This window comes from Gabonibacter chumensis, from assembly GCF_024741215.1.
Taxonomy (GTDB): Bacteria; Bacteroidota; Bacteroidia; order Bacteroidales; family Marinifilaceae; genus Gabonibacter; species Gabonibacter massiliensis.
Map to the genome: position 1 here is coordinate 922742 of NZ_JANSKB010000001.1, position 57671 is coordinate 980412.

43 protein-coding genes and 4 riboswitches (1 of these 47 cut by a window edge) are annotated in these 57671 nt (G+C 43.1%); of the genes, 14 read left to right on the forward strand and 29 right to left on the reverse strand.

Annotated features, from left to right (window positions below; all coding sequences use genetic code 11):
• Positions 1 to 352: 352 nt before the first annotated feature.
• A complete protein-coding gene (locus NVS78_RS04005; RefSeq protein WP_286358031.1) occupies positions 353 to 1006 on the forward strand; it encodes a 4'-phosphopantetheinyl transferase family protein in 654 nt (217 codons plus the stop codon).
• Between the two features lie 49 nt (positions 1007 to 1055).
• On the opposite strand, the gene NVS78_RS04010 is transcribed toward NVS78_RS04005, so the two are convergent.
• From NVS78_RS04010 to cobI, 4 genes are all read right to left on the reverse strand, one after another.
• Positions 1056 to 2045 carry an aspartate-semialdehyde dehydrogenase gene (locus tag NVS78_RS04010; RefSeq protein ID WP_286358032.1) on the reverse strand — a complete coding sequence of 330 codons (990 nt, stop codon included), beginning with the start codon at positions 2043 to 2045 and terminating at the stop codon, positions 1056 to 1058.
• 145 nt (positions 2046 to 2190) lie between these two features.
• The gene (locus tag NVS78_RS04015; RefSeq protein WP_286358033.1) at positions 2191 to 3909 is read right to left on the reverse strand and encodes a phosphoethanolamine transferase family protein; all 1719 of its coding nucleotides are present in this window, start codon (positions 3907 to 3909) and stop codon (positions 2191 to 2193) included.
• Entirely contained in the window at positions 3896 to 4957 is a 1062-nt protein-coding gene (locus tag NVS78_RS04020; RefSeq protein ID WP_286358034.1) for a BamA/TamA family outer membrane protein, read from the reverse strand. The genes NVS78_RS04015 and NVS78_RS04020 overlap by 14 nt, the downstream gene beginning before the upstream one ends.
• A gap of 204 nt (positions 4958 to 5161) precedes the next feature.
• Complete coding sequence (gene cobI / locus NVS78_RS04025; RefSeq protein ID WP_286358035.1) at positions 5162 to 5869, reverse strand: precorrin-2 C(20)-methyltransferase; 708 nt, start codon at positions 5867 to 5869, stop codon at positions 5162 to 5164.
• Between the two features lie 110 nt (positions 5870 to 5979).
• A riboswitch (cobalamin riboswitch) is annotated at positions 5980 to 6175 on the forward strand.
• 27 nt (positions 6176 to 6202) lie between these two features.
• On the opposite strand from cobI, the gene NVS78_RS04030 reads away from it, so the two are divergent.
• The 3 genes from NVS78_RS04030 to NVS78_RS04040 are packed head-to-tail and all read left to right on the forward strand — an operon-like array spanning position 6203 to position 9434.
• On the forward strand, positions 6203 to 7363 hold the full coding sequence (locus NVS78_RS04030; RefSeq protein ID WP_286358459.1) for an ABC transporter substrate-binding protein: 1161 nt from the start codon (positions 6203 to 6205) through the stop codon (positions 7361 to 7363).
• A gap of 4 nt (positions 7364 to 7367) precedes the next feature.
• Positions 7368 to 8408, forward strand: a complete 1041-nt coding sequence (locus NVS78_RS04035; RefSeq protein ID WP_289623344.1) for an iron ABC transporter permease — start codon at positions 7368 to 7370, stop codon at positions 8406 to 8408.
• A 9-nt stretch (positions 8409 to 8417) separates the two neighbouring features.
• Complete coding sequence (locus tag NVS78_RS04040; protein ID WP_286358036.1) at positions 8418 to 9434, forward strand: ABC transporter ATP-binding protein; 1017 nt, start codon at positions 8418 to 8420, stop codon at positions 9432 to 9434.
• Between the two features lie 59 nt (positions 9435 to 9493).
• Here NVS78_RS04040 and NVS78_RS04045 read toward each other — a convergent pair whose 3' ends face one another.
• From NVS78_RS04045 to NVS78_RS04075, 7 genes are all read right to left on the reverse strand, one after another.
• Complete coding sequence (locus NVS78_RS04045) at positions 9494 to 10378, reverse strand: DMT family transporter (RefSeq protein WP_286358037.1); 885 nt, start codon at positions 10376 to 10378, stop codon at positions 9494 to 9496.
• A gap of 54 nt (positions 10379 to 10432) precedes the next feature.
• A complete protein-coding gene (cbiD, locus tag NVS78_RS04050) occupies positions 10433 to 12217 on the reverse strand; it encodes a cobalt-precorrin-5B (C(1))-methyltransferase CbiD (protein WP_286358038.1) in 1785 nt (594 codons plus the stop codon).
• A 211-nt stretch (positions 12218 to 12428) separates the two neighbouring features.
• Entirely contained in the window at positions 12429 to 14240 is a 1812-nt protein-coding gene (cobM, locus tag NVS78_RS04055; RefSeq protein WP_286358039.1) for a precorrin-4 C(11)-methyltransferase, read from the reverse strand.
• A gap of 4 nt (positions 14241 to 14244) precedes the next feature.
• Positions 14245 to 15429: a precorrin-6y C5,15-methyltransferase (decarboxylating) subunit CbiE gene (gene cbiE, locus NVS78_RS04060; protein ID WP_286358040.1), complete on the reverse strand. Its 1185-nt coding sequence runs from the start codon at positions 15427 to 15429 to the stop codon at positions 14245 to 14247.
• A 53-nt stretch (positions 15430 to 15482) separates the two neighbouring features.
• Positions 15483 to 16892, reverse strand: a complete 1410-nt coding sequence (gene cobJ / locus NVS78_RS04065; protein WP_286358041.1) for a precorrin-3B C(17)-methyltransferase — start codon at positions 16890 to 16892, stop codon at positions 15483 to 15485.
• A 199-nt stretch (positions 16893 to 17091) separates the two neighbouring features.
• Complete coding sequence (locus tag NVS78_RS04070) at positions 17092 to 18018, reverse strand: sirohydrochlorin cobaltochelatase (protein WP_286358042.1); 927 nt, start codon at positions 18016 to 18018, stop codon at positions 17092 to 17094.
• A gap of 83 nt (positions 18019 to 18101) precedes the next feature.
• Positions 18102 to 20342, reverse strand: a complete 2241-nt coding sequence (locus tag NVS78_RS04075) for a TonB-dependent receptor (protein ID WP_286358043.1) — start codon at positions 20340 to 20342, stop codon at positions 18102 to 18104.
• A gap of 54 nt (positions 20343 to 20396) precedes the next feature.
• A riboswitch (cobalamin riboswitch) is annotated at positions 20397 to 20606 on the reverse strand.
• 204 nt (positions 20607 to 20810) lie between these two features.
• Here NVS78_RS04075 and NVS78_RS04080 point away from each other — a divergent pair.
• Positions 20811 to 22115 carry a cobyrinic acid a,c-diamide synthase CobB gene (locus NVS78_RS04080; RefSeq protein ID WP_286358044.1) on the forward strand — a complete coding sequence of 435 codons (1305 nt, stop codon included), beginning with the start codon at positions 20811 to 20813 and terminating at the stop codon, positions 22113 to 22115.
• Between the two features lie 79 nt (positions 22116 to 22194).
• On the opposite strand, the gene NVS78_RS04085 is transcribed toward NVS78_RS04080, so the two are convergent.
• From NVS78_RS04085 to NVS78_RS04120, 8 genes are all read right to left on the reverse strand, one after another.
• Entirely contained in the window at positions 22195 to 22650 is a 456-nt protein-coding gene (locus NVS78_RS04085; protein WP_286358045.1) for a hypothetical protein, read from the reverse strand.
• 332 nt (positions 22651 to 22982) lie between these two features.
• A complete protein-coding gene (locus NVS78_RS04090; protein WP_286358046.1) occupies positions 22983 to 26258 on the reverse strand; it encodes a hypothetical protein in 3276 nt (1091 codons plus the stop codon).
• Positions 26259 to 26437: 179 nt separating this feature from the next.
• Positions 26438 to 27382 (reverse strand): adenosylcobinamide-phosphate synthase CbiB, encoded by a 945-nt coding sequence (cbiB, locus tag NVS78_RS04095; RefSeq protein ID WP_286358047.1) that lies wholly within the window; start codon positions 27380 to 27382, stop codon positions 26438 to 26440.
• Positions 27383 to 27393: 11 nt separating this feature from the next.
• A complete protein-coding gene (locus NVS78_RS04100; RefSeq protein ID WP_286358048.1) occupies positions 27394 to 28461 on the reverse strand; it encodes a pyridoxal phosphate-dependent aminotransferase in 1068 nt (355 codons plus the stop codon).
• Positions 28458 to 29939, reverse strand: a complete 1482-nt coding sequence (locus NVS78_RS04105) for a cobyric acid synthase (protein ID WP_286358049.1) — start codon at positions 29937 to 29939, stop codon at positions 28458 to 28460. The genes NVS78_RS04100 and NVS78_RS04105 overlap by 4 nt, the downstream gene beginning before the upstream one ends.
• 106 nt (positions 29940 to 30045) lie before the next feature.
• The gene (locus tag NVS78_RS04110) at positions 30046 to 30615 is read right to left on the reverse strand and encodes a cob(I)yrinic acid a,c-diamide adenosyltransferase (protein ID WP_286358050.1); all 570 of its coding nucleotides are present in this window, start codon (positions 30613 to 30615) and stop codon (positions 30046 to 30048) included.
• Positions 30616 to 30642: 27 nt separating this feature from the next.
• Positions 30643 to 31209 (reverse strand): histidine phosphatase family protein, encoded by a 567-nt coding sequence (locus NVS78_RS04115; protein ID WP_353620711.1) that lies wholly within the window; start codon positions 31207 to 31209, stop codon positions 30643 to 30645.
• A 10-nt stretch (positions 31210 to 31219) separates the two neighbouring features.
• Complete coding sequence (locus NVS78_RS04120) at positions 31220 to 32692, reverse strand: PepSY domain-containing protein (protein ID WP_286358051.1); 1473 nt, start codon at positions 32690 to 32692, stop codon at positions 31220 to 31222.
• Between the two features lie 168 nt (positions 32693 to 32860).
• A riboswitch (cobalamin riboswitch) is annotated at positions 32861 to 33082 on the reverse strand.
• 83 nt (positions 33083 to 33165) lie between these two features.
• Positions 33166 to 33362: riboswitch (cobalamin riboswitch) on the forward strand.
• Between the two features lie 105 nt (positions 33363 to 33467).
• Here NVS78_RS04120 and NVS78_RS04125 point away from each other — a divergent pair.
• The gene (locus NVS78_RS04125) at positions 33468 to 35846 is read left to right on the forward strand and encodes a TonB-dependent receptor (RefSeq protein ID WP_286358052.1); all 2379 of its coding nucleotides are present in this window, start codon (positions 33468 to 33470) and stop codon (positions 35844 to 35846) included.
• A 311-nt stretch (positions 35847 to 36157) separates the two neighbouring features.
• On the opposite strand, the gene NVS78_RS04130 is transcribed toward NVS78_RS04125, so the two are convergent.
• Positions 36158 to 39403, reverse strand: a complete 3246-nt coding sequence (locus tag NVS78_RS04130) for a hypothetical protein (RefSeq protein WP_286358053.1) — start codon at positions 39401 to 39403, stop codon at positions 36158 to 36160.
• 589 nt (positions 39404 to 39992) lie between these two features.
• On the opposite strand from NVS78_RS04130, the gene NVS78_RS04135 reads away from it, so the two are divergent.
• From NVS78_RS04135 to cobC, 5 genes are all read left to right on the forward strand, one after another.
• Positions 39993 to 40508 carry a bifunctional adenosylcobinamide kinase/adenosylcobinamide-phosphate guanylyltransferase gene (locus NVS78_RS04135; protein ID WP_286358054.1) on the forward strand — a complete coding sequence of 172 codons (516 nt, stop codon included), beginning with the start codon at positions 39993 to 39995 and terminating at the stop codon, positions 40506 to 40508.
• 35 nt (positions 40509 to 40543) lie between these two features.
• On the forward strand, positions 40544 to 41581 hold the full coding sequence (gene cobT / locus NVS78_RS04140) for a nicotinate-nucleotide--dimethylbenzimidazole phosphoribosyltransferase (RefSeq protein ID WP_286358055.1): 1038 nt from the start codon (positions 40544 to 40546) through the stop codon (positions 41579 to 41581).
• 125 nt (positions 41582 to 41706) lie between these two features.
• On the forward strand, positions 41707 to 42471 hold the full coding sequence (locus NVS78_RS04145) for an adenosylcobinamide-GDP ribazoletransferase (RefSeq protein ID WP_286358056.1): 765 nt from the start codon (positions 41707 to 41709) through the stop codon (positions 42469 to 42471).
• Positions 42472 to 42865: 394 nt separating this feature from the next.
• Positions 42866 to 44026, forward strand: a complete 1161-nt coding sequence (locus NVS78_RS04150) for a hypothetical protein (RefSeq protein WP_286358057.1) — start codon at positions 42866 to 42868, stop codon at positions 44024 to 44026.
• 7 nt (positions 44027 to 44033) lie between these two features.
• Positions 44034 to 44564 (forward strand): alpha-ribazole phosphatase, encoded by a 531-nt coding sequence (gene cobC / locus NVS78_RS04155; RefSeq protein WP_286358058.1) that lies wholly within the window; start codon positions 44034 to 44036, stop codon positions 44562 to 44564.
• Here cobC and NVS78_RS04160 read toward each other — a convergent pair.
• The 8 genes from NVS78_RS04160 to NVS78_RS04195 all read right to left on the reverse strand — a co-directional run bounded on the left by NVS78_RS04160 (position 44561) and on the right by NVS78_RS04195 (position 53930).
• The gene (locus tag NVS78_RS04160) at positions 44561 to 44827 is read right to left on the reverse strand and encodes a hypothetical protein (RefSeq protein WP_286358059.1); all 267 of its coding nucleotides are present in this window, start codon (positions 44825 to 44827) and stop codon (positions 44561 to 44563) included. The two genes, cobC and NVS78_RS04160, sit on opposite strands and share 4 nt — an antisense overlap.
• 69 nt (positions 44828 to 44896) lie before the next feature.
• The gene (locus tag NVS78_RS04165; RefSeq protein WP_286358060.1) at positions 44897 to 46300 is read right to left on the reverse strand and encodes a WG repeat-containing protein; all 1404 of its coding nucleotides are present in this window, start codon (positions 46298 to 46300) and stop codon (positions 44897 to 44899) included.
• A 149-nt stretch (positions 46301 to 46449) separates the two neighbouring features.
• On the reverse strand, positions 46450 to 48267 hold the full coding sequence (gene typA, locus NVS78_RS04170) for a translational GTPase TypA (RefSeq protein WP_286358061.1): 1818 nt from the start codon (positions 48265 to 48267) through the stop codon (positions 46450 to 46452).
• Positions 48268 to 48394: 127 nt separating this feature from the next.
• Entirely contained in the window at positions 48395 to 49393 is a 999-nt protein-coding gene (locus tag NVS78_RS04175) for a class II fructose-bisphosphate aldolase (protein ID WP_286358062.1), read from the reverse strand.
• A 230-nt stretch (positions 49394 to 49623) separates the two neighbouring features.
• Positions 49624 to 50292: a uracil-DNA glycosylase gene (ung, locus tag NVS78_RS04180; RefSeq protein ID WP_286358063.1), complete on the reverse strand. Its 669-nt coding sequence runs from the start codon at positions 50290 to 50292 to the stop codon at positions 49624 to 49626.
• A gap of 68 nt (positions 50293 to 50360) precedes the next feature.
• Entirely contained in the window at positions 50361 to 51485 is a 1125-nt protein-coding gene (locus tag NVS78_RS04185; protein WP_286358064.1) for a glutaminyl-peptide cyclotransferase, read from the reverse strand.
• 53 nt (positions 51486 to 51538) lie between these two features.
• Positions 51539 to 53008, reverse strand: a complete 1470-nt coding sequence (cysS, locus tag NVS78_RS04190; RefSeq protein ID WP_286358065.1) for a cysteine--tRNA ligase — start codon at positions 53006 to 53008, stop codon at positions 51539 to 51541.
• Between the two features lie 112 nt (positions 53009 to 53120).
• Positions 53121 to 53930, reverse strand: coding sequence for a M48 family metallopeptidase (locus tag NVS78_RS04195; protein WP_286358066.1), 810 nt, complete (start codon positions 53928 to 53930; stop codon positions 53121 to 53123).
• Between the two features lie 238 nt (positions 53931 to 54168).
• Between NVS78_RS04195 and NVS78_RS04200 the strand changes: the two genes are divergently transcribed.
• On the forward strand, positions 54169 to 55485 hold the full coding sequence (locus NVS78_RS04200; RefSeq protein WP_286358067.1) for an MATE family efflux transporter: 1317 nt from the start codon (positions 54169 to 54171) through the stop codon (positions 55483 to 55485).
• 108 nt (positions 55486 to 55593) lie between these two features.
• A complete protein-coding gene (locus tag NVS78_RS04205; RefSeq protein ID WP_286358068.1) occupies positions 55594 to 56988 on the forward strand; it encodes an MFS transporter in 1395 nt (464 codons plus the stop codon).
• A gap of 64 nt (positions 56989 to 57052) precedes the next feature.
• Here NVS78_RS04205 and NVS78_RS04210 read toward each other — a convergent pair whose 3' ends face one another.
• Complete coding sequence (locus tag NVS78_RS04210) at positions 57053 to 57400, reverse strand: hypothetical protein (protein ID WP_286358069.1); 348 nt, start codon at positions 57398 to 57400, stop codon at positions 57053 to 57055.
• Between the two features lie 182 nt (positions 57401 to 57582).
• Between NVS78_RS04210 and NVS78_RS04215 the strand changes: the two genes are divergently transcribed.
• Positions 57583 to 57671 carry the 5' portion of an AMP-dependent synthetase/ligase gene (locus NVS78_RS04215; protein ID WP_286358070.1) on the forward strand. Its footprint extends 1813 nt past the window's final position, so 89 of the gene's 1902 nt are visible here — the first part of the coding sequence; the start codon lies at positions 57583 to 57585; the stop codon falls past the right edge of the window.

Consider the following 57671-nt stretch of genomic DNA (forward strand, 5'->3'; position numbering starts at 1 on the left):
GAAGAAGTAAAAAGGGCAGCCTATTAAGACTGCCGCTTTTCGGGATGTTCGTATTGTATGTAAATCACTGTATGTATCTTCTTTTTATGTAAATCGCTCTTTAATTTTTTGCTCTTCTATTCAAATGTTATTCAAACGTTAATTTGATGATGTAAAAGTAGAATATAAAAATGAGAAAAACAATTTTTCAAGGGATAAATGTGAATATTTTCTTAATTTTTTCACGATACAAGCTTAAATTAACGTTAATTATGTATTCCCGGCGCTTCGAAATCTAAAAACGGACCTTAAAGGATAGAAATTCGGGTAAGTTTTTTACATTTGTATCATGCTCGAGGTTTTTTATATTTACATGCCGTCAACCGTAAGGTATGAGAAGGTTTTTCCCGGATTGAAAAAATGGATATCCGAGGAGGCTTATCGGGAAATTGTCGCTTGTAAGAACGAACGGGTAAAATTGTTCCGGTCGGTAGGAGAGGCCTTGGTGCGTTATGTATTGGAAGCGTATTGGCATATCGCTCCTTTTTCCTATCGAATCTTGAGACAGGAAAAGGGGAAGCCTTATTTGGAAGGAGTTCCGAATCTTTTTTTTAATATTTCTCATTCCGGAGATTATTTGGTATGTGCTTTTTCCGATCAGGCCGTGGGAATCGATATAGAGAAGAGACAAAAGGTTCGAATGGAGGTGGCTTCTCGTTTTTTTCATCCTTTGGAGGTAGAGCGGTTGAAATCTGTATGGGCAGAGAGAAAAGATAGACTGTTTTATGATTTTTGGTCCGTAAAGGAGAGCTTTTTGAAATATACGGGAACTGGTTTAACGCGTCCGTTGAGCAGTTTTCGGGTCGCCTTTGAGGAGGATGGTATTTTTTTGCATGAAGAAAACAAGAAATTACCTTTAGAGGTAAGCGAATGTCCGATTGATCATCGGTATTCTTGTTTTGTTTGTAGTGGGCAAAAAGTATTACCTCGCGTTCGGGAATTTTCAATTTCGATATTTCAGCTTTAAATAGAAAGGAGTACAACGATCTCTATTTAAAGCTGAAATAAAAATTGTATTATAATAATTGCTGTCTGTTCAGGTATTCTGCTATTTGAACGGCATTGGTCGCTGCTCCTTTTCGCAGGTTGTCCGAAACGACCCATAGGTTAAGGCTGTTTTCCCGGGAGAAATCCCGTCGGATCCGTCCCACGAAGACCTCGTCTTTTTCATTAGCCGTAAGTGCCGTCGGGTAAATATTTTGCGACGGATCATCCTGTACGACCACTCCGGGAGTTTGTGACAGTAAATTTCGAATGTCATCTAAGTCGTAATCGTGTTCGAATTCAATGTTTATACTTTCGGAATGTCCACCCGTCACGGGAACACGGACGGCGGTGGCCGTTACCTTTATAGAATCGTCGTTTAAGATTTTGCAGGTTTCGTTTACCAGTTTCATCTCCTCTTTCGTGTAACCGTTTTCTGTAAAAGAGTCGCAATGGGGTAAGCAATTTCGGTCGATAGGATGGGCATAGGCTTTTTTCACCTCTTTACCTTCCCGTTCACCCTCGAGTTGTGTGATTCCTTTTAAGCCGCTTCCGGTAACGGATTGGTAAGTGGATACAACCATTCGTTTGATTTTGTATTTTTTGTGGAGAGGTGCTATTGCCATAAGCATTTGTATGGTGGAACAGTTCGGATTGGCAATAATTTTATCGTCTCTGGTCAATGTATCGGCATTGATTTCGGGAATGATTAATTTTTTAGCCGGATCCATTCTCCAAGCCGAAGAGTTGTCTATGACGGTAGTCCCTGCTGCTGCAAATTGAGGAGCCCATGCTAAAGAGGTTTCTCCTCCGGCTGAAAAAATAGCTACTTGAGGTTTCATTTGTATAGCCTCTCGCGTGCCTACTACTTTATATGTTCGGTTTTTAAATGTGATCTCTCTGCCCACGGAGCGTTCGCTGGCCACGGGAATTAATTCGGTTACGGGGAAATTTCTCTCTTCCAGAACTTGCAACATCTTCCTGCCGACAAGACCTGTTGCTCCTACTACTGCTACTTTCATATTTTTCAGTTTTTTGCAATCGATATATTGGGATTGCAGAATTTATAATTGATGGTATTAAAAACAACGACAAATGTATGATAATTTTAATTGCAATCGTCAATCATTTTAATCATCCAATCACTAAATCACCTAATATAGACATTTATTTAATATCATGGTTTAGTTTCATTTTTTGAATGTATTCCTTGTCTTGCTTTTTCATTCCTACGAGGTAGTAGTTGACGGGTTTGTCGTGGTCATTCAAGTACATGCGGGGACGGCGTTTGAATTCCGGATTGACTAAAGATAAGTCCGGTCTGAAGTAAGCAGTGCGGATACCTGCTAAATCCAGTAATGTATGGAAAATAGCATTTGTCGAAACCGGAGCATCGGCATGTGTAAGGGCTTGTGTGTAATGTTCCGGTTTTAATGTTTTGTAAGACTCGGAAAACCACAGGAAGAAAGGAATGTGTATTTGATAAATGGTAGGGATGGGAGAAGCATGAAGAAATTTTTTCCGGCAGTCATCCAATAGATCTTCTCCGTGGTCCGGAGAGTACAATAGGGCTGATTCTGCCTGATTTTCATTCAACAATTGGATAATGTCGGCCAGAAAGCCGTCGGTATAACGAATACTATTGTCGTAAGCATTGATCAGTTGTTGTTTGTATTTGTATTCGATTCCCGAGGTGTTGTCCGGTGAATAAACGGCAAATTCTGCCGGATACCGTTCCCGGTAGTTGAAATGTGATCCGTAGGTATGGAGTACGATAAAAAGGTTGTCGGACAAGGAATCGATGCATTGCTTAATCAAAGGGATTAAGGCTTGATCGTAATTATTTTCGGTGATTAGTCCTCCTTCTAACGGTAATCGGATGGTTTTGTAGATGTCCGCTTCCGAAGCGAAATAGTCCGTGAAAGAACGGTTGGGAATCTGATTGGAAAAAAAGACGGTTTTGAAACCGACTTCTTTGAAAGCGGTAATAATACTTTTTTGGGTATAAAGAGCCTCGTAGTGTTCCGCCTCGGCGGCAGAAAGGATTAAGGGAACACTTTTGTGCGTGGTGTTGGATTGGGTAAGGGCATCTTTATACAATATTAAGTTTTCCATCGTTTTTAAACGGGGATTGGTTTCCCTTTCGTATCCCCATAAACTCCAATTTTTGGCGCGGGAAGCTTCTCCGATAACGAGTATATAGATTTCTCTCTTTTCGGAAACCAGCGAATCCCGAGTGGCATGAAAGGTGAAATTTTTAGACGTTTTTGGGTAGAGTTCACTACGGTGCCATTTATGAACGGCATATCCCAAATTGTAAAATATATTGGCAGGATAGATATCCGTTTTTATTTCGTAGCTGTTGTCCCGTGATTTCTCAAAAACGATACATCCGGATGTAAGGACGAGTAAAGCTACTCCCCCTATGATCATGTGTCGGCGAAAGGTCGCGGGATAGATTACTTTATAATGTACCGACATAGAGGCGAAAACGATGGTCGGAATATAAAGGACACAGACCAGGATTATAGCCGGCCACAAGCTGTTTAACAGCTCGCCTGCTTCGGATGCGTTGGTCGTTGGTAAATTCAAAAACATATCAACGGCAATAACGGACTCTCCGAAAAGGTAAAACAGGACCATTTGAAAGGCGTGGAATATCAATAGGGGAATTAGGATGAGTTGGATTAATCCGGCCTTTTTGAGTAGGGAAAATACGATAAGGTATACTCCTAAAGGAGCAAGGATAAGAATGATTCTTCCTAATCCCGAAAGAGGTTCCGTGAAGATTAGGAAACAGTTGGGTGTCATGTTCAGGATGATGAAAAACCAAAAAACTGCTTTGGGTTTTTTCGTGAAATCGGAAATAAAATTAAAAAGCTTCATTGATATTGAAGTAGAATGCGCTCTGTCCTTTGCCGAAACCATAATCTAATCTTACGTTAACTTTGTTTTTAAATTCCCAGCGGTATCCCAATCCGTAGGAGGGAAGGGTTTGACTCCATTTGAATTTGTCCGTTTTCGGAAAAACATTTCCGGCTCCTCCCCAAACGACAACGCCATGTCGGTTGTAGATTTTTTGCCGGAGCTCCACCTGGGCCTGAACCATATCGTTGTCTCTGTATTGTCCTTCGTAATATCCGCGCATCCGGTAGGAACCTCCTAATAGGGCAACCATACTCCACGGGGTATCTCCGTAATTGAAAATACCTTGTATCTCCGAAGCAAGGATTCCTCCTTTCCATAGCTTATGGTAATAACGGAATTCTACGCTCGTTCTATTGAAATCATAGTCATTTCCCAAAAATTTAGGAAAGAATTGTTGTTCCAATTTGGCATAAAATCCCTTGCTCGGATTCGGAATAAAATCCCTCGAATCATAGGAAGCTACGATTCCGGGACCGAAACAGGAGATGCTGCTTTTTTCTCCGTTAAGGAATGAAATGTCTTTAAAATCTTTTCCGTTAACGTTTCTGAACATCAAATTGGGCCCCACGTAAGTGTGTTTAGCGACTTTGAATAAAAAATCCAGTTTAATTTGATTTTCTAACCGTTTGAAGGTCGTGCTGGAATCCCTGTGTCCGGCTTCATAACCGATTCCCCAGTAAGAGCTCGGAAAAGAGAAGAAATAGATGTTTCCGTCGATTCGAAATTTGTCTTTCGGAAAAATCGTATTTCCGCGAATCCCTAACAGATAAAATCCGGTTGTGGTGATATCACCGTAAATAGAAACATTGGAAGGAGATATGGATTTGTCGGAACGGTCTAATCGGTATAGACCGGAAGCGACCACACCGAGGCCTAATTTGGTATCGCTCGAAAAATGAGGTCCTCCGATGATGGAGAAATCGAATTTTTTCTCTTCTTTTACTTCGTTCGATTCGGCAAAGTAACGATAAAAACGCTTGAAAAAATTATCTTTTTTTGTTTTCACAGAATCCGGAATCTCTTTTATGCTGTCCCTTTTTTCTATTGATCCGTCTGCTTTGCCCTGGGATATACCAAAGCCAAACAGGAGAATAAAGATATATAGTGATCGTTGAATCATATCTTGTTTTGTTGGAAATAGTTGGAATATAGATTTTAATACACGGTTTTAATTCTGTTAGACGATGTACGCAAGATTTATGCCATTTGTTTACTTTTTGATAATCATCAAAGAAAAATAAGGAAATTCTCTCGTCATGATTTCGTCTTTGTCTTGGCAATAAAGCTCTCCGGTCGTACCGATGTTTTCAAAATAATGAACATGAAGTGACGGATTCTTTGCTATAAAGCGATGGATCTCGTCCGTACATTGTGAAAGTTTCATAATTACAATGACATAGTTTTTTTCTATTAAACCCTGGAGTTCTCCCGTGGAGACGGTGCCGGGAAGAACAATTAGTTTTTCCTCCTGTTTCACGATATGGAGACCGGTCAATGCTCCGGCCGCAATAAAAGCCGGAATTCCGGCTGATGTCGTGATGGGAATTCCGGCGTTTGATAGTTTCTCAAACAGATAATTGCCGGAAGAATAGAAACCGGAGTCTCCTTCCGCTGTAATGGATACGATCTCCCCTTTGTTTATTTTTTCCTGAATTTCCAAGGCTATTTGATCATACGTCCGATTGGCTTCCGTCCGGTCTTTTGACATAGGGACCGGAAAACAGTGAATCCGGGTTGTATCGACGGGCAATGCCTGCAATATGGTTAAAGAACGGGATTTAAAATTACCGTTTTTATCTGCGGTTCCCGGACAGTATATGCTTGTCGATTCTTGTAAGGCTTTCAGGGATTTAACCGTGATTAATTCCGGATTGCCTGGTCCTAATGAGACGTTTATGATTTTTCCTGTTATTGCCATATCTATGATTTTAATCGTAAAAAGCAAATTTGAATCTCTTTATGATCTCTGGGTCATAAATTTGCGAGGGCAAAAGTCGTAAAAAAAAGAATGTGATCAAAATAATATTTATATCTTTGCATGCGTCTTGGTATTTCCATAAGGAAAAGGGAATCCGGTGAAATTCCGGGGCTGTCCCCGCAGCTGTAAAGTCAATCGCTATCTCGTAATGAGGTAGATCTTTTCGGTACAACCACTGAAATGTGTCTGTTTTGGGAAGGAGAAAAGATGACAAGCCAGAAAACCTGCCAGATGTGTACATTGATTAAATTTAATCTTTCGGAGGAAAAGAAAATGAATACATTCATGCGATTATCTTTAGTATTGTTGTTATCTGTCGGTTTACTTTCTTGTAAACCGGAAAAACGTCGGGCTAAGGTTGATTCTGTCGTATCCGGTATTAAAGCGGAAGCAGACACTGCAGGACAAATCCGGCTGAAGTATGCGCAAGGCTTTCGGGTTGAATATCGGAAAGATTATTTGTTATTGGAGATACAAGACCCACAAAATAAAAATAGTACTTGTTACCGGTTCGTTTTGAAAAAGCGGGGAAGTCATGCCTCTTTCCCCGAGGGAGTTCCCGTGATCGATCTTCCGGTCAGGCATTTGATCTGTATGACCTCTTTACAGTTGTCCAATGTTATTAAGTTGGGGGCGATGGATCGGGTGGTCGGAATTACGAGTACCCGTTACCTTTTCAATGAAACCATGCAAAAGCAAGTGGACGAGGGGAGGACTCAAAAGATCGGTATCGAAGGGAATTTCGATAATGAGGTGATCATGAATATCAATCCGGATTTGATGCTGATTTCCCCTTTTAAACGAGGGGGATATGATGCGGTGAAGGATATAGGCATTCCTTTGGTTCCTCATTTGGGCTACAAGGAGATGACCCCGTTGGGGCAGGCCGAATGGATTAAATTTACCGGTTTATTGTTGGGAATGGAAGAGGATGCGAATCGGATATTCGGTCAGATAGAACAACGGTATAATGAATTGAAACGGTTGGTACGGGATGTGAAGCGGCGCCCGGTTGTATTCAGTGGAGAGCTGAGGGGTGGCGTGTGGTATGCGGTCGGGGGAAAAAGTTTTTTGGCTCAATTGTTTCATGATGCGGGAGCCGATTATTTTTTAAAAGATGATCCCAGATCGGGAGGAGTTACTCTCGATTTTGAAACGGTCTATAATCAGGCCGAGAGTGCGGATTATTGGCGTATCGCGAACAGCTTTCCCGGAGAGTATAGTTACGATGCGTTGAAGGCACAGGATGAAAGATACGCGGATTTCAAGGCGTTCCGGCAAAAAGGGGTGATCTATTGTAATATGAGGGAAAAACCATTTTACGAAAGTATGCCGGCCGAGCCGGATATTGTTTTGGCTGATATGATTAGGGTATTTCACCCGGAGTTGTTGCCGGATTATCGGCCGGTGTATTATGATTTGTTAAAAAAGTAGGAAGATGAACATACGGAGAAATACGGTATTGATTTTTTCCATTATAGTATTTATTATCGTCTTTTTGTTGCTGAATTTGGTTTTGGGATCGGTTTCCATTCCTTTTACCTCCGTGTGGAACGTGTTGACAGGGGGGGAGGGAGAACCGGTGGCTTGGCAGAATATCGTTTGGAAATCTCGTTTACCTCAGGCGTTGACTGCATTGGTGGCAGGAGCCGGCTTGTCTATCAGTGGGTTACAGATGCAGACGATTTTCCGGAATCCTTTGGCCGGTCCTTCCGTGTTGGGGATTAGTTCCGGAGCCAGTTTGGGGGTTGCTTTCGTTGTGCTTCTTTCGGGCAATTTGGGAGGGGTCGCCTTGAGCCGTTTAGGGTTTATCGGAGAGGTGGCCATGTCCGTGGCGGCTGTGATAGGAGCTCTGTCTGTTATGGCCTTGATCGTTTTTGCTTCCGGGAAAATAAAAGGGAGTGTTACTTTATTGATTATCGGAGTGATGATCGGCTATATTGCCAACGCGATTATCGGGGTATTGAAATTCTTTAGCGTGGAGGAGGATATCAAGGCTTATGTTATCTGGGGTTTGGGAAGTTTCTCTCGAGTCTCGGGTAATCAGATGATGTTGTTTGTCGGAATTATGGCGGTGATCATTCCTCTTTCGTTTTTGTTGATCAAGTCTTTGAATCTGTTGATGCTGGGTGACGGATATGCCCGTAATCTCGGATTGAACATAAAAAGAGCCCGGGTGGAAGTAATTACCTGTGCCGGGGTTTTGACGGCTATCGTGACGGCTTACTGCGGACCGATTATCTTTTTGGGTTTAGCGGTTCCTCATTTGTGTCGGGCTATATTTCAGACTTCGGATCATCGGATGTTGATGCCGGCTTCTATGCTGGTGGGGGCAGCTTTGGCTTTGGCCTGTAATTTGATCGCCCGTTTGCCTGGGTTTGAAGGAGCTCTTCCGGTTAATTCCGTGACGGCATTGGTGGGAGCTCCCGTGGTTGCATCTGTTTTGTTTAGGAAACGGAAAGGGGATTGGAACGAATAAAATGAGGTTATGGCATTAAAGGATACGGTAAATATAAGAGGTCTTTCGATCGGTTATAAGACGAAAAGTCACACGAAAATAGTGGCACAAGGTATTTGTACGACGATCTACGGGGGGGAATTGACTTGTTTGTTAGGGGCTAACGGGGTAGGTAAGTCGACACTTTTGCGGACGCTCTCTGCTTTTCAACCGAAGTTGACAGGAGAGATCGAGATCAGGGGAAAAGAGATCGAGAGATATACCGATAAGGAGTTGTCGACGACCATAGGGGTAGTACTCACGGAGAAGTGTGATGTCCGGAACATGATGGCCCGGGAATTGGTTGAAATGGGACGTAGTCCTTATACCGGTTTTTGGGGAATGTTGAATAAGGAGGATCGCCGGATTGTCGAGGAGTCTATCGCTTTGGTCCGGATAGAGAATTTAGCCTCCCGGATGGTACATACCTTGAGTGACGGAGAACGTCAAAAAGTGATGATAGCCAAAGCATTGGCGCAGCAGACCCCGATTATTTTTTTAGACGAGCCTACTGCCTTTTTGGATTTTCCGAGTAAAGTGGAGATCATGCAATTGCTTCATCGTTTGACGCGTGAAACCGATAAAACCATTTTTCTCTCGACCCATGATTTGGAGTTGGCCTTGCAGATTGCCGATAAAATTTGGTTAATGGATCGTCAACACGGCATTACGATCGGGACTCCTGAAGATTTGGCCTTAGACGGGCATTTGAGTAATTTTTTCGCTCGTAAGGGAATTGTTTTCGATATGGAGACCGGTTTGTTCCGGATTGAAAATCAATATACGAGGCAAGTGCGGTTGATCGGGCATGGCCAGAAATATGCCATGGTTCGGAAAGCTTTGCAACGAAACGGTATGTTGGCCAATCGGAATGTAGAGTCGGATATTGTCGTAGAGACCGGAGATCTTACGACCCAAGGTTTTAAGATACAGTTCCCCTCCGGAAAAATCGTATCTGTTCCCGATATCGATATTTTACTGAAACAACTGGTTGACAATTGTGAATAAAAGAATTCCGTGACGATTTTTAGTCTCGGAATGCTTTCGTCGGCAATCTTTGAATCGTGTTAACTGACTTTTCGTTTTTCCTGTAAGACGACGATACTTACAGCCACGATAATTAACAGGATTCCGATGGCTCCCTGGACGGTGAACCACTCGTGAAATACCCATATTCCTATGACTACGGCCGTTAAGGGTTCCATGGCTCCGAATATGGAAGTAAGGGTTGGGCCGATGTGTTTGATGGCTTTAACCAATGTCATGTTGGAAATGGCGGTCGCCGGCAATGCCAGGCCCAGGATGTAAAGCCAGAGATTTCCGTCGGTCTCTAACCGAACTCCTCCCGTGAAACTGCCGCAAATGATAAACATTAGGGCTCCGAAAGCCGTTACATAGCACGTAAGAACGATCGAATCGATCTGTACGGCACGACTTTTTCTCACGCCGACAATATATCCTCCGTAAGAGAAGATAGAGATGCAGGCGGATATAATTCCGAGAGTCGCATCTCCTTCGTTGTGATTGACGTTACCGAGTGAGAGCATGACGGCTCCGACGATAGACATGCAAATAGCTGAAAGGATCCAACCTGATTTTCTTTCGCGGAAAAAAAACATCATGACCACAGCAACGGCTAACGGATACATGAAGTGAATCGTGGATGCGACTCCGCTCGATATGTTTTGATAGGCGATAACTAAACTGAAGGAGGTAGCAGCCCGGAACAGGCTCAATAAAAAAACGACACCTAAATCCTTTTTACCTATGCAAAAATTGCGCTTAAAAGATAATCCGAATAGGATTAAACAAAGAGAAGCTACTCCCCAGCGATAAGATAATACCTCAAATGATGAATATCCGGCAGCTAAAAGTGTCAGAGTAAAAAATGGGGCCAGCCCGAATGTTGAGGAGGCCACGATTGCGTATATAATCCCCTTAATCCTACTCATATCTCAAAAATTCGGCGCAAAAATAGTAAATCCAATTGAAGAATGATAGCCTGGTCAATTGTTTTCTTGTATAAGAATGATTTCCAATTCGGAAGAGCAGAGCTGAGGGAGACAGTATTTATAGCAATACTCGATGAGTTTTTCGAAGAAGGCGGGGGAATCAGCAAATAATGTCCATAATTCCCGGGCTAAGGTAATGTCTGCAATCGAATGGATTAAAGCAGAAGGACTTTTTACTTCTCTGGCAATTCGACGGATGAACTCTTTGTTCATGACTACTTTTTTACTATGCGTGTCTAAATGTCCTTCCGCTAATTTAATTGCTTTACCGATCATAATGCCCATGGTGATTTTTTCAATGCCTTCCGTTTCCGCCATCTTTAACGTTTCACCGATGAAATTCCCGTAATGGATAAATGCTTGTGGGAGAAGATCGGGGAAGCGTTCCCGCAACCTGTTTTCGCTTTTGGCCCCGGAATTGATGACGATATGTTTACAACCGAGGGCTTTGGCGACCTGAATTTCTTTACGGATGGAATTGATAAATGCTTCCGTGGAGAAAGGACGTACGATTCCGGAAGTGCCGATGATGGAAATTCCTCCGGTAATCCCCAATTTCGGATTAAACGTTTTTTGTGCTAAAATGCTTCCCTCGGGTACGGAAATTCGGATGTCAACTCCTTGATCGACTTTGTGTTGATGAATCATACGTTCTACCTCTCGAATCATCATAGCTCGGGGTGTGGCGTTAATTGCCGGTTCTCCCACGGGGATTCCTAAACCGGGGAGAGTCACGGTTCCTACCCCTTCTCCGGGAAGAAATCGGATTTCCGGAGAAGAGTTGAATTTGATTTCGGAACAGATCAGGTGTCCGTGGGTTACATCCGGGTCATCTCCCGCGTCTTTGGTAACGCAGCATTTGCAGGAGTCTTCATTCAAAAAACCTTGTTCAACGGGTAGAGTCACTTCTTCCCCGTTGGGCAGAGTTATTGTTGCTTCTGTTGGAACTGTTCCGGTAAGAAGTCCTTGCAAGGCGGCTTTGGTTGCGGCCGTGGCGCAGGTTCCCGTCGTGAAACCGCTGCGTAACGGATAAAATCCGGGTAAAAGACGTTCCACCCGGTGACGAAGTCCGTGTTCTCCGTTGACGGTATAAAAAGAATCCGGTAATGGAGGACGTTTGATGACGAGTAGCGGGATATGCAGGGCTTTGGCCGCTTCTGTTTTTTCACGGAAAAAGCCCGACTCTCCGCTCTCTTTCGTGAGGATGGCTTCCGGTCGTATTTTTTCCAAAAGAGCGGTTTCATCTTCTCCCTCTTGCCAAAAAAGTAATTTTTCCCGGGGAAAATTTTCTTTAAGGGCAAGTTGTAAAGAGTCTTCCCGGTTAAGTATTCTGAACCAACAAGGATATTGCGACCAGTAAGGATGTAACTTATGGATTGTCTGGACGCCTGTTAGGGCCAATAAATTCCGGATAGAGTATCGCTTTAGGTATCGGATGGCTTCATCGAAAGAGTCGCACCAGATAAACGAAGGATCGTGTTCGGGATAACGGCGTTCGAAACGAATAACGGGAATTTCCAACTCCTCGGATATAAGGGCGATATTCGCGTGTAAATTTTCGGCAAAAGGGTGGGCGGCATCCACGATAAGGCGAATGTCATGGGAAATGCAGAAATCTTGAATGGATTTCCGGTCCATCTCTCCGTTGATTCGGGTACCGTGCCTACATTCCAACTGTTGGGTTTTACCTCGGGTGGAATAGTAATAAGAACTTCCCGCTTCGTCCAATGTACGAACCGCTGTCCTTCCTTCTGTCGTTCCGCCGAATATTAAAACCATAATAACGATGATTTATTTGTAAATTTTAAATTGATGACTGTAGATTAAATGATTCTGAGATTGATAGATTCTGTGATTCTGAAATTTGATTCATTTGAAGTTTATAATTGCGGAATTACTTTTATTATTTTAGCAAATTATATCCGTCTCTGTGTGTTATTAAAACCATATAATTGTAGATTGTAAATTTTCAATCTACAATTGATGCTTTTTATTTGCGAAACAGGTGTTTGAATTGGTGCGAATAGAGCCGGGAAAGTCCCTGTCTGTTATCGATAGCTTCTCCTACAACGATCATCGTGGTGAGAGTCAGGTGATTTTCTTTTATGATCCGGGCCAAATCTTTTAATTCTCCCCGGTAAATCCGTTCGTCTTTCCAAGTCAGATGGTAACAGGCGGCTACCGGAGTCGTGGGCGGATAATGTTCCAACAACTCACTCTGTACTTGCTCTGCGATAGAAGCACTCAGGAAAATACACATAGTGCTTTGTGACCGGGCCAACAGGTGTAGTTTCTCTTTTTCCGGCATCGGGGTGCGGCCTTCTCCCCGGGTAAGGATAATGGTCTGTACTTTTTCCGGTATGGTGAATTGGGATTGTAAAGCTGCTGCTGCTGCCAGGAAAGAAGAGATTCCGGGCGTAATATGATAGTGCATGCCGTATTCGTCGAAAAAGGCCATTTGTTCTTGAATCGCCCCGTAAATGCAAGGGTCTCCGGTGTGAAGCCTGACGATAAAAAGTCCTTTATCGTAAAACTCTTTCATAATTGCGAATTGTTCTTCCAAATCCATAGAAGCCGAACTGCGTACGGTTGCTCCAGGTTTGGCGTAATAGGTTAGTTCCACGGGGACCAGACTACCGGCATACAGAATAAGGTCTGCCTGTTCGAGGAAGCGCTTTCCTTTTACGGAAATTAATTCGGGATCCCCGGGTCCGGCGCCTACAATTTCTATGAAACCTTTACGTTCCGCAAGGGCATCGCATGCTATGGCGTATGTAAAATGGCTCCCTTCAAGAAGGGACATTTTTTGTTTTTCAATAAGTAGCTGTTCGTTGCGGGCACTTTTCAAAGCTGTGCTTTCTGCCACGCTGTAAACAGAGGTAACTTCGAAAACTTTTTCGGAAGGATTGGGAACCACTATGCCTCGTAGGTCTTCTGTCGCGTATACGGTAAGAGGAAGTCCTGTTTGTCGGGAGATTTCCCGGATAAGGGGCTCCTCTTTTTTTAGTTCGATAGTGGAAATGCTTTTTAGAGATAAAGGAGATAAGCCTTTGTTTGTCATATCTTTTTTTATCCATTCCCACGCTCCTTCCGGATGAGCGTTTCTTTTGCAGCCTATTCCCATGTGGAGGACGGGGGGTCGGAAGGTAAGGGTCGGTATGGAAAAATTGTAAACGCGGGGAGTGACGGCGATCAACAAGTGAAAGCGTTCTTGAGGAACGTCTTCGAATCGATAGAATAGTTCTACATGTTCAGGGTAGGTATGTTCCAAATAGTTTGTGCCTTTGTCTCTAATATCCAACAGCAGGGCCGTCGGGCGTTTGTTTACAAAGGCGGCGATGATCTCGTTCATCGGATGTGTTTTTTCCACTTTCCATCCGAATTGGCGGTCGAGGGTATCGAGAGCCCATAGATTAGTATTATCGCTCCGCGTGGTAATAATAGCCTCTCCGCCGATAATTCCCGCTACGCGCTTGGTTAACTCGTTTGCACCTCCCACGTGTCCTGACAAAACCGAGATGACGTGTTTCCCTACGGCGTCTATGTTGATCACGGCAGGATCCTTGTATTTGGATTGGATACAGGGGGCTATGGTCCGAACACATATACCTAAAGCTCCTATGAACAGGAAAGCGTCGAAATCATGGAAATGAACCGCGGTAAATGTGGCGATGGAGTCGATAGGAGTGCATCCTTCTCGTTCTATCGATGAAAATATTTCGCTGTTTGGTATCTCCCGGCGGATGATCCGAGCCGTTTCGGCTCCCTGATCCGAGGCTATGATGATGGCTATCGAATTCATATGATTAACTGTTTTTTGTCGCTTGAATAATTTCTATCGGGTTATGTTGATCGACGGTTATACGGTGTCGTTTGGTGATCGTAAAACCACATTGTTCCGCCGTGACGGTAAACAATCGATTGCTCTCTTCCGAGACGGAATTGAATACGACAGGGCCTCCCGAAACGATCTTTTCGCTTAGGATATGTAAGATCTCCTTCATTTTTCCCCCGTGTCCGCCGATAAAAACGGCATCGGGATAAGGGATGCCTGTCAGGTCTGCCGTGGTAAAATCTTTTGCGATGGTTTCGATTCCCGGGGTACCGAACTTTTGGCAGTTGGCGTGCATCAGTTCTTCTCCTTCCGGTCGTTGTTCGAAAGCGGTAATATGAAGGTGGGGAAATTGTAGTTTAGCTTCGATGGATACGGAACCGGTACAAAATCCGATATCCCATAAATGTTGCCGGGATCGGAGATCTAACATGCTTAAAGATAGTAAGCGAACCGGCATTTTCGTGATCATCTTGCTTCTTCCGTTCAGCAGATGGAACTCCTCTTCCGGGATGCCGAAAGGTCGTTCTCGGGGATAGGTCTGTTCGAGGATGATGCAATTGGGGAATTGAAATTCTTGTTCGCAGACTTCCGGCAAAGAGAACCTCCGTATTCTTTCTTCTGTATTTCCCAGTAATTCACCGACGGTCATTTGGTAGTTGGCATATCCGAATTCAAGCATGCGTTGGGCGATGGCAGGGGGCGTTTTTTCACGGTCGGTCAGAATACCTATCTTTTTCCTTCCTTCAATCAATGTTTTGTCGAATTCATGCCATGGGCGCCCTGTAAGAGAGACCGTATGCATGTCGTGGTAAGGCAGAAGCAGGCGGTGTGACAGGGTTTGTAACGAATTGAAACAGGGGTATAGTATGATCTTTGCCTGAGGCAATCGTTTCTGGATCGTGGTTGCAAACCCGAAAAAAAGAGGATCACCGGAAGCAAAAACAACCATTTCCCCCCATAAGGCGTATTGTCGGAATACATTGTCCAAGGGAACGGTTATATCTATCCAAGTGTAATCGGGCGGAAGCAACTTCTTAACGAGTTCATGATGTCGTTTCCCTCCGGAAAAAACAGAATGACTACTGATGAGCGAACGGATATGCTTGTTAAAATCCGGTTCTTTGTTGTCGTCCAATCCGATTACAATAAATTCCATAAGAATAAAATTAAAAATGAAATACACACAGAACGCCAATAGGGTGTCTGAAATTATAAATCTCTTCCGGGACGTAATTGCGACGCATCGTCGAAGCAAAGGATGGCATTGACAATTGTAGCGGCAAGATTACTTCCTCCCTTACGTCCTTCTATGATAATCTTGGGTATACGGGTGAATGATTTAAGCATATGCTTGGATTCCCGTACATTGACAAATCCAACGGGTGCTCCGATAACTCCTGCGGGACGGGCTTTCTTTTTGCGGATTAACGAACAGAGTTCCATCAGGGCGGTGGGGGCATTTCCGAAAACGTATAAAGCTTCAGGATGTTCTTCTGCTGCTAACCGGATTCCGGCTTGTGTCCTGGTAATATTCAACTGGTTCGCCATTTCAGCGATTCGTTCGTCATGCAGGTAACATTTTACGGATACTCCTAAACGTTCGAGAGCTCCTTTTCGAATACCCGATGCAGCCATCGTAACATCCGTAATGATGGTCCGGATCTTTCTCTCCTTGAAATTTTGGTACAATTTCTCCACGGCTAAGGGATCGGAGTAAAAGATATTTTCCATATCGAAATCGGCTGTGGTATGGATCGTGTGTAATAATGCCCATTTCCGGTCCAAAGGTATATCCTTGTTCTTTAGTTCCGAGGCTATGGTACGGAAACTTTGAATCATGATCTCTTGCCCTATTTTCATCTCGGTGTCGGATTCTTGATCCCGATAGTAGCCGCGGGGAGTGATGATGTGATTGTCCCACGCGTAGGATTGAGAATTACCGATAATGACGATGGTAAACATGTCGACCTCTTCCGGGTCGAAATCGGTAAGGGTAGTTATTTTTGTCTTTTGTTCCGTTCTGCCTGCTTGACGGACAAACCCGATCGGGTTTTCCGGTTGGCGGTACTGTAAAAAGATCTCCTTTAAACGATGAAGTTGCCAGTAACGGCCTTCACTTTTCGGATTATATATGGCTGTGACGAAATCGGCAGCGGCAGCAGCTGTTATTCGTTTTTCGATTTTTTCCCAAGGGGTCATCAAATCGGAAAGGGAGATGATGCAGAAGTCGTGTCCGATCGGTGCACCCAAAAGAGCTGCTCCCTTTTGAAAGGCACTGATGCCGGGAAGAATCTCAATTTCGATGTCGCTGTTTAACTCTTTTTTCATTTCCAAAATAAGGGGAGCCATACCGTATATGCCGGCATCCCCCGAGCTGATCACACAAACTGTTTTCCCGTTTTGAGCTTGCCGGAAAGCTTCTGCTGCCCGATCTTGTTCTTTTTTCATTCCCGTGTCGATACATTCTGCGTGACTGCCGATAATTTCCTGAATGAATCTGAAGTAGTATTTATAGCCGATAACAACGTCGGAATCGGCTATGGCTGTCCGTACGGCAGGCGTAATATCTTCTTCGCTTCCCGGACCGATACCCGCTACGTATATTTTTCCGTTATTCATATTTGAATTGTTTAACCGGAACAAAGTTACTTTTTTTATTTCACTTTCATAGAATCCATAAGGTTCTTCAAATCGATAAAATTTTAAAAGCCCATAGGGTATAAATGATTTCTGATTGAGTTTTGCTCTTGCCTTCTTTACAATCGTCAATCTTTTCAATCTCTTAATCTCCCAATCCTTCTATCTCTTAATTCTTCCATCACTCGATATCGTCCGATATTTCGTATTTCTTTTTCTTGGTTACGATATCTTCTTTTTTGTGGGTAGCCGCGTAACGTGCATGTCGGATGAAAATATCCTGAATGCGGGAATATTCACCTAATCCTTTCAGACAGAGGGAAACCCGGTATCCGTTTTTTTCCAATTTTTCTTTCCACTCTTTGGCGATATCGTTTTTTGCGTGATCTCCGGCTACGAACATGAATGGAATAAGGGTAACTTCTTTCTTTCCGGATGATTCAAGTCCGGACAATACATTTTCAAAAGTCGGATAGCCTTCAATGGTCCCGATATGGTAATTTTTATGCCCTTCTGCTTTCATCATGTAATCAAGCATACCGTAAGAGGCATTTCCCGGGTGATAGGTTCCGTGGCAGACAAATACGCATTCTCCTTTCGTTTTTCCTTTTAATTCTGCGGCGATTGCTTTTATGGCTTTGAGGTAGTCTTCCGGTGAGTAGAGTAACGGGTTTCCGATACGGATATCCTTGAATTTGGATTGTAATTGAGCTGCGTCCCGACGTAAAGATTCCATTTCGATACCTTCGATAATGTTCGTCGACTGTATGATGACATGAGTATAGCCTTCTGTTGCCAATTTGTTTAATGCCTCTGTCGGGTTTGGTTTCCGAACTCCTTTTTCTTTTAGACGACGTATAATCATACGGGAGGTGTAAGCCTCTCTGACTTCAATATTTTGAAACTCTTTTTTTATTTTCTGATTAATGGCGTCGATGGTTAAGGCCCGGGTATCGTCATGGGTTGTCCCGAAATGTACGATGAGAAGAGCGATTTTATCATTGGGCCCTACTGTTTTAAAGATGTCGGATTCTTTAAAACCTTCTCCGTGTCCGAAGAGAGTTATGTGGAAAAGTAGTAATAAGATGATAATTAATATGTTTTTCATGACAAGAAAGGGATAATCCCCGGGATGTTCGAAAATTCTAAAAAAAGGTAGATGTGTTTTTCAAACATCTCCGGGGAGATGGGTTATTTGGTGAAACGAATAATCAAACTGGCGAACAAGGTTCTGCCCGGATTGAGTGTGGCGTAATTTACCCCGTTCGGACGATCGTCCGTCCAGTCAAAAATATTGTCTATTCCGGCGTTCACTTCAAAGAAGAAGTTTCCTACCGGAGCAAAAGTGTGGGTAGTTGCCAGGTTCCATAATTGATACTTCGGGGCGCTCTTGTCCGTATAGATAGGTTCCCCCGTCGTTTTATCCTTTGTTTCGGAATAGATGTATTTTTGTCCTTGTATTCTTCCGTTTACATTTACGTTCAGTCTGTATTTGTTCCATTCGTGCATCCATCCGGCACGGAAGGTGGCCGCGTGTCTTACGGCCTCGTTCAACCGGTGTCCGGTTTTCCGGTCTTTGGCATAAACACAATTGTAGGCTCCGCCTGCGGAGAAACCGTATCCGAGATAACTGTTAACGGAAATATCGAACCCTTGTGCACGCGCTTTATCTAAATTGCGATACATTTTCCTCGTTTTGATTCCGTTCTCCTTGTCCTCTTCCGTTAATTCCAACTCGTAACTGTCAATGATGTCCTTGATGTCATTGATATATCCGTTTACCGAGATATTCAGAAATCTTCCGACATATTCGACATTCAAACTGTAATAGTTTGATTTTTCAGGTTTTAGATCGGGATTCCCGATGGTGATAGATCCCCGGTTCTCGTAATCATAATAGAGTTCCTGTAAGGTCGGAGCTTTGAAACCGGCGGAATAGGCAACCCTGAAATTGAATTTTTCCAGAGAGTACATCAAGGCTAATTTCGGGGTAAATCTGTTTTTGAAATTTTCATGATAAACATAACGGAATCCGGGAAGGACCTGGAGTTTGTCCCATAGACGTATTTCGTCCTGCGCGTAAATAGCGAGTGTATATACCTCTTTAGGTTCATCCAAGCTACCGGGATTTTTCATGTAGTCGTCCACGTATTCGGCACCCACGGTGAATTTGTTAAAATCACCGACCCGGAATACGCTTCTCAGATTGGCATTATAGTACTTTTGACGTTTGGTCAGTTCTTCGTCGCCAACCCGGAAGGTCGTGTCGTTTTTGACCACCTGTGCCACGGTATAAAGCTTGTTATACTCGTAGTTGTCCATGTGTAAATCTAAAGCAATATAGGCTTTGTTATCAAACAGGTATTTTCCTCCTACACCGAAATTGTAATCCATATAGGTCAAATCGTACGTGTAGCCTCCGTCGTTTTTCTTGTGTTGGACGGGACGGTTCACCTCTCGGTCAAAATAGCTTCCTTGGGCATAAAGCGATAGCCTCTGGTTCGGCTCGTAAGTGAAACGTTGGCTTACGATATTGGAGAAAAAGGAGTTGACGGATTCTTTCCTGGTAGGAATGACCGTATCTGCGCTTGTTTCGTAGGGACTTAATTTCCACCCGTCCGATTGGCGTCTTTGGTAAGAGGTTGAGGAGGTAAATTTACCGAAATTCAGGTCTAAACTGGCGTTTTGGACGAAACTGGATTTTCCCCCGAACCGGGTTTTGGATTGGATGCTGATAGGTTCTTTGGGTTGCTCGGTAATGACATTGATAACTCCGGCAATGGCTTCCGATCCATAGAGGGAAGAGGCTGCTCCTTTCAGTATTTCGATTCGTTTTACCCGGCTCATATCAATACGCGACAAGTCCGTGTTGCCGGAAACATCTCCCGCCATTTTTTTCCCGTCCACTAAAATTAGAATATGTTTGTTTTCCAACCCGTTCATCGTGAAATAGGAGCCCATGACGGTCGGACGGATATTGAAAGAGGGATTTAATAATAATAAGGCGTCCTCGAAGGAGGTGACTCCGGCTTTTCTTATTTCTGTTCCGCTTAAAACTTCCACGGGTACGGGAGAGTCTTTTAGTCTGCGGTGAGTTCCCGTACCGGTGACAACGACCTGATTCAAGTTTACGGGCGTCCGGGATAGTTTGAAAACGATCTCTTCTGTGCTACTGTTTACTTTTATGTCTTCCGTTTCATAACCGGAAAAACTGGCTCTGAGGATGTATGTCCCCTCCGCGATGTTTTTCAGGGCAAACTCTCCTTTGTTATCCGTTGCGATACCTATATTCGTGCCGATCAATCTCACGTTAGCTCCCGCGAGAGCTTTTTGGGTTTTGGCATCGATGACTTTTCCTTTTAGGGTAATGCCGGCGAGTGAAACACTGACAACCGATAACAGCAAAGCTGTTAACACAACAAACTTTTTCATTACAATGATTAATTTTTAGCTGTTTATAATTCTATTCCTGACCCCGGGAATAGTTATTACCTATATGTCTCGGCAGGTCTCCTGACTACGCCTAAGAACGATACCTTCCCGTCCGCAATCGGACAGTGGTGTAAGAATCTGTTCTTTGGTCCTTCTTTTAAAAGACCGGGCATCACAGTAGCGGGCACTGTTCCGGATTCTAACCGGCTTCCCTCTTGTGTGTTAGCGGATATGCAACACAACACCAAAGACAGTGCAAATGTATTACTTTTTGATTTGAAATAAAAAAATACTTGAAAAAAATGACAAGTTAAATCGGAGCATAAAAAAGAGCTATATCCGGTCGAGAGGAAAATAACCTGTTGCACCCGTCCCTGTGTGCTTTTCAATCTCAAAATTTTTTAATCACTCCATCTTTTTACCCGCGATCATGAATTATCACTATATTTGCCTTTTAATTCGGATCAAATGCGGAAATCACAGTTTTTAATCGGAGCGGCTTCTTCTGGAAGCGGGAAAACTACCTTCACGATCGGTTTGTTGCGGGCTTTGAAGGATCGGGGCTTGGCCGTACAACCCTTTAAATGCGGACCGGATTATATCGATACGAAGTATCACGCCATTGCAGCGGGGGAAGAATCGGTGAACTTGGATGTTTTTATGGCTGCAGAAAAGCGTGTACGGGAGGTATATGCCCGTTATGGCGAACATTCGGATGTATGCGTGACCGAAGGGGTAATGGGCCTGTTCGACGGTTATGACGGCATGAACGGGAGTAGCGCAGAAATTGCCGCTTTGTTGAATATTCCCGTGATATTGTTGTTGAATGCCCGGTCGACGGCTTATTCTGTAGCCCCTGTTTTGTACGGTTTTAAACATTTTTATCCGAAGTTGCAGGTTGCGGGGGTCGTTTTTAATTTTGTCGGGTCCGCCATGCATTACTCTTATCTGCAGCAAGCGTGTCGGGATGTCGGTATGGAAGCTTTGGGATACCTCCCGAAACAGGAAGATTTTGAGGTGCCTTCCCGGCATTTGGGGTTAACTCTTGATGAAACGTTCGATTTTGATGCTTTTGCCGGCCGGGTGGCGAAGGTTATCACGCGGACAGTGGATGTGGATCGTTTATTGGAGTTGACGCAAAGGGCTTTTGAAGCGGTTGCCGTTAGTGAGAGGAGAGTAACCGAAAGGTTGAGGATCGCTGTTGCCATGGACGAGGCCTTTAACTTTGTTTACCGTGAAAATATGGAGGTATTGAAACGGATGGGTGAAGTTACTTTTTTCAGCCCTTTGCGGGACCGGGAGTTGCCGTTATCGGATTTTGTCTATCTACCCGGCGGATATCCCGAGTACTATTTGCCCGAATTATCTGCCAACGGGGAAATGTTGGCTTCGATTCGGGATTATGGGGAGAGTGGAGGAAAAGTCTTTGCCGAATGCGGGGGGATGATGTATCTTTGTGATTCTATTTCGGGTATGGACGGAAAGGTATACCCTATGGCAGGACTTTTGAAACATAGGGCGACCATGGAAAAGATGGGTTTGAAATTGGGATATCGGCGGATAGAGATCGACGGTATGGTGTTCCGGGGGCATGAATTCCATTATTCCCGGGTCGTGTCCGGAGATCGGCTTATCCCTACGATTGGAAAAGCATATAGTGCTAAAGGGCGGGAAACGGACACGCCGATGTATCATTATAAACACGTGTTAGCTTCCTATATCCATTTTTATTGGGATGAGGAAACATTTCAATCTTTGTATTCGATTATTTGATTTTTTTTGATCGTTGAAAGGGATTTTACCTTTTTATTTTAACGCGATGAACAGGAGAGGTATCCTTTCTTAAAAAGGACTATAACTTTTTCTCTCTAATCGTTCTTTTTTTTCCATCGAGGACGATTTCGATGCTTTTTAATGACTTTATGGAAGAGGTATAATTTTCTATTTTACCGTTTGGAAGTTTGTATTCGACAATCAATTGGAATTCTCCTTTTCTCGGTATATAATATTTCCGGAAAATACTGATGACATCACAGTACTCTTCATAAATGAACGTATTCCATGCCGTGGCCGTTTTTTCTTGGATATATATCCGGATAATCTCTTTTTTTTGTTTATCCGTTTGGGAAAAACGGATGCAGAACGGAAGAGGTGAGTTTTCTTCCGAACGGATGGAATCTTTTAACGGGTGAATGCTATCGATTCGGGTTATACGATCATAGGATATTTGCTGAGCAGAAGCAGGAGGTACGAATCCCCAATATAGGATGCCGAATAAGAGGCTTTTTAGAATTGAGCTTGTTTTCATAAGATAGGATATTGTAGGATCGTTATTCTCGCTATTCCAACTAAAAAAAGTATGGTTAAACACTATATTCTACATATAAAATACTTTAAAGGTTGAAAAGTATTATCGTATTTTAGGAATAAATATAAAAAAACGAACAAGGGATTAGCTAATTGGCCTGCGATCGAGGGATATGGAACTGGTAATTCTCCGATCGGTATTTAATCTTTTTACTGTAATTACAGGATGCGAACACCTGTACAAATAAGTAGATATAAAAATGATTAAGAGATTAGATTGAGGTAATCACCTAATCTCTTAATCATAAGATTACCGGAGTTTCAATGATCCATTTACTTTTCCTTTACCCATTTAACGGCATCGGCAATCACGAGCTGCATAAATGAATAACGATATTTCTCTGATGTAAAAGGATGATCTACTCCCCTGTCATCCAACACGACACGGGATTCTCCGGCCGGCAGGGTAAACTTGCCCAGCGATATCCAGGCTTCTTCTTCCGGTAAGAGGTAGAGGTTTGACAAATCGAAATTTCCTTCTTGAACTTCTAAGATAATTTCCTCTTTCCCTTTTGGAGTGTAGACGGTATAGTAATTTTTCATTCCCGGGTAATAGGTTGTGTATATATCTCTTCCTGATGCCGTGTAATGAGGCCGATAGATAAATATCTCGTATTTTCCGGCTTCCGGAAGGTTGGCAGTCCATTCGGCTTTGAATTGGCCGGTACCGACTTTTTTTACAAACGCACTACGGGTACGATCGCCGTACATTCCTTTTTCTAATATAGGATTCCAAGCGTTAGCTTTAAGGTTGCGTGGGTCGACGTATTCCTGATCGCCCTCGTTTCTGATCAAATCGGCTAATCGTTTTCGGTTGTTTGCCGAATCGATCAACTGGAAATTCTCGTCCTCGTTGTCGACGATGATCTCTCCCGGGGGATAGAATTCATTTCTATCGATCGGCGTGACTCCTTCTTTCGGTACGGGACCTGAGAAGGGAAACTCTCCCGGGGAAAATAAAATGTTATCATTGGGTAAAATGCCCGAAAAGTTGGTGGTCAATTCTAAACGGTGTTCGATGTTTTCATGAATGACGATTCGTTTGAATTCTCCGGGTTTGATCAGGTAATTTCGGTCGTATCCGGTTATTCCACCGTACATGTCAGTTATAAGGAGTGAAACGATACCGTCCGTTTCACTGATATTGCCCACCTTGAAATCGATGATCCGTGTCTTTCCCGTCGTTTTAAGGGAGAGGTCTTTTATCGTTAACAGGGGTATCCGGCGACTCGTGTACCACTCGTCCATGTACCCCTTGATGTTCTGCCCGAAACGTTGCTCGAATTCCTCTAAGAACGAGTCGAAGTCAATTTCCCGGAAGCGGGTACGCTCGTTAAATTCCCGCGTGAAGCGGTTTAAGGAGTCCCAGGTGGTGATTGTCGCAAGGTAGCCTAACAAATGCGAAACTTTTAACGAAATAATGGCGCTTTGTTGCTCGCTATGCCCTTCCGCGATAATTCCTTTCAACCCCTTCTCTGCAAAATGATTTAATATTTTCGGACTTATTTTGCATTCCGATTGTCTCGGGTTTATCATATTTTTGAATATCAATTCTATACCCTGGTACGAATCGGACGTGAGGCTGCTATTGTAATTCGAGAAAATGTTTTTTATTCCTATCCTACTAAGAAAAGCGGGCATTTGGCGGTACAGAACGTATTCCTCCAAGCTTTCGTCTTGATTAGAATCTTCGGAAAAAGTACCGGGATGACTTGATTGTGCTCTGCATAAACGTTCCCAGAAAAGAGTCATTTCCGGTTGGATGTTATCGCTAAACGAATTGTTATCGCTAAACGAAGTTTTGTTGGTCCAAAAATAGGAGGAGGAAGGAACCTCGATCAATTTAAAGTATTTAAAGGGGTAAGGGATAGGAGTATTGTATTCGATTTGTTTTTTACATTCATAAAAAATCTCTTTTAAATTTTTCTCCCGGTCCGGGTTATCTTTTTTCAAGGCTTCCCATTCGTCGAAATATTTCATATAGAAACTATTTCCCGGGTAGGTGTACAATTCGACGGTAAGGGAATCGACCGTGATCGCCCTTTTCTCGTAATTCCCGATACAGAGGGTTAACCCGGTCAGGTTTTGTAAATTGTTGAACGTGACGTTGTCGCCCTCTCTCGTCGGTTTGCCTTGCGATAAAACGGTCATCTCGCCCGGGTTTTTGACATGGAGGGTATAATCCGTGAAATCGGTCTCTTTGGATGCCTGCAACCAGACAGGGGGAACTGCCATCGGGTACCACATCACTTGCGGCAGGAGCAAGGTGTATTTATCCGATACGAAAGCCGTACGGTTGCCATAGTTTTCGCCCTCCGCCCAATTGCGGAGAGAGAAAAATTCGTCGTCGGGGATGTTTACCTGGTATATATCCTCGTCGATCGTTCCCCCGTACGCGATCTCCAACTCGATATTTTCCCCGGGAGCCAGGGGACGCTCGATGACGATCACCTGCCTATCCCTGTGAAAGGGAAGGTTTTGTCCCCCGGATTCGATCTTGTCGATCTTTAATCCCGGGTTTAAGAAGAGCAGAAGCTGCTCCATGGTTGTTTTTTTCCGGTTTTGGATTTTCATCCGGCTTGTTGCCGAGAATTTATCTCCCCCGGGTCGATAGGTGATATCGTGCTCAATTACACGAGCCTTGGGATGTTCATCGTATTTCACGAAAGTTTCGCGATACCCGATCCTGTTTTTCAAACGGCTTTGGAAGTTGGTAACGTATATAACGCCGAGTCCCACGGCAAGTATTAAAAACAGGAAAGCCGGAACGGTTAAATGACATTTTTTACCGGGGGTATCGGGTTGTCTTTTCGTGAAGGGGACGGCAAAATAGAGCAGGCCTATTCCGAATAACAGGACTGCACCTCGCTGGAGCAGATAATTCTCTATATGCATGAACCCGACTAAGGTGGAAAAAGAGTTCGGAAGCAAACTTCCCCGGAAATCGAATATCCCGTGAAGAGGCGTCGTCAGGTAAGTATACGCGAAATAGAGAAAAACGATCAGGATAAGCCAGCTGACCAAGGAGTGCCTGACTAACCTGTTTACCAATAAGGATAACCCGGTAATAAAAACAAGCGTGGGCAACACGTAAGTGAGCAGATAAAAAAGATTTATCCACAAGTTAACGGGAGAATCCGGTATTAATATTCCCGTAGACATTAGGATAATTCCAAAGATGACATCTATAGTGAGGAACGGGATAAGAATACCCAAAAATTCCCCGAGAAAGGATTGCCCGTTACCGATGGGCCGTGCAGAAAGCACTTCCCGGGTTTCGGCTTTTTTCCGTTTCCTATGGATATCGCAGACGATAAATGTGACGATTATCGATTGGATCAGGCTCAAAAAGTAATATCCGTATAAAGGAAAAGAAGATGCGAATATAAATTTACGCCATGGGATATATTCATAATCAATGATATCCAGGAGGGTGTCACCTAATATATACCCTAATGTCCCGAGGACAAAGAGGTAAAATAACCAGTTTCTTTTTACTAACTTACTCTCGTAAGTTATAGCGGCTTTTAGAGTTGTTTTTTCCATCATTGCAGGTTTATTTTTTATAATTTATTTTTAGTACGTCCCAAAGGTATAAATAAAAAAACTATTATATAATACATGGTATTGTTAAAAAAAGGAAGATTGTTCAAGTATAAAATTCGGGACGAATTATATGTCGAAAAAAACAGAAGCGAAAAGGCGTTTGTCGTATTTCTGATCGAGAATTATGCGTTGTAAGCGAATATAGTGTAGCAAATAGAGATTATCAGGAGCGTAAGCAAACAAACCATTTGGTTGATGCGGGCGGCACGACGAAAGTCCGTGCGGGAGAGTTCCCGATCGTTGGTCCCTATATATGGCTTATCGACAAGTATACCGTGGTAGATGTTGGGTCCCCCGAATCGGCAATCCAAACTTCCGGCCATTGCGGATTCCGGGTAGCCGGAATTAGGACTGGCATGCTGCCGAGCGTATTGCCGGATAAAATTGAAGATTCCTTTCCGATAACCGACGATGGCAATAAACAGGGCTGTTATCCGGGCAGGGATATAATTGAAAATATCATCTATACGAGCCGAACAACATCCGAAATCTTTGTATTTGGGATCTTTGTAACCGACCATGGAGTCGAGGGTATTGATCATTTTATAAGCCAGCATAGCGGGAAATCCGCCGAGCGCGTAAAAGAAAAGCGGGGCAACGACGCCGTCACTTAAATTTTCGGCCATAGTTTCCAAAACCGCCGTGTATATTTTTTTCGGGGGAAGTGTAGAGGTATCTCGTCCCACGATCCAGGACAGACGTTTGCGTCCGGCTTCCACTCCTTTTTTTTCCAACGTATCTATGACCTCTCTTCCTTCTTGGATCAGACTGTGGTTGGCTAATCCGTAGAAGACGAATACGGAAGCGACGATATAATAGGAGACAGGTGAGATTTTCCAGGTTAGGATTGAAATCCCTATACCGATCCCCCATATGAAAAGCGGTAGGAGTAAAGCTACTAAACATCCCTTGGTTTTTCGATAATTTCCTTGATTCAAATGACGTTCGCACCAGTTGATTAGGTTTCCGAAAGCCACGACGGGGTGAGGAAGCTTGCGGGGATCTCCGAAAAGCAGGTCCAGGATGTAACCGGAGATTAAAGGGAGCAAAGCAGGTAGAAGAGACATGGTCGGAAGATTTAATACGGTTTTGTTTTGGTACGAGAATTTTCGTTGGCCCCGAGTTCTTGTAATGCCTCTATCAGCAGGCCGTTTTTAAAATCGGTCAGGGTATTTACCCGGAAATAGTGGTCGTTTAGTCCCCGGAAATTGGAGGCATCCCGGATCAGAAGTCCGTATCTTTCAAGGAGGATATGTTTTAGAACCGTTGAATTCCAGTCAGTCTCGACTAAAAAGAAGGAGGTTTCGGAGGGTTGGGGACGAAATCCCGGAATCTGTTGCAAGGCTGCCACGAATGGTTGCTTTCTGCGTAACAGATGTTGTGTATCGGGGAGTAAGTCCTCTCCATGTGCCAAGAGGTATTTTCCGACTTCGATGGCAAGAGCGTTTATACTCCAGGGTTGTTTGAACTTTTTAATCCGGGAGATCAGTTGTTTGCTGCCTAACAAGTATCCTAACCGGAGTCCCGGAATGGCAAAATTCTTGGTCATGGAGTGGATTACTAATAGATTCGGAAATTGTTCCAGCAGACCTTCTGCCGGACAGGCAGAAGGGGCGAAATCTATAAAGGATTCATCCACCACAAGTGTCATTCGGGGGTAATGTCGGAGGAAATTCCGAATCTGGTCGAGTTCCCATACTCGTCCGTCCGGATTATTCGGATTACAGATAAACATGAGTTCCGGTTCAGGACAAATTTTTCCTATTTCTTCCGGAGTACATTCCCGTTCAAAAAAAGGGATAAAAGCGAGTCGGTGTTTATATAACGAACAGGCGTCTTCGTATTCTGTAAAAGAGGGGATCGGCAAACAAGTATTGGCTCCCGTAAAAGCATGAGCGATGAGGTAGAAGAGTTCGGTTGCCCCGTTGCCTGCAATTACATTCTCGGAGGAGATTCCATAATGCCGGGCGATTATTTCCACAAAAGATCCCGCATCGGGTTCCGGATAATGGAGGATCTTATCCATTTGTTGCAGGATAACCGATTGCAATAGGTTGATATCCGTTTCGTACCAGACATTCGTGGAAAAGTTCGCTTTTATCTCTCCGGCGGCCTTGTATATATCATCTCCGTGTCCATGTATCATCGTTCATCTGTTTTTAAAGTGGAATAGATATAGGCTAAGTCTACGGCAGCCCTCACGTGATCGGCCAGTAAATCGTATTGCCTGTTTTTGTAGGCGGCATAATCGAATTCGGATGGAGCCATCGGGGTCAATCCTTCCGCCAACTCATTTAGAACGATACTGTTGTCTAATATACCGTGTAGGTAAGTGCCCCAACATTTATCATTGAGAAGGTATCCGTCTTCTCGTCCGTCGCTCAATTTATTTAAAGGTGATGCCGGAGAATCGTTCAGAAGAGTCGTTCCTCCCATATGAATCTCGTAGCCTTCGCAGGCCTTTTCGAGTCCTTTGAATTGAAATTTGCATTGGCGGGTGATCTTTTCCGGCTCCAACACGGTGACTGTCGGAAAAATACTTAATCCGGGAATCGCATCGATCTCTCCTTCAATATGGAATGGATCTTCTATTCTGGATCCTAACATTTGATACCCTCCGCATATTCCGATGATTTTCTTCCCCGATTTGTGGGCTTGAAGTATGGCGTCGGCAATTCCGTTCGAACGAATATCCTGTAAGTCGGCTATGGTATTTTTAGAACCCGGCAGGATAATGATATCGGCCTTTTCGATTTCCCGGGTATTGTTCGTGTAATAGGCATGAAATCTGGGATCTTGTTCCAGTATGTTGAAATCCGTAAAGTTGGATAGGCGTTTCAACAGGATGATAGCCACGTTGATTTTTCCTTTCGTAGCCCGGTCATTTTTATTCTCGAGAGCCACGGAATCTTCATCTTCTATATGGATATCCCGGAAATAGGGAATGACTCCTACCACGGGAATACGGGTCAAATCGCGGATGATTTTTCTTCCTTCATCGAAAAGAGAGACATCTCCCCTGAATTTGTTTATAATGATGCCTTTGATCTGACGCTTTTCCTCTTCATCGAGTAAGGCGATAGAGCCGTATACCGAAGCGAATACTCCCCCCCGGTCTATGTCGGCCACGAGATAGGTTGCGGCTCCCGTGCGGACAGCCATGCGCATATTGGTAATATCCCGGTTCTTCAGATTCAGTTCGGATATGCTTCCCGCTCCTTCTAACACGATAGGGTTGTATCGCCGGGAGAGGCGTTGGTAAGCCGCGTAGGCCTGATTGAACAGTTCCGCTTTGTTGTTCGCCAGAAAATACTCTTTGGCCGTCATATTGCCGATCGGCTTTCCGTTTAAGACGACCTGTGAACTTTGTTCGTTCGTCGGTTTTAGCAACACGGGATTCATATCACTCTGCGGTGGAATCATGCAGGCTTCCGCTTGTACGGCTTGAGCACGTCCGATCTCCAATCCGTCCGGAGTGGAATAGGAATTGAGAGACATGTTTTGAGCTTTAAACGGGGCCGGATAATAACCGTCTTGTTTAAAAATGCGGCAAAAAGCGGCATTCACGATACTTTTTCCAGCATCGGAGCAGGTTCCGACGAACATGATGGGTTTTAACCGCATAAATAGAAAATTTTAAATTTCACTTGCCAGCTTAACACGATGCAAATATAGCGCGGTGTAAATTTATTTTAGTGGTTTGTAAGATGAAATTTTCAAATATTGTCGTTTAAGATTTTTTCTTGTATAGAAAAGATTGCCAACGTTCTTCTTCCGTCCCTTGTAAATCCATTTCATAGCGGGCCAGCGTGAAAAAGAGATCCGATAAGCGATTGATAAACCGAAGAATAACCGGAGTGACCTCCTCTTCTTTGTTTAATGTCCATAACCGTCTTTCGGCTCGTCGGGCGATGGTGCGAGCCATATGACAATGAGCGGAAACGAGTGTTCCTCCCGGGAGAATAAAATGTGAGGAGGGATGTCGGATGGCCGATTGCCATCGGTCTATTTCCTGCTCGCAATAAATATCTAAATCTTCGGGAAGCGGATTCGGATTTTGAGGACGTAAGGCGGTAGGAGTTGCCACGTGGGACATAACGGTCATGAGGGATTTTTGAATGAAACAGAGCATCTCCTGCCACTCGTGCCCTTCTCCGATTTGGGCCCGGATAAGTCCGATACAAGAGTTCAATTCGTCCAGGGTCCCGTTGGCCTCGATACGAGGATCATCCTTGTCGACCCGTTTTCCCCCGTGTATGCCTGTTGTTCCTTTATCTCCTCCTTTGGTGTATATTTTCATGTCTGTAAGTGTCGATAGAATGTGTGTTTATAAAATCTGAAATAAAATGCAGGCCGTATTTTCCATAATTGGTAATTCGGTCATCTCCATGGCTTTTTTCCCCTGCAGGTATGTGACGATGGCTCGGTTAAAGGCTCCGTGGCCTACGGCGACGATTCGTTTTCCCTCGTGATATGTCTTTAGATACCGAATGAAAGCGGCAGCCCGGTTGAACAGTTCATCTACCGATTCGACACTATCCGGTAAATCGCTCCAATTTACATCGTCCAATTGTTGTCCCGTGTATACGCCCCAATCCATTTCCCGGAGCAGGGGGGTCGCTTCAGGCTCCAACTCGTGAGATGAAGCGATTACTTCGGCGGTCTCCCGGCTTCTGGCCAGATCACTGCATAGGACGGCCTCTACTCTTTCGTTTTTTAATTTCTCGGCTAACTTTCTTGCTTGTTCAATACCTGACGGGGAGAGGGTGCCCGGGAGTTGCCCTTGCAAAATATGTTGTTGATTTTCTAACGTTTCCCCATGACGGGTAAGAATGAGTTCTATCATGGCATCTCTTCTTTGATTCTCTTCCGCGAAGGTAATAAACAAATTCAAGTTTTTGTTACTATCGTCTTTTTACCAATCTGATGATGTATTTTACGGATAAAACAATCCCGCTCACGGAGACAAAGGCACATCCGAGTAAAAGTCCCCACATGACGATTGTCCATAGTACGGGACGATCGATTAGAAATTTGAAATCCAACCGGTGTAATCCCCGAAAGGCCCAGCGTTTCCAGCGTCCGTTGTTATCATAATGTTGCGGTTGAAAAGATTTTAAGTTATAATAATAGCAATCTCCGGATTCATTATCCAACGTTACTTTATAGACAGGTAGAGGTAAGGTTCTGCGACGGGAGATGTAATAGTTATCGTACTCTTCCATTTTGACGATGGTGTAGCGAACCGTATCGGCCGTCAGTTTTTTTACGGCGGCGTAGATCATCTTTTCGGTGATCCGGAAAGGACGTATCGTATCGACGGAAGCATCCAGAATAATTTCTTCTTCCACTGTCCGTAATTTGTAAAGAGGTATATCGTGGTAATTACTCCAGGTAATTTCTTTTACCGGACCATGTGTTTTTGATACTTCGGCAATAGCCTTCCGGTAATCCAGGTTATATTTTTCGATAGGAGGAGCGGCCGGGATGGAAGGACGGCTTCTGAATGCGTTACCTGCCTTTTTGTTTTTGTTGAATAAGTTGGAAAAGGTGGGTGATATGGGCGCCCATGCACTGAATAGCCAAGTACAGATAAAGATACCGAAAAAGAAACCGGTGATGTGATGCCAGCGGAACCACGGCTTTGTATAGGGAGAACGAAGGAAGCCTTTCCGGCGGGTCAGCCAATAGGAACGAATGCCGAGGTACATTCCGCTGATACACATGATAAGGCTGAGCAAGCAACTCCAATACAAAAGAGCATCCCATTTTTGTATATCCTGTCGGATGGAGGTAATGTATAACCAATGTGGAATGGCCCCGATCCAGGCCCAAAAACGTTGTTCCCGGGAAGAGAACTGTAAAATATTTCCGGTACGGGAAGAGATATAAAGTTGGTAATGTTCCGGTCCGTCAAAATAGAATTTGTAGATGGGCAGGTCTCTTTTCAATTGTCCGAAAGGAATCCATACTTCCAATTTGTGAAGAGTATCTACTCCGGTAATCTTACGGTCAGGACACCAGCATTTGGCTCTTTGTTCACAAAGAGCGTAGATGGGAGAAGGAAGTATGTAATTACTATCTACATAAACATCATTCACATTACGCCATCTACCGTAATGAAAAACCGGTTCGCCGAAAGGATTGTTTAAATTTAAATTATTAGACAAGGCGTTTTTGGGTAGGCGCTGCCATATTTCGTTGATATCGGGCAGGCGGGAGGTATCCAGAACCTCCTGGCGGGGAAGACGTTTATCAGGACCAACTCGGGGAAAAGAGTGATAAATCAATACTATACCGGAAATACACCATAAAAAACACAGTACACAGAGTAAAAGTCCGAGAATCCGGTGGACGTGAATAAAGAATTTAATCATATCTTTTTAGTTTATAGTTTTATAAATATGCTGTTTACCTCACGCCAGGAATTCATCGGAACTCTTATCGAATCGCTCGATAACGATTCAATAACGGCTTGATAGTAAAAATTTTTCATTTTTGATGAAAAACATTTCAGTAACGCTATCCTTAACCCCGAGCATATGCGTTGACTATTGGTTTCGGTAGGTCTCCTGACTCGCCCCGGATAGATACCTTCCCATTCCCTCGTATTCGCTGGAACAGTGGTGTAAGAATTTATCCGTCATATATCTTCTTTTCAGAAGAAGCGGGCATCACAGTAGCGGGTACTGTACCGGATTCAGACCGGTTTCCCTCTTGTGTGTTAATTAGAATAATAACACAACACCAAAACGCTGCAAATGTACAATTTTTTTTGAAATGATGTTATTTCTGGAAAAATATCATGAAATAAAAAATGATAATAGTGTTTCTAATATAGAAATTTGTATTACTTTTGTGCCGTTTTGGTGCAATACCTCTTTTCTTGAGGTGAAACAAAATAGGGAATCCGGTGTGAGTCCGGAACTGTACCCGCAGCTGTAAGTTCCTGTAAAAGAATTTTGTACTTCAATGTCACTGGTTGAAACCGGGAAGGCGGCAAAATTCGGAACGAGTCAGAAGACCTGCCGAAACACGTAGACCATAGCTTTCGGGAACAAAAGCGAGAGGAGAAAGATAAATTTATACCTTTTCTCATGTACCCTTAAACTATGTTAATAATGCTTTATTCATTATTAATATATAGTTTTTATGAAAAAAGTTGTTGTACTAACATTATTGTTACTGGTGTGTGTCGGCTCTCTTTTGGCCGAAGATAAAGACAAAAGGAAAAAAAAGAGTATCACGGATTCGATTTTTAATATTGAAGAAGCGACAGTCTTGGGAAAAAAGAAAAGAATGGAATTAATGGGACTGAATGTACCTCTCAGATTCGTTCCGTTGAATGTATCTTTATTGTCTGCTAAAGTGCTTGAACGAAAAGGAATTACCGAATGGGTGGATGCCGTTCGGTTTCTGCCTGGTGTCCGACTGGGCAACCAGGGCGGTTTATGGAGACGTTTTTACGTCGGAGGCTCCAATATGCCTGCCGTTTTAATGGTAGACGGTATTCGGGATGATAGGCAGAGCATCAATACCTTTCCGTTGGGGGATCTCGCTTCGGCGGAGTCTATCGAAGTGCTTCGCGGACCTGCAGCCATCCTTGCCGGTTACGGAGCCATGGGAGGTGTTATCAATATCGTGCGTAAGAAAGTCTCTCCCGAATTTTTGGCGAATGCCCGTTTCAGTTATGAAAGGTGGGATGTAAAAAAAGTAAATTTAGGTTTTGGCGGTAAGTTGATCGGACCGGTAGAGTACATGGCCAATTTGCATTACGCTACTTTTGGGGGGTGGCGTCGTATGTCTCCTCAGCGTTTATCCGGAATGGCAGCATTGGGAGCAACATTGGGCAAGAGTAGAGTGGATGTCGCCTTTGGTTTTGAAGACGACCATTATACGGTCGAATTGGGGGCCGCTCCTTATATGCCGGGCGATATGGTGGATATGGCTACCGATAAAGTGGTTATGCATAAGGGCGATCGTCATCCGACGGCCGATTTTGGACAGGTTTATAATGATTTTGCCAATGATTCGCATAGCCGGAAAGGATATAATATTAAACTTGATTATGTTTATACTTTCACGAATGGTTTGAAGTTAAAAGAAGTTTTTGCTTTTGATCACAGTTATCACCGGACCTCCGGAGCGGGGAACCTTTCTTACAAAAGTGCAAAAACTCCCTTTGAAGGAGCGGATTACAAATATTATACGGAGAAAAACGGGGTTCGGGAAGCGACTTATGTGGATATAGATTCTTTGCGTCGTTTCGGGGCGAGCGGTTTTTTTCCGCGTCACGATACCTATAACAACACCTTGGAGTTAACCGGAGATGCGGAAATAGCTTCTACAAAACACCATTATGCTATCGGTTGGAATTGGTCCTTATTTGATATGCGACAATATTGCGGTTGGGATAACGGAGATACCTACGGTCCGGGAGCCGATGTGATGTTGTCCGTGAAAAATCCGGAACTTGTACAAGGGTACTGGATACAGAATGTATCTTCCATTTACTTGAGAAAATGGTATACAAACGGTATCTATTTCCGTGATGTGTTTGAATTGAATGATAAATGGAAATTTATGGCTTCCGGGCGTATGGATTTTTACAAAAGAAGAATGATGGCCAATTTTCCGACGATCGACGGGAAATCGTTCGATTACGATAAAAAAGATATGGGAAAATGGGCGAATTTTCATGCCTCAGCTTTTACCTGGCATGTGGGAGCTGTTTATTTCCCCCGCCCAGAATTATCGATTCATATTGCCCACGGGTCAGCCTTTACTCCGAATACGACGACATATCGTGTAAATAATATCTATTTGGATAAAAACGGAAATTCGATTAATCCGGATAAAGAAGGGGATCAAATTTTCAAACCCGAACGGGATTACTCTTTTGAGACGGGAGTTCGTTATACTTTTAACGAGTGGTTGGATGCAAGCGTTAATTTCTCTTACATCCGTCGTACCAATATGGTTACGAACGTGGGAACCCGTGAGGTGGAAGAAGAGCAAGGGGATGGAACCGTGGAAGTGACCAAGATGACGGTTAATGCGCAGGTCGGTAGAGCCGATATGAAGACTCTGGATATGGATGTTACAGCCAGGATTTTACCTACTTTTTCTTTGAGGGGAGCTTTATGTTTGTCGGATTATCGGATACGCTCCATTCGGGAAAGTAGTGCTTTTCCCGAGTATAAGCAGACGGGAAAAAACATGCGAACGACAGGAGTACCTCGGACCACTTTCTATGTGTTTGCCGATTATACTGTTCCGACGGGGATATTTAAGGCTTTGTCCTTTCATTTGAGTGGAAACTTCCGGGACAAAATTTTCCGGGATGTAACTTCCCGATTGTATTATCCCTCTCTTTGGTTGATGGATGGAGGTGTATTTTACACGATAAAGAGTCATATTACGTTAGCATGTAATGTAAATAATATATTTAATAAGGAGTATTTCGAATCATCCAGTCCGGTACAGGGTACTCCGAGAAATTATCAAGTTTCAGTTTCCTATAAATTTTAATAGGAGTTTTATAGTTTTAAGTGAGGCTGTTTAACAAAAAGTTATTCAGCCTCTTTTTCTTTCTGATTCAATTTTTTGATCTAAATTCGTTTATATAGTAACCGAAGATTGGTTTTTATATTTTGCGGGGCTGATGGCTATTTTAGTGAAAATAGAAATTCAGGACTGCAAAAATAAGACTGTAAACTGGTCACGGCATCTCTTGATCGTTGAATCATCCCAGTCCGTAAGGTCCATAAAATCATCAGGTTTGAAAAGTCCATAAGGTCAAAAAATAATTTTAGATTTATGATACTCTCTTGTATTTCTGATTATTTTACCGGTATCCATTTGACGGCATCGGCTATTATCAGTTGAAGATATTCACCGAATATTTTATTCGTAACGGAAGCCCCCCGGTCGTCCAACTCGACACGGGATTCTCCGGCCGGTAAAGTGAACGTGCCTAAGGATACCCAGACTTCTTCCGGCGACAGGGTGGATGTAACCGGTAACCAATCTGAAGTTTCTTCTCGGTTTTCTATGATGATTTCTTCTTTTCCCTTGGGGGTGTAGACGGTATAGTAGTTTTTCATCCCCGGGTGGTCGGCTGTGCATAGTTTCCCGTCACAAGCGTCAACAATACGAGGCCGGTGGATAAGTATCTCGTATTTCCCTGCTTCCGGGAGGTTTGCTGTCCAGACGGCCTTGAATTTTCCCGTGCCGGATTTTTTGGTGAAAGCGCTACGAATATGTTTGCCGTAGAATTCCTGCGATAAAGTAACAATCCAAGCGTTAGCTTTCGAGTTTTCTAAATAAGTGTACTCTTGGGCATCTTCTTTTTTGACCAGATCGGCTAATCGTTTTCGATTGTTTGCCGAATCGATCAGTTGGAAGTTCTCGTCCTCGTTGTCAACGATGATTTCCCCCGGGGGGGTGAATCGATTCCTCTCGATAAAGGAGACTCCTTCTTCCGGTACGGGGCCTGATAAGGGGGATTCACTGTTACTGAATGAAATGCTTTTCGGTAAATTACCCGAGAAGTTGGTGGTCAGCAGGAGTTCTTCTTCTATGTCTTCATGAACGACGATTCGTTTGTATTCTCCGGGTTTGATGGTGTAATTCCGGCAGTTTTCGATTGGTTGACCTCCGATACCATACTGACCAAGCTTAATGATCGAGACGATACCGTCCGTTTCGCTGGAATTGCTTACCATAAAGTCGATGACTTGTGTCTTTTCTGTCGTTTTGCGGGACAGATCTTTTATCGTTAACAGGGGAATCCGGCGACTCGTGTACCACTCGTCCATATACCCCTTGATGTCCTGCCCGAAACGTTGCTCGAATTCCTCTAAGAACGAGTCGAAGTCAATTTCCCGGAAGCGGGTACGCTCGTTAAATTCCCGCGTGAAGCGGTTTAGGGAGTCCCAGGTGGTAATTGTCGAGAGATAACTTAGTAAATGCGAAACTTTTGTAGAAATGACGAGGCGTTGTTCCTCGCTGTATTCTTCGGCCATGATCCCTTTCAATCCTTTTTCCGCAATACGGTTTATCGTTTTGGGATTCATATTTTGCTCAGATACTTTCGGGTTGATTATTTGCTTGAATATGGCATCTATCCCCTGATATCTGTCGGAGGTGATACTGCTGGTATAATCTGCGAAAATGCGATTTATGCGCATTTGGTCCAGGTAAAAGGGAATCTTGTAGTCCAGCATATAATTCTGCACGCTCTGATCCCTCTTGGGAGTAAAAGTACCGGGATGTGTATACTCCCATTCACACAATCGTTCCTGAAAAAGCACGATTTCCGGTTGAATGTTGTCGCTGAACGGACTTCTGTTGAGAAAGGAGGAAGGAACTTCAATCAGTTTGAAATAGTTAAAGGGATAAGGGTTAGGTTTGCCGTGTTCGATTTTACTTCTGCATTGATTAAATATCTTTTTTAAATTTTTCTCCCGGTCAGGATTGTCTTTTTTCAGGTCCTCCCATTCGTCGAAATATTTCAGATAGAAATCGTTTCTCGGGTAGGTGTAAAACTCGACGGTAAGGGAATCGACGGTGATGGCCCTTTTCTCGTAATTCCCGATACAGAGGGTTAACCCGGTCAGGTTTTGTAAATTGTTGAACGTGACGTTATCGCCCTCTCTTGTCGGTTCGCCTTGCGATAAGACGGTCATCTCGCCCGGGTTTTTGACATGGAGGGTATAATCCGTGAAATCGGTCTCTTTGGATGCTTGTAACTCGACAGGGGCAACCGCTGTCGGGTACCACATCACTTGCGGCACCAGTAAGGTGTATTTACCCGAGACAAAAGCCGTGTGCCTGCCGTAATTTTCGTTATCAAAACCATACGTGACGGTAGAAAAGAATTTATTATCCGGAATGTTAATTTGGTAAGTATCCTCGTCGATCGTTCCCCCGTACGTGATCTCAATCTCGATGTTTTCCCCGGGAGCCAGGGGACGCTCGATGACGATCACCTGCCTATCCCTGTGAAAGGGAAGGTTTTGTCCCCCGGATTCGATCTTGTCGATCTTTAATCCCGGGTTTAAGAAGAGCAGAAGCTGCTCCATGGCTGTTTTTTTCCGGTTTTGGATTTTCATCCGGCTTGTTGCCGAGAATTTATCTCCCCCGGGTCGATAGGTGATATCGTGCTCGCTCACGCGTGCTCTGGGGTATTCATTGTATTTCACGAAGGCTTCGCGAACCCCGATCCTGTTTTTCAAACGGCTTTGGAAGTTGGTAACGTATATAACGCCGAGCCCCACGGCAAGTACGAAGCACAAGAAAGCGGGAACCGTTAAATAGCGTTTCAGGCCGGCGACATTGGGATATCTCTTCATGGCTAAAACGGCGAAATAGAGCAGGCTTATACCCAATAACAGGATGGTACCTCGCTGGAGCAGGTAATTCTCCATGTGCATGAACCCGATTAAGGTGGAAAAAGAGTTCGGAAGCGAACTTCCCCGGAAATCGAATATCCCGTGAAGAGGCGTCGTCAGGTAAGTATACGCGAAATAAAGAAAAGCGATCAGGATAAGCCAGCTGACCAAGGAGTGCCTGACTAACCTGTTTACCAATAAGGATAACCCGGTAATAAAAACAAGCGTGGGCAGCACGTGCGTGAAAAGATAGAAAAGATATATTCCTATATTGACGGGGGAATCCGGTACAAATAGGTGGATAATCATGGAGATGATCATAAAGATGACATCTATAGTGAGGAACGGGATAAGAATACCCAAAAATTCCCCGAGAAAGGATTGCCCGTTACCGATGGGCCGTGCAGAAAGCACTTCCCGGGTTTCGGCTTTTTTCCGCTTCCTATGGATGTCGCAGACGATAAATGTGACGATTATCGGTTGGAAGAGGTTCAAAAAGTAATATCCGTATAAAGGAAAAGAAGACGCGAATATAAATTTACGCCATGGGATATATTCATAATCAATGATATCCAGGAGGGTGTCACCTAATATAAACCCCAATGCCCCGAGGACAAAGAGGTAAAATAACCAGTTTCTTTTTACTAACTTGCTCTCGTAAGTTATGGCTGTTTTTAGATTGGGCGTTTCCATAATTGCAGGTTTTGTTTTTTGTAATTTATTTTTAGTACGGTACAAATATATAAATAAAAAATAGTAGCATGCAATACATAGTACTGTTAAAATTGAAATATTCCCGGGAATAAGAATTAGGAGAACGAGTATTCGGGATATCAATCTCAGGATATATTATTAATCTATAATGATTTATTCTTTAAAATGGAAGGTTCGCCGGAAGCGGGGTCGGTATAGGATGGTGGTTTATTTTTTTTTGCTTTATTATAAATTACAAGGACCGAAAGGCTTTTTACCGTATTACGAATAGGGAAATGTGCCATATGAATGAATGGGATCTAAAAATAGAGATTATCAAAGCATAAAAAAACAACTCTTTCGGTTGATAGGCGTGAGAAATCGGCGATTGTATTGCTGGAAGGTTCGATTGATGCTTGTGGCTCACAATTGGCTGTGGTTCTATTGAAATGAAAGGTGCTGATACGGTTGTTTTTTTCAGTGAGAAATCAATTGTAAACGGGATCGTTTGTTTTCTTATAGTACAACCTCGTTTTTTTTGTGCGATTCCTTTGTATTTCGTTAAAAAACAGAGAAATTTGCCGTTATGATGAAAAGAAAAATAATTTTGATCACCGGAGGACAGCGATCCGGCAAAAGCGATTATGCTCAGCGTTTGGCGTTGGAGTTATCGGATCATCCGGTTTATTTGGCCACTTCACGCGTTTGGGATGAAGAGTTCCAAGAACGGGTAAGGAGGCATCAACAGGATCGCGGTCCCCAGTGGACTAATATCGAAGAAGAGAAGTATATATCGGAATGCGATGTGAGGGGGCGTGTTGTGGTAATCGATTGTATTACTTTGTGGAGTACGAATTTCTTTTTCGATAATGATTCCGATATTGAGAAATCTTTAAGAGACATTCAGTGTGAATTCGATCGCTTTACGGCGCAGGAGGGGACGTTTATTTTTGTAACGAACGAGATCGGTATGGGGGGAATAGCCGTGGATCCGGTACAACGTCGTTTTACCGACTTGCAGGGTTGGGTAAATCAGTATGTAGCTTCGCGGGCAGACGAGGTGATACTGATGGTTTCGGGTATTGAAGTAAAAATTAAAGGATGAAGTTTCAGTTTATAATCTAAAATCGATACGATAAAATGAGAGCGTTTGTAATAAAAGAAACAGATAAGGCCATAGTGCCTGTTTTGATGGATAAAATCAATAATTTAACAAAACCCAAGGGCTCTTTGGGACGATTGGAAGGGTTGGCCATACAATTGGGGACGATTCAACAAACGCTTTCGCCGGAATTGAGGAAGCCGCAAAATATTATCTATGCCGCCGATCATGGGATTGTTAAAGAGGGCGTTAGCTTTTCAGCACCGGAAGTAACCCGACAGATGATTTATAATTTCATCAAAGGCGGTGCAGGCGTGAATATGTTCGCTCGTCAGCATCATTTCGGCCTTAAATTGGTAGATTGTGGCGTGAACGGGGATTTTGGCGTATTGGAGGGTTTGATCGATCGAAAGATCAGGAAAGGAACTTCTAACTTTCGTTACGAGGCGGCAATGAGTGAGGAGGAGTTTGAGCGGGCTATTGAAATCGGAGCAGAGATCGTGGATATGGTTTACGCGGAAGGAACCAATGTGGTGAGTTTTGGAGAGATGGGAATAGCTAATACGTCGCCTTCTTCCGTTTGGATGTCCTATTTCACCGGGATCGATTTAAAACAATGCGTGGGAGCCGGAAGCGGTTTGGCAAGTGATGGTATTAAACATAAGTATGAGGTATTGAAGGCTTCCATGGAAAATTATACCGGGGACGGATCGACAGAAGATATTTTACGTTATTTCGGGGGATTCGAGATGGTTGCTGCTGTCGGGGGAATGTTACGTGCCGCGGAGTTGGGAATGGTTATTATCGTGGATGGATTTATCATGACTAATTGCGTGCTGGCAGCAAGAAAATGTTGTCCGGCAGTAACGGATTATTGCGTATACGGACACCAGGGAGATGAAACGGGACATAAATTATTATTGGATTATTTGGAAGCTAAGCCGTTGTTGAACTTAGGATTACGCTTGGGCGAAGGGACCGGAGCTATTTGTGCCTATCCGCTATTGGAATCAGCTGTGCGTATGATTAATGAAATGGCTTCATTTAAACAGGCCGAGGTAACGAAATATTTTTAGTTTGAAAGATTCGATGATTATAAGGATCAAGCGATTGAATTTAATCTCTGAATTACTTAATCTCTCGATCACTTAATCTTTCTGACTCCCATCCAGTTGATTTATAATCTGCAATTTACAATACTATGAAAGGTTTATTGGCGGCGATGATGATGTTTACCCGATTGCCGTTGTGGCATTGGGTAAGTGTGGATAAACGTTATTTTGAGGAGGCCATACGGTATTGGCCTGTGGTCGGTTTTTTAACCGGTTTTGTTACGGCCGGAACTTTTTGGTTAGCTTCGTTCGTGTTACCGGTGGGGATTGCCTGCGTATTGGCAATCATTGCCCGTGTTTTACTAACCGGAGCTTTACATGAAGATGGTTTGGCTGACTTTTTTGATGGGTTCGGCGGGGGAACCACCAAAGAGAAAATTTTAGCTATTATGAAGGATTCGCGTATCGGATGTTACGGAACCATCGGGTTGATTCTCTATTTTCTGCTCTATTATAGTTTGTTGTTTGCCATCGGGGAATCGGGAGTGGAGACTTCCGTGTTATTTGCCATTATTTTGAGTGCGGATTGTTTTTCTAAATTTTGTGCGGCCGGAATGATCAATACGCTTTCCTATGTTCGAAAGGTAGAAGAGAGTAAAATACATTTATTATATAATAAGGTTAAGCTCTTTCTTTTTGTAGGGGTCGGTTTTCTTGTTTTAATACCCTTTCTTTTTTTGGACGCTTATTTATGGTGTGCAGTTTTCCCTGCTTTAATGATGGCATGCGGGTTGCGTTTTTTTCTGAAATTCAAGATCGGAGGATATACCGGAGATTGTTGCGGGGCTTCGGTATTATTGATCGAGCAAGTATTTTATATAACAATTGTGGCTCTTCTATTACGATACAGGTGATACCGATGGACGCTAAATAAAAAATAAACAGGACCTTTATAACGCCTAACGTTTTTCCGAGTAACCACTCGCTATTCCCGGCGGGATGAACCTCGAGGTTTTGGGCTGTCGATCTCTTGTAGAACCCGCTGATCGTAAAGATGACAAATAGGTTCTGAAGGAGGTTGAGAAGCGTGGTGTTGACCCAGGGGATATCTCCTTCTATAAGCAGAAAGGAGGATAAAAATAATCTTAAAATTAAACTTTTCATGTTCGTACGCTTTAGTGATTAAATATGGAAGGACGAAGTATCGACTGTAATTTTATAAACAAAATTTTAGACGATTTATTTTAATTCTATATAATGCTATCAATAAATTCTTTTCCTATATTTGCTTTATAAAAAAACGGTGATATGAAAACTATTCTTATAATTTTAAGCTTCCTGATCTGGGGAGGAGAAGATGGTTTTGTTTCAGCCCGAAAAGAGGAACATGTACGGGTATTGAGGCCTTTAGAGCAATGTGAGAGAGTAACCGATTTGAATAAGTGGATAGAGCGAGTGGAGGTGATACCGTTGGATAAAGTGGAGGGAATTACAGTTTGGAGCCGTAAAATTTTGCTTGTGCCGGGGGAGAATATTATTTTGTGGGATAATCGTAATATCGCTTTTTTCGATGCTTCCGGTAAATATTTGTTTACTATTGGAAGAGAGTGTATGCCGAAGGAGGGCAATTGCGGAACTATTCGGGATGTGGCATTGGATTTTGATAAAAATGTGTTGTTGGCATTGGATTGGAAGGGGGATGTACAATTGTACGATCTGACCGATGGTCATTGGTTGGAAAGTATTCATCCGGAATATTCGGAGGCGGGAGATGCTTATGAGATTGCTCCGTCGACGGACGGTGGTTTTTTTCTCTATTTTTGTATGTTGGATGAGGATAGTTTTTCGAAGCCATTCGATCAGTTAGTGTCATTTGATAAAAAGGGGAAAAAGACAGGAAGCTATCTGTCTCGTGCAGACTATACGATTCCTTTCTTCCTGATTTCTCCTTCTTATGATCGGTCTTATTATATCCGTACACAGGGAGGAGATCATTTTTATTATAGAGTAAAAGAGGGAAAATTGGAAAAAGAGTTTAAAATTGATTTTGGAAAACGGACAATCCCTGCCGGATATGCCTTTTCTCCGCTGAAGGAGGGTAAATCGCAGATACAATATTATTTGCAGGCGGATTATTTTAAAATGCCGATCTATTTTAAGGCGACCTCAAAAGAATTTTATTTTTCCGTTGCGGGCCCTCGTGCCGAAGCCTATTATTTTTTGTATCCCAACCGTAAGCAAAAGGGAATTTATTGGGTAGGAGAAGAGGGGGCTCCGGTACGATTTTATCATTCGGATGAGGATTATTTTTATACCATTCTATGGGATGATTGCAAGGAACTGAAGAAGACGGAAGATATTCAAAAAATAAAGGATCCTTTGAAACGTTGTGTATTGGAGCGTATCGGATTGATACAGCTTCACGCTTTGCATTTCCCTTTTATTACGAAAGTTAAATTTAAATCATGATAAGCCGATGAAGTTGACATTGATCAGGCATACCCGGGTAGAAGTTCCTGCCGGGACTTGCTACGGGAATAGCGATGTAGATGTAGCGGAAACATTTCCGGAAGAGGCGGAGAAGGTGAAGGACGGTTTAGTGGGAAAGCGATTCGATGCGGTGTTCTCGAGTCCTTTGCAACGGTGTACGAAATTAGCTGCCTATTGCGGTTTTCCAGATCCAGTACTGGATGATCGTTTAAAAGAGTTGAATTTCGGATACTGGGAAGGAAAACGATGGGAGGAAATTAAGGATCCCAAGTTACAGGAGTGGTATGATAATTGGTTAAATGTCCAGCCCGTAGGAGGAGAAAGTTTTCTGGATCAATACAATAGGGTTTCTGCCTTTTTGGATGAGTTGAGAAAGAAACCTTTTCGGGAGGTTTGTATTTTTGCTCACGGGGGAACGATTCAAGCTGTGTTGATTTATGCTGGTGTTTATAATTTTAATCAGGCATTTTCAAATGATATCACGTATGGCAGCCGTACGATCGTGGAGGTCGTTTAGCATCTTTCTTCCTCTTCTTCGGTATGGCGTATGGCTTGTTTGAGTTTTCGGCGTGCCTTCTTTTCGCAAACTAAAGCCAGGCCGATAATGAATAACATGATGGCTACGTCGATACATATTCGAGTACTGACTCCGTTGAAATCCATCATTGCTATTCGTACGATTGCAATTAATATGAGGATATAAATGAAAGCCCGTATCCGTTGTAATTTTTTTTGACAATGGAGTATTGCGTTGCTGGGAGATTCGTCCTCTTTTTTCATAAAAAATTCTTTTACGTCGTTAAATGTACGAATTATTTTTAATAAAAGATATGAATTTCGATATGAAGTTCAGTTGTTGACGCTGAGCCGGATAGTTACCCCTTTATCGTTTCTTACTTGTACGGTCTGATCTTCCGAGACGGGATAGACGTAAGAGTAGATACAAGGTACGACCTCTTTCCCTTTTTTGTTGACATATCCCTCTTTCCCTTGGGCACGGACTAAAGCATAACCCATGGAATTAAACGGTTCTATATGGGAATAGATACAACGGGTAAGGGGAGCTCCTTTATCGTTTAACAGACCTACCTGATTGTCTTGGTTTAGCACAAGAATGAATTGCCGCTCTTTATCAAACCAGTATATATCTTTGTACACGGAGGGAAGGGCGATGTCCCCGTTTTCGTCCAATAAGCCCAAAGCGTCGTCTTTGTAAATCCGAAATAGACGGTCGCTCATTTTTCCGATGGCGTCGTAGATACAGGATGTGATTTCGTTCTGCAAACTGTCGATTAATCCGAATTTTCTCTCTTTTTTTATTTTATACACGTTTGGTGTGAAATATTCCAGCTCTTCATACCGGGGAAGAAAGACCTCTTTCCCTTTTTTGTCGATATAACCGTACAAGTTATCCTTGACAACAAGAGCGAGACCTCTCTCTCCAAAATCATCAATTCGGTCGTACGTGGTTTCGCATATTGTATTACCGTAAGCGTCGATTAATCCGAATTTCCCTTCTGCTTCTACCCGAATGATCTCTCCGTTGTATAATTCTCCGTCGGCATCACAAAAGGTGGCCGATTGGTATTTGCAAGGCGTTACCATCTGTTTTTGGAGATTGATAAAGCCGGACAGACTATCGTTTGTAACGGAGTAAAGATGGGCCCCGAATTTTTGAATATCGTCGTACAGACAAGGGAGGATCTCTTTTCCGTCTCGAGAAATGTACCCGAATTTTCCATTTTGTTTAACAAGAGCTATGCCTGTGGAATCGAAAGCAAAAATCTCGTCGTAATGGAAAGGAATTATTTCTTTTCCGGAAAGGTTGATGTAGCCGTATTTATTTTCTTTTCTGGCTTTGGCAATCCCTTCTTCCGGAAAGACATGAAGTTCGTCATAGAGGCAATCCACGACATGCTCTCCTTTTTGATTGATAATTCCTTTTTTGGCGTTTAGAGTAACAACAGCCAAGCCGTTTTGGAAACTTTCTGCCTGTTCGTATTTTAACGGGACCGCGATTTTTCCTTTTGTGTTGATGAATCCGTAGGCATTGCCCATCCTGACGACAGCGACCCCCTCCTTAAAGTCTTTTGCCCCATCGAATTTATAAGCTACGATTTCTTCTCCCGTTTCGTTAATAAACCCCCACTTTCCATTGGCCATCTGGTGGGCGTAACCGATAAAATCGATCTGTTTTTTTTCCTTGCAGGCCAGCAATAAGCCGATCATGCATAATAGAAGGATATATTTCATTACGTGTACGATATAGTATATATTTTGAAAGATTAAAAGTAATAATAATTTTTTAAATAGAGTGTCTGTTCTTAATTGTATGAGTGATAAAAAACAACGCTGATCAATTTCATTTTGATCAGCGTTGTTTATATCTTACAAAGATTAAATTACTCTGCAGTAGCGGCAGCTTTATTTTTTCTTTTTCGTTCTGTCTCGTCAAGAATGATTTTGCGAAGGCGCATAGACTTGGGAGTGACCTCCACGTATTCGTCTTCCTGAATATATTCAAGAGCTTCTTCCAAACTAAATTTTACGGCAGGGGCGATGTTTACTTTATCATCGGAGCCACTGGCTCGCATATTGGTCAGTTTCTTGGATTTGCAGACGTTGATAACGATATCGTCCTGGCGAGTACTTTCGCCGATAACTTGTCCGGCATATACTTCTTCACCCGGATCGATGAAAAAACGTCCGCGGTCTTGCAATTTATTGATCGCGTAAGCGAAAGTATCTCCGGCTTCCATGGCGATAAGAGAGCCGTTGGTACGCATTTCGATTTCTCCCATATAAGGTTCGAAGCCTTTCAGGCGGTGGGCCATAACGGCTTCACCGGCCGTCGCTGTCAGTAAATTGCTTCTTAGACCGATGATTCCCCTTGAAGGGATATCGAATGTGAGATGAACTCGTTCATTACGGTGTTCCATGTTGGTCATGGTACCTTTTCGACGGTTAACCATTTCAATCGCTTTTCCTGAAAGTTCCTCCGGTAAATCGATCGTTAACTCTTCGACGGGTTCGCATTTGACGCCGTTGATCTCTTTTATGATTACTTTGGGTTGTCCTACTTGCAACTCGTAACCTTCCCGGCGCATGGTCTCGATAAGAACGCTCAGGTGTAATACTCCCCGTCCGAATACGACAAATGAATCGGCTGTTAATCCGGGTTGTACCCGTAAAGCAAGATTCTTTTCCAGTTCCCGGTCCAAGCGTTCCTTGATATGGCGGGAAGTTACGTACTTACCGTCTCTTCCGAAGAAGGGAGAGTCGTTGATGGTAAATAGCATACTCATGGTCGGCTCGTCGATTGCAATGGGAGCGAGAGCTTCCGGATTCTCGAAATCCGCAATCGTATCGCCGATCTCAAATCCTTCGATACCCACTAACGCGCAGATCTCGCCGCATTCTACTTCTTCCACTTTTTGTTTCCCCATCCCCTCGAATATCATTAAATCTTTGATTCTGGATTTTACTAGCGTTTCCCCGTCCCGCTTACATAACGTTACGGCCATTCCGGATTTTAGCTTGCCGCGGGTTAGTTTCCCGATGGCAATACGTCCCACGTAAGAGGAGTACTCCAGGGAAGTAATTAACATTTGTGGAGTTCCTTCCTGTATTTTAGGAGCAGGAATATCTTTGATGATAGCGTCTAATAACGGGGTAATATCAGTTGTCGGCTTATGCCAATCCGTTGACATCCAACCTTGTTTGGCACTACCGTAAACAACGGTGAAATCGAGTTGCTCTTCGGTAGCGTCCAAAGAGAACATAAGATCAAATACCTGTTCATAAACAAAATCCGGTCTGCAATTGGTCTTGTCTACTTTATTGACTACCACGATGGGTTTTTTACCTAAAGCAAGAGCTTTTTGAAGAACGAAACGGGTTTGAGGCATAGTCCCCTCGAAGGCATCTACCAATAGGAGAACACCGTCGGCCATATTCAGAACGCGTTCGACCTCTCCACCGAAATCAGCATGACCCGGTGTGTCAATGATATTGATCTTATAGTCTTTGTAATGAACGGATACGTTTTTAGCCAATATGGTAATCCCTCGTTCTCTTTCCAGATCATTATTATCGAGCAATAGATCGCCTTTGTTTTCTGTTTCTCTGAATAAATTTCCTTGGTAAATCATTTTGTCGACCAGTGTCGTTTTCCCGTGATCGACATGTGCGATAATCGCAATGTTTCTAATTTTCTGCATTTTGCTCCTTTATGGTATTGTTCCAAATAGGGCGCAAAGGTAATGCATTTTATTGGAAAGTGAATCAGTTGAATATAAAAAATATAAAAAAGGGACCTCGGAGTCCCTTTTTTATGATGCGATAGAATCAGCAATCAACGCGGTTTGCGCTTCCTAACACGTTAACTGTTTTGTGTTTATATAATTCCTTTAATGATTCGCGTGCGGGGCCGAGGTATTTACGCGGATCGAATTCTGCCGGTTTCTGGGCAAATACTTCACGAATAGCGGCTGTCATTGCCAAACGTCCGTCGGAATCGATGTTGATTTTGCAAACGGCTGATGTCGCTGCTTTACGTAATTGTTCTTCCGGAATGCCTACGGCATCTTTTACGGCTCCCCCGTATTTGTTGATAATGGCGACCTTGTCTTGAGGAACTGAAGAAGAGCCGTGAAGTACGATCGGGAATCCCGGAATCCTTTTTTCAATCTCCTCGAGGATATCAAAGCGTAAAGGAGGCGGAATCAAAATTCCCTCAGCATTCCGGGTACATTGTTCCGGTTTGAATTTGTTGGCTCCGTGGGAAGTTCCGATAGAGATAGCCAATGAATCCACCCCTGTTCTTTTCACGAAATCTTCTACCTGTGCAGGACTGGTATAGACGTGTTCAGCTGCTTTCACGTCGTCTTCGATTCCGGCTAAAACCCCTAATTCTCCCTCAACGGTTACGTCGAATTGGTGAGCATAGTCTACCACTTTCTTCGTTAGAGCGATATTTTCTTCGTACGGAAGGGCCGAACCGTCAATCATGACAGAAGAAAAGCCCATTTCAATACAAGATTTACATAATTCAAAGGTGTCACCATGATCTAAATGAAGGGCAATAGGTATATTGCATCCCAATTCTTTTGCATATTCAACAGCCCCTTGTGCCATGTAACGCAAGATGGTTTGATTGGCATATTTTCGAGCTCCGCTGGAGACTTGTAAGATTACCGGTGATTTGGTTTCTACGCAAGCTCCGATGATGGCTTGCATCTGTTCCATATTGTTGAAATTGAAAGCCGGGATGGCGTATTTGCCTTCCATTGCTTTCTTGAACATCTCTCTGGTGTTAACCAGTCCTAAGTCTTTGTAATTAACCATAGCTGATATTTTTTATAATCTGCACCAAAGTTAAGGATTAAAAACAGAGTTTTCCAAGAAAAACCGGAAAAAATTTCAAACGTTTGCGTAACCTGTTAATTTCATGTTGTCCGGAGATACAAGGATTGAAAATAGAGATTGAAATTCATGCCTGCGATCACGGCGCACCCCTGTTTGCAATCTTGTTCGAATGCCTGGTGTACGGTTAGGTCGTTCAATGCGCTATCTTTTTACCATTCGATCTCTTCTAAACCATGTGCTTTTAAATAGGTATTGGCTTGACTGAAGTGGTGATTTCCAAACCATCCGCCCCGATTGGCCGATAAGGGAGAAGGATGAACGGATTTTAATACCAAATGGCGTTGCGTATTGATGAAAGCTCCCTTACGCTGGGCATAAGAACCCCATAGCATGAAAACGAGGTGCTCCTTTTTTTCGGCTAATAGTTTGATAACGGCATCCGTGAACTCTTCCCATCCTTTATTCTGGTGGGAGCCGGCCTGATGAGCTCTTACTGTCAAGGTCGCGTTCAGGAGTAGAACCCCCTGATCGGACCAACGTTCCAAATTTCCGGAAGAAGGTATGGCTGATCCTAAATCGTTGTTGATCTCTTTAAAAATGTTTTGTAAAGAGGGTGGTTGTTCTATTCCTTCCGGTACGGAAAAACAAAGGCCGTGAGCCTGTCCCGGCCCGTGGTAGGGGTCTTGTCCCAAAATGACGACTTTCGTGTTGTCAACGGGACAATGGTCAAAAGCGTTAAAAATAAGTTTTCCCGGGGGGAATATACGGTTATGCTTGTACTCTTCTTTCACAAATTGAATGAGCGCTGAAAAATAAGGTTTTTCAAATTCTTCCTTTAAAAGGTCTTTCCAGGATTCTTCTATTTTGACGTCAGGCATGGTAGGTAGAATTTAGATTATAATTAAAAGATTTAATGATTTACGATTGGGAGATTTTGAAAATGTCATTATTTGACAGGCTTTATCTTTAGTTCAAAAAGTTTAGGCCAGCGTTTACCGGTAACATACAGGGTTCCTTTTTGGGCATTGTAGGCAATACCGTTCAGTACGTCATCATTTTCGTCTAACTTGCCGCTCTCCTCCTTTGTTAATAAGTCGGGCAGATGCAATTCTTGTTTGACAACCCCTGTTTCCGGATCGATAACGGCGATTCGATCGGTTAGCCAAACGTTGGCCCAGATCATGCCGTTTATGAACTCCAGTTCATTTAGATTCAGGACGGGACCGTTATGGTCGAAGACCTCTACTCTTTTCAATATATTGAAAGTTTCCGGATCGAGATGATAGAGAACATGAGTTCCGTCACTCATGATCAGTTTGTCGTCCATTGTGGTAATACCCCAACCTTGAGTTTGGTAATCGAACGTGGTTTCCAGCGTGAAAGTATTCAGGTCGTAAACAAATCCTTTGTGTGATTTCCAGGTAATTTGATAAATTTTGTCTTTGTAGATGGTAATACCTTCTCCGAAATAGGACCTGTCAAGATGAAGGACGGATAGTATTTTATTGTTTTGGAGATCTGTTTTTCGTAAAGAGGAGGCTCCGTATTGTCCGGTTCCTTCGTACATGAAATTGTCGTGAAATACAAGACCTTGGGTGTAAGCCTGGTTGTCGTGAGGGAAGGTGTTTATAAGTTGGTAATCGAGGGATACAGGAGCTTTGTTGGGTTTTATGACGATCGGCATGGTAGCAATCCCCTGTCTCTGGTTAGAGTGGAAAGCCATGACTTTTATCGTTTGAGTTCCGCATTTCCCTTCCGGGATTTTGAAGATATACTCCCGGGTATTACTGTCTAATGTGGTGATCCTTGAGTTATTGTACAGGATATGAGAAGAATCGATTTTATATCGTTTGTCGTAAGCGAAATTTATTTTGATTTTCTCTCCGAATACACACGTGTCGTTTTTTTGAGGATAGATAATCTGGATGCTCTTAACGTATCTCGTCGTATTTTCCGGTGATGGTTTCGCATTTGCCGAAACCGACGTTGCGTTTTTGTTTTTGGACTTCGTCTCCGTTTTGCACGAGATGAACACCAATGTAAATAATAATGCGTAGAATATGTAAGCCATTGATTTCTAATTATAATTATCTTCCTCCTGTGAGGAGGGTAAAAGAAGCCTCCTTATTCGAGGCTCCATTCGTATCCGTCTTTTGTGTCCTTAATAAGGATTCCTGCATTTTTTAATTCGTCACGAATCTGATCGGAAGTGGCCCAGTCTTTATTTTGACGTGCTACTTTCCGCACGTTCATCATCGCCTCTATTACTTTCCCTAAAGCTTGATTGCTTGCCCCGGAATCCTCTTCGCTTTTTAATCCCAGAATATCAATTACGATGTCTTGATATAGTTTTTTTAATTTATCTAAATTTTCGGTGTTTATTTTTTCATTGCCTGCGCTGATCGAATTGATGATCCGTACTCCGTCGAATAGATGGGAGATTAAAATAGGAGTATTCAAATCATCGTTTAGCGCTTCGAAACATTGATTTATCAAGGAATCCACATCTACCGTATTCTCGATTGACGGCTTCAGTTTATTCAATTGGTTGACGGCGGACATAAGACGTTCGTAGCCTTTTTGGGCCGCTTTTAATGCTTCGTTTGAAAAATCGAGCGGGCTGCGATAATGGGCTTGAAGAATGAAGAACCGAACCGTCATGGGGGAGTAGGCTTGTTCCAATACGTCGTTTTCTCCCGAGAAAAGTTGATCCAAGGTGATAAAGTTACCTAACGATTTCCCCATTTTTTGTCCGTTGATGGTTACCATATTATTATGCATCCAGTACCTTACGGCGTCGTGTCCGTACGCGGCTGCACTTTGGGCGATTTCGCATTCGTGATGAGGAAATTGTAAATCCAACCCTCCCCCGTGGATATCAAACGTTTCTCCCAGGTATTTTTGACTCATACAAGAACATTCCAAGTGCCACCCCGGGAATCCTGTTCCCCAGGGTGAAGGCCACCGCATGATGTGTTCCGGGGAGGCTTTTTTCCAGAGAGCGAAATCCAACGGGTTCCTTTTTTCTCCTTGTCCGTCTAACTGGCGTGTATTGGAAAATAACTCTTCTATTTTTCGGCCGGAAAGTTTTCCGTAATGGAATTTCCGGTTGTAGTGTTCTACATCGAAATAAATATTGCCGTTACTTTCATAAGCGAAACCGTTATCGATAATCTTTTTGATTAACTCCTGTTGTTCTATGATATGTCCCGAAGCGTGAGGTTCTATACTGGGAGGAAGTGTATTCAGATCTTCCATATTTTTATGATAACGGTTGGTATACAATTGGACGATTTCCATCGGTTCCAGTTGTTCCAATTTCGCTTTTTTGCCGATTTTATCCTCTCCTTCGTCCGCGTCGTTGACTAAATGACCTACATCAGTGATATTCCGGATGTATCTTACCTTGTAACCCAGGTATTTCAGGTATCTGAAAAGCAAATCGAACGTGATAGCCGGACGGGCATGTCCCAAATGGGCATCCCCGTACACGGTAGGACCGCATACGTATAATCCGACAAATGGAGGGTTAAGAGGTTCGAACAGCTCCTTTTTCCGATCTAATGTATTGTATATCGTCAGTTTATTTTCCATGGTATTTTTAGTCATTTGTTTCGGATAACAAAAGTAAGAAAAAAATAAAAAACAACTTCTCTATTTTTATAAAGTTTAAAAACAGGGCAAGAGAAGAGCCGGGATAGGAGATTTACTCTCGCTGCTTATACTTCAAGGCTTCCGGGATCAGGGCTTTTAATTGAGCGATCCGTTTTTCGTCTGCCGGGTGAGTGGATAAGAATTCGGCTTGTTTGCCTCCCCCTGCTGCTGCCATCCGTGACCAAAAGGCTGTGGCTTCATTGGGATCGTAACCGGCCATTGTCATAAAGATCAGTCCCAAATGATCGGCTTCCGATTCGTGTTTCCGTGAAAAAGGCAGGATGATGCCGACGTTGGCTCCGATTCCGATTACCTGTTCCAGTAACGCTTTTCTTGCTGCCCCCTGGGATTGGCCGAGTAATTCGCTTGCGGCAGTACTACCGTATTGAACCAATGCTTGCTGACTCATTCGTTCGTTGCTGTGATGGGCTACGGCATGGGCGATTTCGTGTCCCATGACGACAGCGATGCCCGCTTCGTTTTGGCAATAAGGCAAAATCCCTTCATAGAATACCACTTTTCCTCCGGGCATACACCAGGCGTTGGGTTCATTGCTGACAACCAAATTAAATTCCCATTGGAAATTTTGAATTTCGGATTCTAAACCGTGCTCTCTCAGGTATTGTTCCACGGCTTTGGATATGCGGGCCCCTACTTTCCGAATCCGGTTTTTGGCCGAATCGTCGCTCGATAATTTATTCTCTTTAATAAAACTGCTGTAAGAAGTCAGGCTGGTTTGTACCATCTGGTCTTCCGGAAATAAAATAAGTTGATGACGCCCCGTAATGGGTACGGTAGCACATTGGTACATCAATAGAAGGAAAGAGCCCAATAGGGTAATACGGGTAAATTTCTTTTTCATCGTTTGATTTCTTTTTTATTTCGAATGCTAAAATATAATACGTACCTGAAAAATGCAATGTTTTTCAATAGAGAATCTTTCGGAAAAAATGAGTTACTTTTTGCCCGTTGGACAGCATCCCGTTAACAATCTATTTTTATTGGGTTAAAATGTAATAGATAGCTAATAGAAACAAGATTTTTTTTTATTGAATTATTTTGAGGGAAATACTTTTATTTTTGTGTTAAAATAAAAAGTAATGAATCGGAGAATTCTTCAATTGGCCGTTCCGTCGATTATATCTAATATAACGGTCCCGTTACTGGGTTTAGTCGATGTGGCTATCGTAGGGCATTTGGGAGCGACCGCTTATATCGGGGCGATCGCGGTAGGTGGATTGCTGTTTAATATTTTATACTGGAATTTCGGATTTTTGCGAATGGGTACGAGCGGGTTGACTTCGCAGGCTTATGGACGGAAAGACGCTTCGGCGGAAACGAGGGTTTTGGTACAGGCGGTTTGTGTCGGGTTGGTCTCTGCAATCACCTTATTGTTGTTGCAATACCCGATCGAGCGTTTGGCTTTTCGCCTGTTGGATACCAGCGATGAGGTAGAACGGTATGCCGTAGCCTATTTTCGGGTTTGCATCTGGGGAGCTCCGGCTGTTTTGGCTTTGTATGGTTTTAAGGGGTGGTTTATCGGAATGCAAAATTCCCGTTTCCCCATGTATATTGCTATTGCGGTGAATACGGTTAATATTCTGTGCAGCCTTTGTTTCGTTTTTGGATTTAAGATGAAGGTGGAAGGAGTTGCCTTGGGAACCGTGGTGGCCGAATATGGCGGTTTGGCCATGGCGGTTGTTTTATGGGTGAAGAAATACGGCTATTTGCGGGTAAGGGTTGTTTTGCGGGAAAGTTTATATTTAACGGCTATGCGGCGTTTTTTCGCGGTGAACCGGGATATTTTTTTGCGTACATTCTGTTTGATTGCCGTGACTACTTTTTTTACTTCCACGGGGGCCCGTCAGGGGGACGTGATATTGGCGGTTAATACTCTGTTGATGCAGCTTTTTACATTGTTTTCTTATATTATGGACGGTTTTGCTTATGCCGGGGAAGCTTTAGCAGGCCGTTACGTGGGTGCTTGTAATTTAAAGCAATTGAAACATGCTGTCCGTAATCTGTTCGCTTGGGGCGTCGGACTATCTTTGTTTTTTACTCTTTTATACGCGGTAGGAGGGAAAAATTTTTTAAGTATATTGACGGATGATACGGAGGTCATACAGGCTTCGGCTACTTATTTTTATTGGGTTTTGGCTATTCCGTTAGCCGGATTCTCCGCTTTCTTATGGGATGGAATACTTATAGGTGCCACTGCAACGAAACAGATGCTTGGGGCTATGTTGATAGCTGCATTCGCTTTTTTCTTCATTTTTTATACTTTTTCCGGGAGTACGGATAATCATATGCTTTGGCTGGCTTTTCTGGTCTATCTTTCTTTGCGGGGAATCATGCAAACGCTTTGGAGTCGTAAGATTTTTACGCTGCAATATTTACAAAAAATAGGTTGTAAATGATTTTCGAGTGTTTCCGGATTATTTTGATCTATCGATTTCGGGTATTGTCGTGTATTGTAAAAATGTTATTTTTGCACGATTGGATGAAAATTAGTAAAAATTAAATGTATGAGTGTGACAACAGAAAAGAAAAAAGTGAAGTTCAGTAAAGCGTTTTGGGTTGCCAACACGGTCGAATTATTAGAGAGAGCGGCGTATTACGGTGTTTTTGTCGTAATCACCTTGTATTTGAGTAATGTATTGGGTTTTTCAGATATTCAGGCTGCTACTATCGCGGGAATATTTTCCGCTTGTTTGTATTTCTTGCCTACTTTCTCGGGTGCTCTTGCCGACAAAATAGGATTTCGTAAGTCCATGTTACTGGCTTTTTCGTTATTGACGTTAGGCTATTTGGGATTAGGGGTATTTCCGACTTTTTTGGCTTCTACCGGATTGGTGGAATACGGATACGAAACTCGTTTTAACGGATTGCAGGATAGTAACTATCGTTACGGTATCTTACCGATTATGGCCTTAATCGTTGTCGGCGGATCTTTTATTAAAAGTGTTATTTCCGGTACCGTGGCCAAGGAGACGGACGAGAGTACCCGAGCGAAAGGTTTTGCTATTTTTTACGGGATGGTAAATATCGGGGCTTTTTCCGGTAAGGTGTTGGTGACGCCGTTAAGAGATTCTATGGGACATGAGGGGATGATCGTCTTGAATTATTTCTCTGCCTCCATGACATTTTTAGCTTTAATAGCTATTTATTTTATGTATAAAAGCGATAAACATGCGGGAGAAGGAAAATCTTTCCGGCAGATATGGGTCGCTTTGATGAAAGTCTGTACGAACGCCCGTCTGATTATTTTAATTTTAATCATTACGGGATTCTGGATGGTGCAACATCAGTTATACGCGACGATGCCCAAGTACGTGATCCGCTTGGCCGGAGAAGGAAGTGCTATCGGGTGGTATGCTAACGTGAATCCGTTGGTGGTTGTGTTGACGGTGAGTTTGATTACGCAATTGATGCGGAAAAAATCGGCATTATTTTCTATGACGGTAGGCATGTTTATCATGCCGGTATCGGCTTTATGTATGGCTTCGGGTAATATGTTGAACGATAGCGAGATTGTTGGAATGCATCCGGTCGCTTTTATGATGATCGTGGGTATCGTGTTCCAGGGATTAGCTGAAGTATTTATTTCCCCGCGTTTTCTGGAGTATTTTTCTTTACAGGCTCCTAAAGGAGAGGAAGGGCTTTATCTCGGATTTAGCCATTTGCATTCGTTTCTCTCTTCTATTTTCGGTTTCGGATTGTCCGGATTCCTGTTGAGTAAATATTGTCCGGACCACGCTTTGTTTAGTAGCGAGGCGGAGTGGGCGGCAGCAGCTTCAAATGCTCATTATATCTGGTATTATTTTGCCGGAATTGCTTTGGTTTCGGCTATCGCTTTGATCATTTACGGAAAAGCGGTACGTTACATAGATGCCCGGAAACAGGAGATGGGTAACGAATAACTACGTAGTATATATCGGAATGAAAAGGTGTTTTTCCTAAATACGAGGAGAAACACCTTTTGATTTAAGGTTTGATTTGTTTTACAGTACGGGTGATTTGTTTGGAATGAAAAGGGATGCGACTAACGGAAAATAGTTCGTGTTTTTGTGCTGAAACCCTTATGGAGGTAACAAAGGGCTTCTTTGTTGTTGCCTTGCCTTTTGTCAATACATGTCCGTTGCGGGAAGGATCACCGTCATAGATGATGATATCATGATGAAGGGGGATCTCCGAAGACTCTTGGATGATGAATTTTAATTCTATGTTTTTCATCGGGGTATTTTGTTGCAGAACGCCATGTGCTTTATTGTTCCAGGCGATAGTAATGCCTATACAGACTACGGTAATAGTTAAGATTAAAAATCGGGTCATGTTATTCTTTTATGTTTGTGTAAAGATTACGTGAGAAAAGAAATTCAGGTTACATCCTGATAGGTAGGAGATTGGAAAAAAAGGTTATTATCCGGGAGTTGCCGTCGGGAATTGGAATTTCTTTATTAGATTTGTAAAATATCTATTTTTGTAGTTTTAGTAAGGAGGTTTTGTAAAGAGGTATGGATACAATCATAGCGTTATTTGAAAGGAGTTGCGAGAAATTTTCCGAAAGTCCTTATTTGTGGGAGAAGAGAGATGGAAAATATGT

Bases quoted from the DNA above. Each gene is read 5' to 3' on its own strand.
- NVS78_RS04005 (WP_286358031.1), top strand. From the start codon at position 353: ATGCCGTCAACCGTAAGGTATGAGAAGGTTTTTCCCGGATTGAAAAAA.
- NVS78_RS04010 (WP_286358032.1), bottom strand. From the start codon at position 2,045: ATGAAAGTAGCAGTAGTAGGAGCAACAGGTCTTGTCGGCAGGAAGATG.
- NVS78_RS04015 (WP_286358033.1), bottom strand. From the start codon at position 3,909: ATGAAGCTTTTTAATTTTATTTCCGATTTCACGAAAAAACCCAAAGCA.
- cobI (WP_286358035.1), bottom strand. From the start codon at position 5,869: ATGGCAATAACAGGAAAAATCATAAACGTCTCATTAGGACCAGGCAAT.
- NVS78_RS04030 (WP_286358459.1), top strand. From the start codon at position 6,203: ATGAATACATTCATGCGATTATCTTTAGTATTGTTGTTATCTGTCGGT.
- NVS78_RS04035 (WP_289623344.1), top strand. From the start codon at position 7,368: ATGAACATACGGAGAAATACGGTATTGATTTTTTCCATTATAGTATTT.
- NVS78_RS04040 (WP_286358036.1), top strand. From the start codon at position 8,418: ATGGCATTAAAGGATACGGTAAATATAAGAGGTCTTTCGATCGGTTAT.
- NVS78_RS04045 (WP_286358037.1), bottom strand. From the start codon at position 10,378: ATGAGTAGGATTAAGGGGATTATATACGCAATCGTGGCCTCCTCAACA.
- cbiD (WP_286358038.1), bottom strand. From the start codon at position 12,217: ATGGTTTTAATATTCGGCGGAACGACAGAAGGAAGGACAGCGGTTCGT.
- cobM (WP_286358039.1), bottom strand. From the start codon at position 14,240: ATGAATTCGATAGCCATCATCATAGCCTCGGATCAGGGAGCCGAAACG.
- cbiE (WP_286358040.1), bottom strand. From the start codon at position 15,429: ATGGAATTTATTGTAATCGGATTGGACGACAACAAAGAACCGGATTTT.
- cobJ (WP_286358041.1), bottom strand. From the start codon at position 16,892: ATGAATAACGGAAAAATATACGTAGCGGGTATCGGTCCGGGAAGCGAA.
- NVS78_RS04070 (WP_286358042.1), bottom strand. From the start codon at position 18,018: ATGAAAAACATATTAATTATCATCTTATTACTACTTTTCCACATAACT.
- NVS78_RS04075 (WP_286358043.1), bottom strand. From the start codon at position 20,342: ATGAAAAAGTTTGTTGTGTTAACAGCTTTGCTGTTATCGGTTGTCAGT.
- NVS78_RS04080 (WP_286358044.1), top strand. From the start codon at position 20,811: ATGCGGAAATCACAGTTTTTAATCGGAGCGGCTTCTTCTGGAAGCGGG.
- NVS78_RS04085 (WP_286358045.1), bottom strand. From the start codon at position 22,650: ATGAAAACAAGCTCAATTCTAAAAAGCCTCTTATTCGGCATCCTATAT.
- NVS78_RS04090 (WP_286358046.1), bottom strand. From the start codon at position 26,258: ATGATGGAAAAAACAACTCTAAAAGCCGCTATAACTTACGAGAGTAAG.
- cbiB (WP_286358047.1), bottom strand. From the start codon at position 27,382: ATGTCTCTTCTACCTGCTTTGCTCCCTTTAATCTCCGGTTACATCCTG.
- NVS78_RS04100 (WP_286358048.1), bottom strand. From the start codon at position 28,461: ATGATACATGGACACGGAGATGATATATACAAGGCCGCCGGAGAGATA.
- NVS78_RS04105 (WP_286358049.1), bottom strand. From the start codon at position 29,939: ATGCGGTTAAAACCCATCATGTTCGTCGGAACCTGCTCCGATGCTGGA.
- NVS78_RS04110 (WP_286358050.1), bottom strand. From the start codon at position 30,615: ATGAAAATATACACCAAAGGAGGAGATAAAGGAACAACAGGCATACAC.
- NVS78_RS04120 (WP_286358051.1), bottom strand. From the start codon at position 32,692: ATGATTAAATTCTTTATTCACGTCCACCGGATTCTCGGACTTTTACTC.
- NVS78_RS04125 (WP_286358052.1), top strand. From the start codon at position 33,468: ATGAAAAAAGTTGTTGTACTAACATTATTGTTACTGGTGTGTGTCGGC.
- NVS78_RS04130 (WP_286358053.1), bottom strand. From the start codon at position 39,403: ATGGAAACGCCCAATCTAAAAACAGCCATAACTTACGAGAGCAAGTTA.
- NVS78_RS04135 (WP_286358054.1), top strand. From the start codon at position 39,993: ATGAAAAGAAAAATAATTTTGATCACCGGAGGACAGCGATCCGGCAAA.
- cobT (WP_286358055.1), top strand. From the start codon at position 40,544: ATGAGAGCGTTTGTAATAAAAGAAACAGATAAGGCCATAGTGCCTGTT.
- NVS78_RS04145 (WP_286358056.1), top strand. From the start codon at position 41,707: ATGAAAGGTTTATTGGCGGCGATGATGATGTTTACCCGATTGCCGTTG.
- NVS78_RS04150 (WP_286358057.1), top strand. From the start codon at position 42,866: ATGAAAACTATTCTTATAATTTTAAGCTTCCTGATCTGGGGAGGAGAA.
- cobC (WP_286358058.1), top strand. From the start codon at position 44,034: ATGAAGTTGACATTGATCAGGCATACCCGGGTAGAAGTTCCTGCCGGG.
- NVS78_RS04160 (WP_286358059.1), bottom strand. From the start codon at position 44,827: ATGAAAAAAGAGGACGAATCTCCCAGCAACGCAATACTCCATTGTCAA.
- NVS78_RS04165 (WP_286358060.1), bottom strand. From the start codon at position 46,300: ATGAAATATATCCTTCTATTATGCATGATCGGCTTATTGCTGGCCTGC.
- typA (WP_286358061.1), bottom strand. From the start codon at position 48,267: ATGCAGAAAATTAGAAACATTGCGATTATCGCACATGTCGATCACGGG.
- NVS78_RS04175 (WP_286358062.1), bottom strand. From the start codon at position 49,393: ATGGTTAATTACAAAGACTTAGGACTGGTTAACACCAGAGAGATGTTC.
- ung (WP_286358063.1), bottom strand. From the start codon at position 50,292: ATGCCTGACGTCAAAATAGAAGAATCCTGGAAAGACCTTTTAAAGGAA.
- NVS78_RS04185 (WP_286358064.1), bottom strand. From the start codon at position 51,485: ATGGCTTACATATTCTACGCATTATTATTTACATTGGTGTTCATCTCG.
- cysS (WP_286358065.1), bottom strand. From the start codon at position 53,008: ATGGAAAATAAACTGACGATATACAATACATTAGATCGGAAAAAGGAG.
- NVS78_RS04195 (WP_286358066.1), bottom strand. From the start codon at position 53,930: ATGAAAAAGAAATTTACCCGTATTACCCTATTGGGCTCTTTCCTTCTA.
- NVS78_RS04200 (WP_286358067.1), top strand. From the start codon at position 54,169: ATGAATCGGAGAATTCTTCAATTGGCCGTTCCGTCGATTATATCTAAT.
- NVS78_RS04205 (WP_286358068.1), top strand. From the start codon at position 55,594: ATGAGTGTGACAACAGAAAAGAAAAAAGTGAAGTTCAGTAAAGCGTTT.
- NVS78_RS04210 (WP_286358069.1), bottom strand. From the start codon at position 57,400: ATGACCCGATTTTTAATCTTAACTATTACCGTAGTCTGTATAGGCATT.